Origin of the sequence: Nitrosomonas marina, from assembly GCF_900110145.1 — a bacterium.
Lineage (GTDB): Bacteria > Pseudomonadota > Gammaproteobacteria > Burkholderiales > Nitrosomonadaceae > Nitrosomonas > Nitrosomonas marina.
The window spans coordinates 57,672-115,342 of the sequence record NZ_FOCP01000008.1 but is presented as its reverse complement, the minus strand read 5'-3'; the positions used below and the strand labels follow the sequence as shown (position 1 = coordinate 115,342).

The following is a 57,671-nucleotide window of genomic DNA, read 5'->3' as shown; positions in this document are numbered from 1 at the left end:
GTGTTTCTCGTAGCGTTTGCGCGACTTCTGTGACAGAATCGGGTGCATTAACCTGGCCAGAGCCTGATGGTTCATGAGTTGATTGATTCAGAAAATTATTTGTATCGAACACAGTGTTCTGGACAGTTACAATCATTGGTTATCCGGTAAATAATTAGGATATTTAAAAGTGAAGTTCGGGACGTTACGTGTTCGCCTGACATGATTATATAACTGTGTGATTGTGACGGCTACAAATTCTGCTTGTCATAATAACCAGTTAATAATTCGGTAATAAACCTTCAATAAATTGAACAAATAATGAAATATATTTCAGGTGCTATACAAACATCTATAAATATAACTATTCAGCTACAATGCATTGATCTGTTGTTGTATCCGGGTATTGAGAATGGAACAGACCAAGGAAAAAATCACCGTTTATTATGATGGTGCCTGCCAAAGTTGTGTCGAAGACCGGGAAAACTATGAAAAAATGGCCGGTGAAACAGGTGCGGATGTCGACTGGTTTGATATTACCGGCCAAGATGACCAGTTACGCAGCATGGGTATTGATCCGTACAAAGCCAAAACGGAGTTGCATGTGCGTGATGAGAACCAGCATGTTCATTCAGAACTGGACGCCTATATTCTGTTAATGCGTCGAGTCCCGCGACTAAAACCGCTGGCCTGGCTGATCGGATTGCCGGTGATTCGACCTGTGCTGTCTTCACTTTATCGCTGGATGGTCAAGCGGCGCATGCAATCGAGCGGGCGCTTGTGATATGAAACCAGCTTGGAAAGTACCTGTTCCCTGCAGTGGTTAGGCTTATCTCATCGTGTATTTCCGGATAGCATACAAATCGACTGACTGAAACAGCTGACCAAAGCAGTTCCGCTATATTATTGAAATAAGGAGACTTAAATCATGCGCGTACATCAAACAGTTCTTTCTGTTGTTGCACTGATCTTATCCGTTGGTTCTGGTTGTAATATGCAAGAGAATGATGTGGTGTCGCTAGTACCGGATGTCGAGAAGAATATCGATTTCAATACTGTTAAATGGTACGCCGTGCGTGCGAGCGCAGCTTATGATTCGGAAGCGGAAATTAAAACGGCCTTTCCCGACACAGTGCGTGTCGCACAGGTTGGCGATACTCAGGTGCAGTATTTTCTGGAGTTTGACACGGCACGCAATATTCAGATTATCAGTATTCGTGGAACTGCCAACCTTAAAAATATCATAGAAGACGTGGAATACATCGAATCAAAAAATGACAGGCTTGGCATTTATGTCCATAAGGGGTTTGACGAGGACACATTCAAGATTTACCAGGATATTCTGCCTTTTTTGAAAAAAGATCATGCAGTGAGGCTGACAGGCCATTCGTTGGGTGCGGCAATTGCCGCTTTATTGATGATATATCTGCATGAAGATGGTTACGAGGTTCAGCGGCTGGTCAATTTCGGCCAGCCAAAATTTACCAATAAACAGGGTGTAGCGCGGTACCATTCGCTTCCGTTAACACGAATTGTCGATGAAAATGATGTTGTTCCGCTACTGCCGCCAGTAACACTGGTGAATGCGCTGCATGGCGGCTATGAACACATGGGTGACGAAGTGATTCTTTTGAAAGGTGAAGAATATATTTATCTTGAGCAACATCAGGCTGATACGAAAAAAGTGGAAGGTTTCTGGAACAATCTCGATCATGAAAGTATCAAGGAACATTTGATTGCCAATTATCTGAAAAACATAAACAGCAAGCTTGTCAAAGCCGAACAGGTGCCTTTTGCGGCGCGTGAAGTTTATCTGGACCGTCATGCAGATTGAGATGACAGGCCTCTGGGATAAACTGTATCAGTAGGCGTCGTGGGTAGTTCATGGACAAACGATGAATCAGGTATCAGCTTCTAGCCAAATAGTGCCTGATTCCAAGCTGTATGTTTGTGGCTGGTATTCGTAGCGTTTTCAAGGTGGGGCCTGATTTGGCCCGAAGATAAAGGAGGGGCATGAAAAAAACACGTTCAATAACACCGGAGCGCCGGGAGGCGTTTTCGCGGGCTGCTGCGGATGCAAGTCTCCGGCGCCAATATTCAGCAGGCAATCTGTAAAACAGCGCTGAAATGATTGCACAGCGGACAATGATTGCGGACATCCATAACAGTCCCAAAATGGTCGCGCAGCGTAAACAGATTCACTCTATACAGAACAGTCCGCGAATAACTGCGCAGTACAGGCAGGCAAAGCCAGACAGCATTCGACCCAGTCCTGTTTTCCCTGCTACTGTGGCACAAAGAGTCATCAAGCTGGACGGCGCGGATATAGATACTGCACAGTTGTTAGCCGAATCCGCTGACAAGGCGGAAAAAATTATCATAGCAAACTGGGACTGGTCAGAAACCGTGCATGATTTTACAACCAATGAAGCACGGAACCTGTCTGCGAAACAAAGTCTGTTGAATGCAATCCAGGTGGCGAAGAGTAAGGATAAAGACGTGCCGGCTTTGTTCAGTGCCGCCAATCTCAAGTTTCTGACAAAGGCTGAAGGTAGACTGCCAACCTTATACTTTGTGCAAGGTGCCGATAGCGGACGATTAAGGCAACAGCACGGCGGCGGACCCGCGGTATCGTCCGAGGTGAATAAGATCGACTATTTTTTGCCTCAAAATCCAAGATGCTCGATTTCCACGCGGTCGCCGTGCAGGCCTTGATGAATCAGGAAGACTTTAGTCCGGATTTAAACGCGTACGAGGCTACAATGGTCCCGACAGCCGGCTATGCACATTTCGAAGCAACCTACAGTGGCCGTAAACTGATCAAGATTCATCCATCGGGTGGTACCGTGGATACAAACCTGGATGCGTATACAGATCTCAAAATCAAGGCAATTTACCAAGGGATTATTGGTCTGACAACTTAACACATAGCTTGTATCCAGCAAATTCTGCACATGATTATGTAATGGTTTTATCAGGAATACCAGCACTGGCATCAGCTTGAAAGATACCCGGCAGTTTTGTTCAGGATGAAGCAATTAATTCATAATATTTACTTCGGTAATAAGAATAATGGCTGTCAGGGTTGACGGCCAGTACGCCAGCTTGGGTATCAGATTGTCGCGAAAATGAATGAAAGTTAACCATCTGGCGATACCCATTGAAAATATGTAAGTGTTCACAACTGCAGCTACAAGAAAGACATACATAAGTATATAGAAATACTCCATGTACACGATTCCGGAGCCCGAGAACTGTTCTCTGAGTTGGATGTGTGCAAGCATCACTACAAAAAACAACGCAGAGCAGGCGCCAATGAAACCTGATGTGTTAAAGCCGTGTTTATTGATCAGCTCGGGTTGCTTGCTGACCGTCAACAGGGCGGCGAAAAGCAGCGTAGCGACAAGTACAATCGGCAACAGATAAATAATAAACGCATTCTCGAATTTGCGCTTCACCACAATGTTGAAATGCAATTCGGGAAAGTTCTTTTGCCCGATATAATTTGCGATGCCAAAGTCAGTGTCATAACTGGAATGTTTGTAATCAAAATACGTGCTTTCACGATTCCAGGTACCCAAGACAATATTTTTTTCGATGCCGAAGACGTTGCCTGGCGCTGTTGACTGATAGGCGTCAAAATCCGGTACCAGCACGATGTTTTTTGAAAAATCATAATGCCACATTCGTAGCCAGACAGTTTTGTGGTCAAAAGGATAAAGCCTGTATTCAAATGGTTGTCGGATTATGGACTCGAAATACCAGCCGATTACTTCTTCGCCGCTGGCGCGCAACCGGTATGCCTCCTGTGGTGCAACAGTATCTCCGGAGTTGACTTGCTCCGGTAAAACGAAACCGGCTTCGGACTGAGAGGGTTTGATTGCATCGTGAACGCCATCCTGATACCGTTGCCAGATATATCCGGATAGCTCGACATCGGATGCATTGGAAAATTTCAGTGATTGAATATAAACACCGGTTTTGATCTTTAGCGTGGGCTGAGAGGCGTAACCATATTCTCGATGTACGCCTTCCCAGTTTTTTTGTAAATAAGCATTCGTCATGGTTTCATTGACCAGTTCCGTTCGGGCAACTTCATACGTGTTCATTCTGATCCACTGATAAGATAAAAGCATCAACAGTGCAACAGATATCACCGCTGAAATCAGCCACCACTTTTTTTCGTTCATCATCTGGTCATCGATCAATCATCACAGTAGAATGTTAGCATAATAAAATTACAATCAATTGGTTACTGCTGTTATAACGAAAGTGACCGAAAAGAATAATTGAACAAATATCACGTTTGCACAGATGCTGAAACGCGTTAATAAATAGCTGCACAAACTGCATTTATACTTTCAATTTTCAATCATTTTCATGACTCAATGACAGAGATCTTATTATTCAGTATTTATGTTCTCTGCATTTTGACACTGTTTGCCTATGGAGTGAATTGTTATTACATGGTGTGGTGTTTCTGGAATACGCGCCCCAACGTTTCTCGGTACACAGATTCGCAGCGTACTGTAAATGTCACCCCGGAGCAGTTGCCACATGTGACCACGCAAATTCCGTTGTATAACGAGGCAAATGTAGCTGAACGTGTTATTCGGGCGGTCGTTGCGATGGATTATCCGGTGTCACGGCACGAAATCCAGATTCTCGATGATTCAACCGATGAGACCAGATTGATTGTCGATGCGGTGGTGACATCGTTACGCGCTTCTGGCGTGGACATACACGTGATCAGGCGCAAAAACCGCCAGGGATACAAGGCTGGTGCACTCCAGGAGGGACTGCAGATTTGCAAAGGCGAACTTATCGCGATTTTTGACAGCGATTTTGTTCCGCCAGATAACTTCCTGAAGCGAATGGTGCCGCCTCTGCTTGCCGATAGCGGGCTTGCTTTTGTGCAGGCGCGCTGGGGGCATCTCAATGCAGGCCATTCTGTTCTGACGCAAGCCCAAGGCCTCGGGATAGACGGGCATTTCATGATTGAACAAAGCGCACGCGCCTATAGTGGATTCTTTATGAACTTTAATGGTACAGCGGGGCTTTGGCGTAAAGCTGCTATCAAAGACGCGGGTGGCTGGCAGGCGGATACACTGACTGAGGACATGGATTTATCTTACCGCTGTCAGTTGACCGGTTGGCGTGCTGGTTTTCTTGCCGATGTCGTTGTGCCAGCCGAACTGCCCCAGTCCTATACAGCGTTTAAAAGCCAGCAGTTCCGCTGGGCGAAAGGTTCTATACAGACGGCTATCAAGCTTTATCCACGGGTATTGCATTCACAGGCCCCCACGGTGGCCAAAATCCAGGCGTTTTTGCACTTAACGCATTACAGCATTCACCCGATTATGACGCTTCTGTCCATGCTGACCCTACCCGTATTATTAACGCTGGATATGCAGATTCCCTGGCAATTGATGATTTTTTTTATGTTGTGTATTCTGGTTGCGGTCTGCGGGCCCAACACGCTGTACGTAACCAGCCAGGTTGCTACTCGGGCAGGTTTAAAAAAATTGTTTTTTCTACCGGCATTGATGTGCGTTGGAGTGGGCATTGCGCTGTCAAATACGCGCGCGGTCTTTGAAGCGATTTTCAACATGAAGAGCGGTTTCGTACGCACTCCAAAAAGCGGCAACAGTGATCTGGGCAAATCGGACAGGCGTTTGCGGGCCTACCGTGTAAAAGCGCCAGTATTACCAGTACTCGAAATAATCCTGGGATTGTATTGTGCGCTGAGTCTTGTTATCTATCTTGAAGCAGAGCATTATATGGTCGGACCGTTTTTGCTGATTTATGCGTGCGGTTTCCTATGGGTGGGTTTTTGTTCCTTCAGAGAAGGGATTCAGAACGATTCATAAAGCGCAAAACCCAACCTGATCAATACAATTATCAATTGCATAGACGGCTGAAGCGATGACTCATATTCGCATGGTTGGCTTCGCTGGTTCGCTGGTACTGGTTGTTTTTGCAGCAATACTGCATTGGACGCCCTGGGCCGTTGCAGACAGGGCGTCGCTGACGATTGTATCCTACTGTTTTCTGTTTACAGGATTTATGGGCGCCTGGTTAAGCTTCCCGGACGGATTTTCCATTAACCGGAAAATTGTAGTAATCATGCTGATATCACTGGGTGCGCGAATGTTGATGGCTGGCGTGCCTGAGTCTGATGATGTATACCGCTATTTGTGGGAAGGAAAGATCGTCAGGGCAGGAGAGAGTCCATATCAGTTTGTGGCTGACCATGCGCATTATGCCGTGTACCGTGATGCCTACTGGGAAAAAATGAATCACAGGGACAAGCTGACAGCGTATCCACCGTTGGCAGAGTTGGTATTTGCGGCCGTCAGCAGTTTGGCTTATTCGCCATGGGCGTTTAAACTGGTATTTATTATCGCCGACCTGTGCGTAGTGGCCCTGTTGATGCTCATGCTCAGGCAATATGCCCTGGATGTGCGAAATGTTTTAATTTATGCGCTGAACCCGTTAACGCTGTACGCGTTCGCAGGCGAGGCGCATTTTGATGTGCTGATGATACTGGCGATCTTGTTATCAGTATTTTGTGCCGACAGGCGCATATATGCCGGGGCATGGCTATGCCTGGGCATTGCCATCCAGATCAAGGTAATTGCCATTGTACTGATACCACTATTTCTCTGGCACTGTAACTGGCGATATAGCTGGCTGCTGCTTGTTCCGCTGCTGCTACCCTCATTATATTTTCTGGGCACATTGCACAATATGCTGCAGGGGTTGTGGGAATTTGGTGGAATGAATGCATTCAACGGTCCGGTGCACAGTGTAATTAATGTTGCACTGCAAGGCCAAGCCGTTTGGCCGGTCTTTATTGTCGCGGCCTTATTTGGTTTGGTAATGATATGCATCATACGTATGAGCAAAAACCCGGTCAAAGCTGCTTATCTGTTAATTTCGGCGCTGGTGTTGCTTTCACCCGTTGTGCATTATTGGTACATTTTGTGGGTTATCCCATTTGTTGTATTGTATCCCGCTTTATCATGGCTGGTTTTGAGTCTAACCAGTGGCTTGTATTTCGTATCGCTATACAGTGTGCAGCAGGAAGCAGAATGGCATTTGCCAGAGTGGGCCATGTGGTGGATGTGGTTGCCTTTTTTGTTGGTGCTGGTGTATGAGCTGCGGTTTATTGCAGTGCGCGGACTGCAACCGGAGACAGACTGGGGAATACCCAAAACGCTGGCGGTCATCGTACCCGCGCTGAACGAACAAGACCGGATCAAGGATTGTCTGGAGGCGGTTTATTCTCTGAATCCCCCTGCTGATGAAGTTATTGTGTGCGATGGCGGTTCGATTGACCAGACTCCGGCGCTTGCCCGGCAAATGGGTGCTTGTGTGGTGAACAGTCAGCCTGGACGAGGGACACAAATACTGGCAGGCGTCGGGCGTTCACATTCGGATGTGGTGCTGGTTTTGCATGCCGATAGCGTTTGTGAAGAGCAGGTTAGTCAACGAATCCTAAATGTATTGCAGCGCAATCCGGATCTTGTTGGCGGAGCAGTCGGGCAGCGATTTGTCGGTTCAGGTATATACCTGCTTGTCATTGAAATGCTCAATGATGCACGTGCAAGGCTAGGTGGAGCGAGTTTTGGCGATCAGGGGCAGTTTTTCCGGACAGCTGCCATCTATCGGGCAGGTGGTTTTCCAGGCTATCCGCTGATGGAAGATGTAGAACTCAGTCTGCGTATGATGAGGGTTGGCCGTACTGTGTTACTGGATGGAGGTATTCATAATTCAGCGCGACAATGGCAACAGGGAAGCCTGAAACGTATCTGGTTAATTGTAAAACTCGTGGCCGTGTTCCGTTGGAATCGTTTACTAAAACGTGATGTGACGCAAAAACTGTATACCATTTATTACAACCGGAAATAATCCGTACAATACGTTAATATTACATTCGAATGAACATAGATTGTATAAAAACTAAAGAATAACCATGCATATTCATATCCTTGGAATTTGTGGGACTTTTATGGGGGGCATAGCCGCCATTGCAAAAGAATCTGGCCATACTGTTACCGGGTGCGATCAAAATGTCTACCCGCCCATGAGTACCCAGCTGGAATCTCTGGGAATTTCGTTAATATCAGGTTTTTCAGCGGATCAGATCCAGCTCAAGCCGGATATTTTTGTTATTGGCAATGTCGTTACGCGTGGTAATCCGCTGATGGAGGAGATACTGAATCAGAATTTGCCATATATTTCGGGGCCGCAGTGGCTTTCTGAAAACATTTTAAATACCCGTTGGGTATTGGCGGTAGCAGGCACGCACGGGAAAACAACTACGAGTTCAATGCTGGCATGGATTCTGGAATATGCCGGTATGCATCCAGGTTTTCTGATAGGCGGTATTCCAGAGAACTTCGGTACGTCGGCACGTATTGGCGCGATACCGTCAGTACCGCCTTCAGCAGTACGCGAGGTTTCACCGTTTTTTGTGATAGAGGCAGACGAATATGATACGGCATTTTTTGATAAACGGTCAAAATTCGTTCACTATCGTCCCAAAACTGTTATTTTAAATAATCTGGAATTCGACCATGCCGATATTTTTGATGACCTGCCTGCAATTATTCGCCAGTTTCATCATTTTGTCCGGATTGTACCAAACCAGGGAATGATTGTTGCAAACGGAAATGACCAGAATCTGGATCAAGTGTTGAAGTTGGGTTGTTGGACCCCGGTTGAACGGTTTGGTACTCAGGCAGGGTGGGATATGGTCATCCAAAAAGAGAGCGTATCAGAAGTATTCTTCAGGGGCGAACTACAAGGTGTGCTGCAGTGGGATTTGCTGGGACAGCATAACCGTGCCAATGCTCTGGCGGCACTTGCTGCAGCACGGCACGCGGGTGTTCCGGTCAGTACGGGCATCGAAGCCTTGGGTCAGTTTAAAAACGTAAAACGCCGTATGGAAAAGCGCGGTGTTGCCAATAATATTACGGTATATGATGATTTTGCGCATCATCCAACTGCGATTCAGACAACAATCGATGGATTGCGCGATCATATTGGTGATGCACGTATACTTGCAGTACTGGAGCCACGATCAAATACCATGAAAATGGGCGTATGGAGAGAAAAACTGGCCAGCAGTCTTAACGGTGCCGATGTTGTATTCTGCTATAGCCATGATGCCGAGTGGGTGGAGCAGGCGTTGGCAACTATAGGTAAGAAAGCAAAGTGTTTCAGAGAGTTGCAACAGCTTATTTCAGAAATTGCCGATTCCGCAGTGAGCGGTGATCATGTTTTAATTATGAGCAATGGCGGTTTTGGTGGTATTCATGAAAAATTAATGATGCAACTCAAACGTGCCAACGCCTGAAGACAGTAGCCAGCGGGTCCGATAGCGGGCGTCAGTCTGCCCGTACCAGTATGACTCCGATAAGTATCAGGATCAGTCCAAGAATTTTTTGCATGCTGACAGTTTTTGTATCCATACCTATTAATCCGAAATGATCAATAACAATCGAACCAATCAGCTGTCCTGCAATGATGCAGACAACAAATGCAGCCATACCGAGTACAGGCGCAATAATAATGCTGCTTGTGACAAAAACAGCACCGGCTATGCCGCCGATAACTATCCACCACGGCAGCGCGGTAATTTGTGCTGTATTTTTTCCGCCATCGTTGAGCAGCCACAGCACCATCATCAGCATGCAACTGATAAACAGGGAAATCGTTGCGGCAAACAGCGGACTATCAAGTATTCTTGCCATTGACGCATTGATAGGCGGTTGAAACGATATGAGTACGCCAACAACCAGGGCGACGAGGATATATGCGGTGTGATTCATGACAGGCAATGCATAAATGCTGCAATTGTATATATAGCTGTTTTATTCCGGTTTTACTATGGGTTAGTCGTCATCAAATTCGCATAAACAAAATACCTTGCAGCCCAATTGTTCCAGTCGTTTACGACCACCTGCATCTGGTAAATCTATTACAAAGCAGCACTCAATCACTTCGCCGCCCATCTCCCGGATTAATCTGACAGCAGCCTCGGCTGTACCACCGGTAGCGATTAAATCATCGACAAGCAAAATCCGGTCTCCAGATTGAATGGCGTCGACGTGGATTTCAATACGGTCGCTGCCATATTCCAGCTGATAGTCACGGCCGACAGTTTGGGCCGGCAGCTTGTTTTGTTTTCGTATCGGAACAAAACCGGTTTCAAGCTGATACGCCACGGGTGCGCCAATAATGAATCCTCGCGATTCAATACCGACAACCTTATTGATGTGTTGTGACTGATAGCGTTTTACGATTTCTTGTACAGTTGTGCGCAAACCGACAGGATCTTTTAGCAGCGTGGTAATGTCGCGAAACATAATTCCCGGGTGAGGGTGGTGGGGAATTGTGCGAATACGGGATTTAATTGGCATAAATATGTTGGAAAACCTGGAAAGTTAGTAATAAAGAGATTTATGAAGCCAATAGAAGGTTAACCAGCAAACAGTGCATCCCTGTCAGGGTGATTTGATGGATTCAGAAGAGTGCAGGTTATTGGCTTTAAATACAAAGAAATCTAAAAGTCATAATCCAAGGCTTCTTCTTAGAAAACCTGCATTTTGGTTTGCGACCGTTATCCGTTATCAATTGTTTTCGGTGGTATCGATACTGGTTTGGCTTATTGCAATGAATCACTGATTGTATTTCCTGCGACTTGCAAATAGAAAACGGCTCCAACCTGTCGGAAGGAGCCGTTCGGGCTAAATCATTAAATCAATATACAGTAATGCGGGTATATTGCTTAGTGATCCATAGCTGCTTTGGCGTCAAAGCTGTCCGGAGCCTTGACTTGAGTCATCAAGTCATCGTTCCATTCACCTTCGACATTCATGTGTAAGGCAGCACCCATCAGAACAGCCTCAATCAGATTGTGACTGAGGTATACATACAGGCCTGGCTGATGGAATTCATAGGCTGCAGCAACTGCTGTACCAGCTGGAATAATCCATGTTTCCTGGCTGGTCAGAGGCTTGTCGCTGAATGAACCACCTACCCAGTACAGATCGGCATGACCGCCAATCAGATGCGGATAGGAAGGACGGTTTGCCTGTGAGTGGACAAACAGTACTTTTTCGCCGACTTTGGCTGACAATGCATTGTCGCCTGTAATTGCACCTACTGCGCCGTTAAATACAACGTGTGTAGGAATCAGGCCTTTAGCCAGCTCAAGCATTTCGTGCATGCCGGCAGCTGGAGATGCGAATTCTTTGAATTTACCTTTTCCATCGTTAGGCAGATAGTAATCTTGTTCACCAATATAGTATGCGCGGTCATAGCGGTATGGTTTGCCTTCAGCGTCTTTCAGGCCGTCACGCGGCAATACCATAATTGCGCCATTCATACCGGAGATAACGTGGAATGGAATCATTGTTCCACCCGGTGCGCAGTGATATACGAAAACGCCAGGTTTAACCGCTTTCCAGCGTAAAACAACTTCTTCACCAGGCTGAATCAGGGTCAGGCCGGCGCCACCCAGTGCACCAGTCGCAGCGTGAAAATCCACATTATGTGCGAGTGTGCTTTCTTTTGGATTAACCAGTGTCAGTTCAACATAGTCTCCTTCGTGTACAACGATCAGTGGACCAGGAACAGAACCGTTAAACGTGAGTGCCCAGACATTTGCGCCAGGAGCAACTTCCATGAGTACTTCTTTTGTTTCCATACGGACTTCAACGACTTTTGGTCCGCCTTTAGCTACCTGATCGTGCTTTGGAACTGCAGGTGGTGCCACCAGTTCCTGTTTTACACGCGGTAATTTTGAGATGTCGGTTGCGGCTACAGCAGCTTGTGTAGCGGCAAAACATAACAATCCCAGTCCAAAAACAGCTTGAACAGCTTTAATCATATCTCCCTCCATAAATGATAAATTTTGCGCTTGTTATATACGCCTTCTTATCTGTCGATGTATCATTTTCGCAAATGATAAATATCTACAAACCTAATACATAGACACCTGCCCTTTTTTCAAAGTTTCAAAGAGCAAAGGGCGGAACGCAGACTATACACTTTCGCAGTGAGGCTGTCCATGTCTGTACGCTGAATAAAATTGAAAAAAACCCTTAAAAAAGGGCATGTTGGCAGTAGGGTTACTTGTGGCGGCACAGGATTTCAGTGTGATATTTGCGCCACGATTGCATACTGCACCGTTGGTGTCGTTTTATCCCTGCATGAGACGGATTTCCGCTGCAGCCAGATTCTCCTGCGTTCCTCTGAGAACCACGACATCGCCGGCTTCAAGCCGGGTTTCATCCGACGGCAGCAAACCTCTGATATTCCGCCTTCTGACCGCGGTTACTTCAACTGATAAATCAAGCAGACAAAGTTCGCCGAGTGTTTTACTGACGGCAGCAGCGCCGGGTGTGATTGTGATGGTCAGTAATCTGGGCAGCAAACGCTCATGGCCTTCATCACTTTCATCCGTTACGCCGTAATAAAAACCGCGAAAAAGACTATAACGCTGTTCACGTGTCTGACGGATACGTCTTAAAATGCGACCGGTAGTCACATCCATGAACATCAATGCATGAGATGCCAGCATTAAGCTGCCTTCGAGGATTTCCGCAACCACTTCGGTGGCGCCAGCCTCTTTCAATAAATCAATGTCTGAGTCGTCGCGCGTCCGTACAACGACAGCTAGCTCGGGCCGCAATATACGGACATGGTTTAAAATCTTGAGTGCAGAAACAGTGTCTGCATAACTGACGACCAGAACTTTTGCGCGCAGTACACCCGCGGCTATCAATACTTCTTTGCGTGCTGCGTCACCATACACAACAGCTTCTCCGGCCATTTTGGCTTCATGAATTCGGCGCGGATCGAGATCCAGCGCTATAAAGGGAACAGATTCCTGCTCCAGTATGCGAGACAGATTCTGCCCACTTCTTCCATAGCCACAAATAATGACGTGATTTTGCTCCGCTATCGTTTGTGCGGCTATGGTGGTGATTTCCATTGCGCGTTGCATCCACTCGGATGTATAAAGCCGCTGTATGACGCGCTCGCTGTATTCGATCATGAAGGGTGCGAACAGCATTGACAGTACCATGGCCGCCAAAACTGGCTGCAGTATGGCATTATCAATCAGTCCGTGCATCGTGGCTTGTGCCAGCAGAACAAAACCGAATTCGCCGCCCTGTGCCAGGCTCATTCCGGTGCGAAGTGCTATGTTGGGTTGTGTCCCAAACAGTCGAGACAGGCCCGTAATCAGGATTATTTTTAGAATAATCAGGCCGGTGAGAATCACGGCCACCCATAGAAAATTATCGATCACCACCTGAATATCTAGCAGCATGCCGATGGTGACAAAAAACAGGCCCAGCAAGATATCGCGGAATGGTTTAATGTCGTCTTCAACCTGATAACGATATTCGGTTTCAGAGATCAGCATACCTGCCAAAAAAGCACCCAGCGCCAATGATAAACCTGCCAGTTCGGTCAGCCAGGACAGGCCAAGCGTAATTAGCAAAACATTTAAAACAAACAATTCCGAGGATTTCTGCTGTGCAACTACATGAAACCAGGGACGCATGAGGCGCTGACCAAAAAATAAAATGAGTGTCAGTACAGCCAGAGCTTTCAGTGCGGCAACTGCAAGCACGTTGCCGTATTCGATGGATTCGTTTTCGAATGAGGTAGCCAATGCCGGGATAACGATCAACAGTGGGATAACCGCCAAATCCTGAAACAGCAATACGCCGATTACCTGTCTGCCATGCAGTGTATTTAACTCTAGCCGTTCGGACAGCATTTTGATGACGATTGCTGTGGAAGACATTGCCAGCGCGCCCCCTATGACAAGACCAACGCGCCAGTCTAATTTGAGTAACCAGGCGATCGCCATGACGATAATAATGCTGATGACAACCTGTAAAGTGCCAAATCCGAAGACGATGCGTTTCATGGTAACCAGCTTGGACAGACTGAATTCGAGGCCGATACTGAACATTAGAAAAACAACTCCGAATTCTGCAAGATGACGAGTCTCTTCATTATCGGGTATCCAGCCCAGAGCATGTGGACCGATCAGCACGCCGGATAAAAGATATCCCAGCATTGGAGGGAGGCGGAGCAGTCTGAAAATTACGACTGCAAACACTGCAGTCGATAGTAGAATCAGTATGGGTAAAAGTGAGTCTGTCATGAATGATAAGGTATTGAAAAGTCGTGAGCCGGTAACGACATTCTGTTGATTTGCACGGTAGTATGAGTCATCGTTGCGTAACAACCATGTAAACCTATCATATCAAAAAAATAAATTTGCGTATGTTTACTGTTTCCTGTCAGGTAAAGCCGGTTATTACTGAGTGGATTATTCTGATTTGTACTACGCCCGCAGGAGTTGCAGTACAAGAATTTTAAAGACCAAACTTGATATGTAATAGTTATTTGATATGATCAAATCGGTTAAAAGCGGTGACTCAGGCTGGCCATCGGTTTTTTCAGTGATGGATGCGAACCGGATGCCGGGGAGCAGATTGATGTGGATTCCGTCTGATGGGTTTTGTTTGTGTCAATTTACACATATATTGTATATCGAGATGATTTCCGAGTAGCCTGTATCGAAAACTGAGATCGCCATGAAACAAAAACTTTTACTCCATTTGATTTATAGCCTGATGATGTCCGCAGTAATGACAGGTTGCGTATCAGCAACAGTTACTGCAGTCAATCTTGGTTTTTCAAATGAATATATAGAAGAATGGCTTTATTCATGGAGCATCGCTTTTCCGGTTGGTTTCGGTATATTGTTACTGATTTCTCCATTTTTGAAACGTGCTGCCGAATTGATTGTGGGAATCTGGAATTAGATTATGCAGTATCTTTTTTTCTTGGATAAACCCAGACAGGATGTGACAGGGCGCCTACGAGTGTTTTAATGTCGAGGCAGGCTGTCCTGATTTTTGAAGCTGGCGGAGGATAGACTGAACAGTTATTCTGGAGAAATATGAAATTGATTTGCAAGTCAATACATAAAATTTAATGTTTTTTCAGTTTCCTAAAACGGCTTTTTTTGCTAACCAGCCCAAACTGTTTGCGTGCAGGCTCTGGATGTACAGTCTGTTTTCTGTCTCGGTAACAGACGTTGTTTCGGGATATGCCCCGGTGGGGTCCTGCAGATCAAGCAGGATTTTACCGTCCTCGGAAAATGCCATAACATGTCCATAGGTTTCTGGCATGGGCCAGAAAATACGCGGTAAACGCAGCACAATTTTACGCAGCAGTGGTTTATCAGCCATAAAATCAATCATTGTATTTCGTGGCTTGGCAAAACCCAACCAGATTCTGTTTTTATCTCCGCGCATCAGATTGTCAGGATATCCTGGCAGATTGTCGAAAAGAATGCTTGCTAGCGGCGATTGCTGACTGATGTCGAGATTGTCAGCGCTTACTGCTATTTTCCATACACGATAACGGCCGGTTTCATTGACAAACAGGGTTTGCTCGTCGCTTGACAACGCAATGCCGTTTGCGAAGCTCAATCCTCTGGCGACAATACGAGCTTGATTGAGTTTCGGGTTATATTCCAATACGCGCCCGGTAGCCGACTGTTCGACAATATCCAGCATGCTTGCTTCAAACGTGCCACCCCAGTCGGAAGGTGCGAAACGACCTGAGGAGTCTGTGATGTAAATCATACCATTACTTGCTACAACCGCGCTGTTGGGATATCGGATCAGGTCGTTGTGGACATGATCTGCCAGCATCGTTACGTCTCCATTTGGCGAAATGGAAAGAATACCTTGCATAGCGTCGGCAGCAATGAGATTGCCGTCTCTATCGAAATCAAAACCCAATACGCGGCCACCGGTGTAAGCGAAAATCTCCAGCTCTGTGCCGTCCGGATTCAAACGCAGGATATTTCCACTTGCGACCGCGGCATACAGTTTTCCATCATTGCCCATCGCGACATGTTCCGGGCCTTCTTCGTCGTTCAACGTAATTAGCTGCAATTCGGCAAGCCGGTCATTTGATATATGAGGGCCGGTATAGCCGGGCGCACCGGGTGCGTTCCAGCTTACCGGTTCGATCGGTACAGGCCAGAACATGAAATAAGCAGTCAGTGTGATAAGCAGGGTAGCAAGAATTTTTTTCATAAGCCTACAATTGTACAAGAGATGCTAGCGGATGTGGCATGGTCAAGACACTTAAAGTCAACTTTTACGGGTGGAGCATACTCGGTGAAATGTTATCATCTGTGAATTTTCTCACACGAATCTGGATCGATTCTTCGGTAAGATTAAATTTTTTCATGGAAATTGATATGTTGAGTATTCATACAAAGTTTCTTATTGTTGATGATATTGCGAATAAGCAGATACAGATTAAGCCTATACTCAAAGATATGGGTTTCCTTAATGTGGATGAGGCGAACGGCGGACAGATTGCGCTACAGAAATTACTATCGGGTGATTTTGATTTCATTATTTCGAACTGGTACATGTCTGCAATGGATGGGTTGACGGTATTACGAAAAATCCGGGCTGTAGAAAAATTAAAAAAAGTGCCAGTGTTGATGGTGGCAGCTGAAGTAAAGAAAAAGGATATTCTCGATGCTGTACAGGCGGGTGCAGATGGCATTCTGACCAGACCATTTACTGCTACTGTGTTGTCGGAAAAACTGGGACTGATAGCCAGAAATCAAAAAAACCAGGTGTCATGAGACTGAATCTGGCCTGGCAATTGACGCGCTGCAGTTAAATGTAATTCTTATACGGCGTAATCAATTTCATTTTTCCCGGTTGTGCTGCTTTGTGCAGAATGAATTTTGTTTTCAAGCCATCGGTTAAACGGTTCGCTGACTTCCGGATGATTGCTCGCCATATCCACAACAGCTTTCAAGTAACCAATTTTGCTGCCACAGTCATAACGCATGCCATCGAAATGATAAGAGAAAACATGTTCCTTTCTGAGTAAACTCGCTATACCATCGGTCAGTTGAATCTCACCGCCAATCCCGGGTGATTGTTTTTTTAATTCTTCGAGAATGGCTGCTGTCAAAATATATCTGCCAACAACAGCCATTGTACTTGGCGCTTCGTCTGGTTGGGGCTTTTCAACAATGTTATTCAATCTGAGTAATCCTGAATGAACTTCTGATCCACTGACGATACCATACAGATTGGTTTGGCTGCGCGTGACATGCTGCACTGCAATAATGCTTTTTTGCAGCCACTGATGCTGCTCAACCATTTGCGCCATGACCGGCTTCTTTGCGATCATAAAGTCATCAGCCAGAATTACAGCGAAGTCATCATCACCAATCAGTTTTTCTGCACACAGTATGGCGTGACCCAAACCCATCGCCCGGTTCTGCCTGACGTACATGCAATGCATGTCATCAGGGGTGACGTTTCGAACGGATTCAAGCAGTTGTTGTTTTTGTGAATACTCCAGTACTGACTCAAGTTCGTAAGCTGTATCAAAATGATCTTCAATAGCCCGTTTTGTACGCCCGGTGACAAAAATCATCTGCCGAATCCCCGCGGCATATGCTTCTTCCACAGCATATTGAATCAGTGGCTTATCTACAACAGGGAGCATTTCTTTGGGTGAAGCCTTGGTTGCCGGGAGAAACCGTGTACCCAGGCCAGCTATTGGAAACACGGCTTTTGTGATCGTTTTGGAAGGTTTGTTACGCATTGGTATGGCTCCTGGAGACTATCAACTAGCTTGGTTTGATATCGTTTGTATTGATTAAATGTCTGGATAAATGATTACCCAATCCAGATTTTAAAAAGCCATCAATACAGCAGTATGCAAGTCTGTATGCTTCCATGTTATCAATCCGAATAAACAGCGGTCATCGATAACTGAGACAAACCTGATTCTACATGGTTATGGTGTTTTCCGAAACGTGACAAATTGTCGCATGTGCAGTCTGCGTACTAATGCTAAACTTATCGATAATACTTTCTCGTTGTACATTGTAATCAGCCAGTGACCCGTGTCGTCATAATTTCTACAGCGCAGTTCGGTTATCATATTGATACATACTATTACTGCAAGTATCTGAAGAACAGATGTCATGTAACCTATATCGGATGGGATCTGGGTTTTTCTCCAATCGACATGGACGGTATACAAGTCATTTCTGTCAGTCGACAGGGCGGCCCTGTCCGTCTTATCCGTTTTCTGAATACTTTCTGGCATCAAACCAGAAATAATAATGACATTGTATTTATTAAATATTTCAAATTTGTGTCATGGATTTTGAGATTGCTGCGTCCTGACAATCCGATGGTTCTTGATATTCGAACGGGCTCAGTGGAAAAAAACAGACTGGTGCGTAAATTTTACGATACTGTCCTGAAAATTGAAGCTTTGTTTTTTAATAACATCACGGTCATATCCGGCGGGCTGTCTAAAAAGCTGGGGCTGGAAAAATCAGCTAAAATTCTGCCACTGGGTGCTGAAACGATTTCTTCGACTGAAAAAGTCTTTAATGACATCAGAATATTGTACGTCGGTACTTTATACAACAGAAATCTGGAAAATGTTATCTACGGATTACAGGAATATTTTGCGCAAACCAAAGCGATTGGGAAAATTATTCTAACAATTGTTGGCGATGGTTCACCTGGCCAGCTTGGTCAACTGATGACCGAAACAGAACGTTGCGGGATCAACGGGGTTGTTGTATTCACCGGCAGGGTGCCGCATGATCAGTTGCAACCATTATTTGATACGCACAATATTGGCTTGTCCTATATTCCGCTGACACCGTATTTTGATGCACAGCCACCTACCAAGACATATGAATACCTTATGTCGGGTATGCCGGTTATCGGAACCAGAACGGCAGCAAATCAACTGATTATCAATTCTGAAAATGGTGTGCTTATTGGGGATTCACCTCATGATGTATGCGCAGGTATCCAAATCATGATACAAAAGATGAACCAGTTTTCTTCTGAAAAAATCAGAAAATCGGTACAGAATTATCAATGGCACAGAATCGTGGATCATCTTTTTACCTACCTATGCGGCATCAGGTGACAAATTGAAAAATACCTTACTGTCACTGAATACCTATAATTACAGGCGTGGCGGGTCTGATGCGGTTTTTTTTGACCACCAGAAACTGTTTCAGGAGCTTGAGTGGAATACGGTGGCCTTTACCATGCGTCACCCGAAAAACGAAGTATCGGAATGGGAGCAATATTTTGTCGATGAATTAGAATTCGGTAATAATTACAGCATATTACAAAAGATAGTTATGGCTGGAAAAGTGATCTATTCGTGGGAAGCCAGTGCAAACCTTAAAAGACTTATTCAGCATGTACGTCCGGATATTGCGCATGCACATTGTATTTATCATCATCTGTCGCCATCGGTTTTGAACGTCCTCAGCGAAGCGGGTATTCCAGCAGTCATGACTGCACATGATTTGAAGCTTGCCTGTCCAGCATATAAGATGCTCAATAAAACAGGTGTTTGTGAGCGCTGTAAAGATGGAAATTTATGGCATGTTGTGAAGAACCGGTGTATTCACGACTCATTGGCGGCAAGCATGCTGGTTAGTGTCGAGTCAAGTGCGCATAAATTGCTCGGATTATATAAAAAGAATCTCGACAAGATTATTACTCCCAGCCAGTTTTATCGAACCAAATTAATCGAATGGGGCTGGCATCCAAACAAACTTGTTTACATTCCGAATTTTATCCACTATCAATCCTACGCGCCGCAATACAAAGCAGGTGAGTATTTCTTGTATTTTGGCCGGCTGGCGCCCGAAAAGGGCGTGGATACACTCATTAAGGCTGCCTTAATGACCGGGGTTAAACTAAAGCTGGCGGGAACAGGGCCAGATGAAAAAAAATTGCACCGACTTGTTCCGGAAGGCTGCAATACAATCGAGTTTCTTGGGTATCGCAGCGGCGATACATTGAAGTCGTTGATACAACATGCCCGTGCTGTCGTGCTGCCGTCTCAATGGTATGAAAATGCGCCGATTAGTATACTCGAGTCATATGCCTGTGGAAAACCTGTAATTGGTTCATGGATAGGCGGCATTCCGGAAATGCTCAAGCCGGGTGAAACGGGTTTCCTGTTTGAAACCGGTAACGTAGCAGCGTTAAGTGAACTGCTGCAAGATTTTGAGTCAATGGCCGACTCTCGATTGGAAGAAATGGGACGTGCCGCTCACAATTTTGCCACGTCTGCATTCACGGTCGACCGTTACCTTGAGAATATGTGCAGCTTGTATCAGTCGCTTGGCGTGAGGTTTCTGAATTGATATGTCATGAATGTTTGCGAGATATTGTTTATTGATTCTCTGTTGCGGATTTGTTCTGGTTGCTTTCGGCCAGAGCCAGTTGCCATTTCCAGGCCGTTTTCATCATGTCGAGCAGATCATGCTGAGGTGTCCATTTAAGTAGTTGAACCGCTTTTGTTGCATCGGCCCAGATTTGTTCGACATCTCCTGTTCTTCGAGTGCCTATAACGTAGGGTAAAGCTATTCCGCTGGCTTGCTCAAAAGTTTTTATGACTTCGAGTACACTATGTCCCTTGCCGGTACCCAGGTTAAAAATCTCGTAATCCTGATTCATCCTGAATGCGTAGTCCAGGGATTTGACATGCGCCTTGGCCAAGTCTACTACATGAATATAGTCGCGTATGTTGGTTCCGTCAGCTGTATTATAATCATTGCCGAATACAGTCAGTTTCTCCCTGATTCCTGCAGCGGTCTGGGTGATATACGGAACCAGGTTGTCCGGCACTCCGAGCGGCAGTTCACCGATGCTTGCGGATGGATGCGCGCCTACAGGATTGAAATAACGTAAAATGATTCCCTTGAAGCCGCTGTATCTGCACAGGTCTTTCAGAATCTGCTCGCACACCAATTTGGTCGTTCCGTAGGGAGAAATGGCCTCGGTTACCGGATGAGTCTCACTGATCGGCGAATGACCGGTATCACCGTATACGGTGCAACTGGAAGAGAATACGAGGGTCTTGACATGAAATTGATGCATGATTCTTTGTAAGCTGATCATGCCATCGATGTTATTCCGGTAGTATTTGAAAGGTTTCTGAACAGATTCGCCAACGGCTTTATGTGCAGCAAAATGGATGACTCCGTCAATCACTTCCTTCTTAAATAGAGCAGAAAGTGATATATCATCATTAATATCGGCAATATACAGTTTGACAGGCTGGCCGGTGATGGAAGTAATTCGTTCTGTAACTTCCCGAATGGAATTCGACAGATTGTCAACTACAATCACATTGTAGTTGCTTTCCTGCAGTTCGACGACGGTGTGACTGCCAATATACCCCAATCCGCCTGTTACTAAAATGGTCTTCTTCATACTGTTTTTATTTCAAGTGATCTGTACCAGGATTATATGTTGAAAAATCGTTGGTTATTTGAAGAAAAAGTATGCATGATCATGCTGTTTTGTTGACATGGGAAAGACTTTGAAGTCGGGCGCAGTGTACCAGTGCGTATTATTATTTAACTGTATCGCGATCGGTGTATTTGGGCGATAATGCTTTACCAGCTCAAAGCGGCGAGGCTTTCTCCTGATAATGATTGGTTCAGATGTGCATCAGCCAGATCAGCATTGAAATTGACCACGGTTTGCAAATCATTGCATATGCTGTACGGTGAAGCGGGCAAGTTACAAAATTTGATACTACACAATTACTGGCCAAGAGCCTTGCAAGATATTCTAACATTCCTTACAGTATTGCAGACAGGGCGTTTGCTAGTACACTGTAAACCAAAGGACGGGAATGTGTTTGTAAACCGGTTTTGAACTTCAAAATAGTGTTAAAACTATTTAAATAACAATGGAGTGTTAAATATGACAAAAATATGGATTCTTTCCGCAAATAGCGGTAACGCCAAACTTTTTTCAGCAGACTCACCCATTGGGCCTTTAACTGAAATTGAGACTTTCGATAACCCGGCTGCCCGGATAAAGCAGTCTGACCTGACTTCGGACCGCCCGGGACGCAGTTTTGACAGTCATGGCGAAGGACGGCATGCGATGGAGGTTGATGTCAGTCCACAGGAACAAGAGCAGATCCGTTTTGCAAAATTGCTTGCCGATCGCCTTGAGCAGGGCCGTTTAACGAAAAAATTCGATCGGTTTGTCATAGTTGCGGCACCTGCGTTTCTAGGGTTGTTGCGAGCCAATCTCAGCGCGGCCTTGACCACACAGATGTCTTTGGAAATAGATAAGGATTATACTGCGATGAAAACCGACGAATTACGTACTCGTCTGCCGGAGCGCCTTTGATTGCTTCCAGGCAGGATTAAAGGAGAACACATGCAGATTCAAATTAATACCGATCGTAACATTGAAGGCCGAGAAGTTTTGTCAAATCATGTTATGGCCATGGTTGAGCATGGACTGGACCGATTTAGTGAACAGCTTACTCGCGTTGAAGTGCACATCAGCGATGAAAACAGTGAAAAGGGAGGAAGCAATGATAAGCGTTGCGTGATAGAAGCTCGCATCGAAAACCGGCAACCCGTTGCAGTAACTCATCAGGATGCAGACCTGGATGCAGCCGTACGCGGTGCCGTCGACAAGCTTAAAAATATGATGAGCAGCATGCTTGGGAAACAGAAAAACAAATAATCGTACGCACCTGCGAACGTAGCGGAATGCTCGATGAATTAACGATAAATGTCAGGATGAATCCCTTTTTTCAATACGCTGATCGCCTCTTCCCGGCTGCTGACGATTTGTTTGTGCGGGCAAAACAGATTTTTTGATAATTCACGTTGAGCGTAAAACTGTCTGACAAAATCAAGTGACTGCCATTCCGATAATCTGGGTTCCACCCAGGTATGGTCGTCTCTACCAATAGCATACAGTTTTCTTTCATTGGTAATGCAGCGAATACCTTCATAGCTGATATTCATAGCGCCTGCTGAGGAACGAGTAACCAATGTATAGCGAATCACTCCATCCTGGCCGATAAGGATTGAATCAGGATCTATGGCATGACTGTAATCGGTTGTCGGCCCTGCATCAAATTCAATCAGATTTTTTAAATCTGGGTAGGCTGGAAGCTGGGTAAGCTGCTCAATCCATGTTTTCTCACCATCGAATTCGTCTTTGAACTCTTTTTTTGCAGCGCAGGAAACCAGCAGTATTAAAACAATTGCCAGAACAGTCCATGTTGCCGGTTGTCCAGGATTGTTCATTACTGGTCGATAAGGTCGTTGGTCAGCGAAGTACGGATTTGCTCGTCTATGGTATCTATAACCGCCCGGTATGCCGGATGATCAACACCTATGGATAGATTGCCGCGTTGATGCAGTGCGCGGATCATGTCGTGTGACAGCTCAAATCTGAGAAAATGTACGGATGATGTTTTCTCAGTATTTTCTCGGTCAAGATCTTCGTCTGCAATTGCGTAAACTGACGGATAATCATCAATTCTTACCCAGACTTTGTCTTCTATTCCGACCATTTTTGCAAGTTGGGCGGCCCGTTCGGCAGGATCCGGGTATTCTATCATCATGGTCGCCTTCCAGTTGGTACCGTCTGGTATTAACGGAAGATAGGTGTCAAGTTCATGAATGATTTCGTTATCCTGAAAAATACGTTCAACGAGCAACATTTCCTGTATTTGGTAACGGATAGTGATATCGTCTTCAAATATCAGGGTAATATGACTGCCAAGCTGCACTTTTCGCGTTTTTTTGTGCGCCATGACTTCGCTGCGTTTCTGATTTCGTACTTTGGCGTAATCTTCCAGTGTTAACAAACTGTCACGGGTAATTTTTTTCATTTCATCTAGTCGGTCTTAGAGTTGACTGATTGATTGGATAAATCGGATTGCTGGTTGTCTTCAGGATAGCCTTCATAGGCTATACGCAGTAGAGAAAGCGGGTGAAGTTTTTTTGCTGAATTTTCGGATCCCATACCCTGCTCAATGTGTCGCGCAGCAATCGGACAGTCCGAGCTGATGTAATCCGGTTGATTGGTGGCCATTTGGCGAAAAACCGGGCGTCCGATTTTCATCGAATCAGTAAAATGCTCGCTTTTGACGCCCCAGGTGCCGTCATGGCCGGAACAGCGCTCAACAACATTGATCTCGGTGCCGGGAATCAGTTGTAAAACATCGCGTGTTTTTTTGCCGATATTTTGTACCCGCTGGTGGCAGGGTATATGATAGGCAACCTTACCCAGCGGTGTTTTAAAGTCTGTTTTCAACAGTTCATCCTGATTTCTTAACACGAAATATTCGAACGGATCAAACATGGCGGCAGCTACGGTATGAACGGCTTCGTCATCCGGAAATAACAGCGGCAATTCCTGCTTGTACATCAGGATGCAGGACGGTATTGCAGATAGAATGGCGAATCCATCCTGGGCCAGTTTCAACAATTGCGGAATATTCTCGTTTTTCAGTGTTTCTACCGACTCCAGATCACCAAGTTCCAGTTTTGGCATGCCGCAACACGATTCTTTTGACACCAGTATCGTTGGAATTTCGTTATGCTCCAGTATTTTCAGCAAATCATGCCCAATACCGGGTTCATTATAATTGACATAACAGGTGGCGTAGATAGCTACTTTGCCATGTGTGCGCTCACCGTCTTTGACCGTGAAGCGATTATCGGTTCGAGCATTTGAGCGGAATTTTTTGGCGGTATATTCAGGTAGAACACGGTCGGCATGTATCCCCAGAGTGGTGTCCATTAATTTGCGCACTGCTGATGATTTATTCAGTGTATTGATGCTCTGAGCAATTCCCGGTGTCGCAGCAATTTTTCCGACCTGGTCTGTGTTTGATAACAATCGGTCACGGAAGCCGGCGCCTTTGTTTTTGAATTGAACAGCCTTGCTGCGAAGCATTAAATGCGGGAAATCTACATTCCATTCATGTGGCGGTACATAGGGGCATTTGGTCATGAAACACATGTCGCACAAGAAACAGCGGTCAACAACTTCCCAGAATTTGCTTTTTTCTACGCCATCAAGTTCACCGGTGGTGCCTTCGTCAATCAAATCGAATAAACGCGGAAATGCAGTGCACAGATTGACACAGCGCCGACATCCATGACAGATGTCAAAGATGCGCTCCATTTCATTCTGAAGACTCTCTTCATTGTAGAACTCAATTTTTTTCCAATCAATCGGATAGCGTGTGGGTGCTTCCAGACTGCCTTCGCGAGTAGCCATAGTGTAATCGATATAAAAAACAGAATGTATTACCGGGCGGATGAAATTATTCGCCTGAGGTGATTATTTCCATCCGCTGTGTATTACAGGAAAACTTGCCTTTACAGCAATACAATCTGTTTTACAGATTAATCGGTCAGACTGTCGAGTGCGCGCTGGAAGCGATTGGCGTGCGAGCGTTCGGCTTTTGCCAGCGTTTCAAACCAGTCGGCGATTTCATCAAAACCTTCATCACGTGCAGTTTTTGCCATTCCAGGATACATGTCGGTATATTCATGGGTCTCTCCGGCAATAGCAGTTTTCAGGTTATCACGTGTCGCGCCGAAAACCAGACCAGTAGCCGGATCACCGCATGATTCCAGATATTCCAGGTGACCATGAGCGTGTCCCGTCTCACCCTCGGCAGTTGAACGAAATACTGTTGCGACATCATTTTGTCCCTCGACATCGGCCTTGGCGGCAAAATACAAATAGCGGCGATTTGCCTGAGATTCTCCAGCAAAGGCTGCTTTTAGATTACTTTCGGTTTTGGATCCTTTGAGTTCCATCGTTTTATCTCCTTTGTAACGTAACGCGTTTCACAATATCTACTTGTAATAATTATTATGATCGGAATTATGCATCATTCTGACATAAACGCCAGCATCAATGATAGCCGATTCGGTTATTTTTTGAATGCTGGATTCGTTTTGGAAGCGAGACTATCGAAGCAGTTTATGCTTGTCAAGGTTGCCGGCCAGACATTTGCTGGTGATAACATGTAAGTTGTTAACCGGGTTTGCCGTCGATACGCGGGCGCCAGTAAATCGGTATGTAGCGAATGGCCCATAAACTGAAGCATGTTAACCATATCAGCCCCGCAATCAGATACAGTATCGGTGCAAACTGGGATACTGGAGGAATCAGTTCTGGCAGTATTCTGACCACTGCGGTTGCCTGAAAACCTATGAACAGTTGCCATGTAAAATGATCCAGTACCAAGGGCCGGCCTGAGTGTCCGATTGTGACACGTGATGCCATGCCCAGTACCATGCTGGCAAAATAGCCTATAGCCAAGGCGTGCAGCGGTGCCATTCCCAAGTGCCACGTGCTGGCATTGTTCTGCATGAAGATAAAACTTTGCAGACCAAACAGCAGCATTGAAATACTGAGCCAGGCAAAAGCAATGTGCAACACAGCCAGCAGGCCGATCTGAAAGCTGCGCAGCAATCCCCAGCGGATGGACAAGAACAGGGCGCAGGTTGCCAGGGGCAGGTCTGCCAGCCACAGGTACTGGATCATGCCCGCCAGTTGCAACAGACCATGCATGATAGTGCACGTCAGCATGATCCAGAGTACCCAGTACGGTTTGAAGACAACATAATTATCCAGCACCCGGCTGGAAAAAAATGGAATCATACGGTGCGAAACGGCCAGCAAAATCGGCATCAAAAAAAACCAGATGCCTGCCTGGCGTGAAAAATCCAGGAAAAACAGACTGTCAGTAAGTAACCACAACAGATAAGCTGCAATACCCAGACAACCCATCAATAAGGCGATGCTGGTTACAGCAGCATGGCGCCTGTCTTGATCTTTAGCCTGAATAAGAATGTTCTGCAATGATCTGAATGCATTGATAAATCCACCCAGAATAACGGCAACGCCTGCTATGCTAATCCATTTTTCATGGAAAAGCCCTGTATAAAACAATGCGACACCAGCAATCATAAGCATGCATGTCGTCATGTAGACGTGTTTGGTGATTTTTTTTCCGTTCATCCAGTTCGGATAAGTTGTGAACAGAAAACCAAAAATAAAAAACGGAAAAAAACAATAAATCATCAAAAATGCGTGTGCCCAGGTTGGCGTGATGCTCCAGGCTGTACTTGCACCAAATATTGCATATCTTCCCGCCAGGTCGTATACCCACCATATCAGGGTAAAAATACCTTGTAGTGCGCCTGCTAAAAAAAGACTGCGATGCGGCGCTGCCGAAATGTGATGCCATAAATTAGTGAGCATTCGGAATCCTTTATAACGAATTTGATATAATATAGTTAATTTAACAGATGTTAGCTGTCAGCTGTCAGATTACTGGTCGTTTGTTAAGTCCTGCTGATGCTGATTGTTGATACGAATTGAATTACACCTCCTGTCCTATTACTGCACTATATAAAATTCAACATGCTCGATATTGATTTGCACAGTCATTCAAATGTTTCTGATGGCGTTCTGACACCTGCCCAACTTGTTGACCGGGCTGCTCAGCGTGGCGTAAAGATGCTGGCGCTGACGGACCATGATGATGTTGCCGGATTAGACGAAGCCCGTTGTGCTGCAGCGGAAAAAAATATCACATTTATAAATGGTGTGGAAATCTCTGTCAGCTGGCGTGGCCGGACCATACATATTCTGGGACTGAATGTTGATCCAGAATATCAACCGCTTTATGAGGGTCTGGCCGCCATTCGTTCCGGCCGCACGCAACGGGCTCAAAACATTGCTGCCGAACTGGAGAAAGCCGGTATTACCGGCAGTCTCGAAGGTGCCTATGCCTTTGTTGGTGAGCGTGGCCTGATCGGTCGGACACATTTTGGACGTTTTTTGGTCGAGAAGGGATACGCCAAGGATATGAAATCGGTATTCAAGAAATATCTGGTCAAGGGGAAACCAGGTTATGCCCATCATGAATGGGCCGCACTCAGCCAGACAATTGCGTGGATAACCGGAAGTGGCGGCAATGCCGTAATCGCACACCCGGCCCGATATAATTTAGGAAAGAATGTGTTAAATGATTTGCTCGATGAGTTTTCAGCTCTGGGCGGCTCCGCTATCGAAGTGATCAGCGCCAGCCATACTCCTCAACAAGTGGAGATTTTTGCAGCACATGCAAAACGCAGAAATTTGCTGATATCATGCGGGTCCGATTTTCATGGACCGGGCGAAAGTTTTTTTGATTTAGGCCGTTTGCCGGAACTGCCATCCGGATGCGTACCGGTATGGCATGACTGGAATGCATTTTAAACAACGGGCGTACTGCTAAAATGATGTATCAGGCAGCATGCTTGCGCAACATCCAAACGACAGTTCACATATTAATTGACTGACAATCATTTGGTATAATCACTCGCTATGGCTCAATTTTTCACGATTCATACAGAAAACCCACACTTACGATTGATCAAGCAGGCCGTGAATATCGTGCGTAATGGTGGTGTTATTGTTTATCCAACGGATTCTTGTTATGCACTGGGTTGCCAGATCGGTGATAAAAACGCAATGTCACGGATACGGACGATTCGTCAGGTGGATGAAAAGCATCACTTTACGCTGGTATGCCGGAATCTGGCAGAAATTTCGTTGTACGCCAGGGTAGATAATGCCCAGTACCGTTTACTGAAGGCCAATACACCCGGCAGCTACACATTTATTTTGCTGGCCAGTAAGGAAATCCCGCGCCGCCTCCAGCACCCCAAGCGTTATACTATTGGTTTGCGCATTCCAGATCATCCAGTCGCCCTGGCATTGCTGGAGGAAATGGGTGAACCTTTGTTAAGTTCAACATTGGTGCTGCCAGGCGACGAATTGCCTATGAATGATGCAGAATCTATCAGACAGCGTCTGGAGCAACAAATCGATCTGGTGATGGATGCCGGATCCTGTGGTCTGGAGATGACCACTGTTATTGACCTGACAGATGATGTGCCGATGCTTGTCAGGGCGGGTAAAGGCAGCCTTGATCCTTTCGGAATAGAACATGGATCTTGATGGCATTGTACAGGGAATTGCCATATACGCTTTACCGGTTATATTTGCCATTACCATGCATGAGGCTGCACACGGTTATGTAGCCAGGTATTTCGGCGATTTTACTGCATTCAACCAGGGTAGAATCAGTCTTAATCCGGTAAAGCATATAGATCCGGTCGGCACGATTCTGGTGCCAGCAACACTGTTTATTGTCAGTAAATTAACCATGGGAGCAGGTTTTCTATTTGGCTGGGCCAAACCGGTACCTGTCAACTTCGCCAACCTGCGCAAGCCCAAACAGGACATGTTATGGGTTGCGGTTGCCGGACCAGGGGCCAATCTGATGATGGCTGTTTTTTGGGCACTGATCATAAAGCTTGCCATCATTCTGCCTGTCAGTGATTTTACCGGTCCCCTGTTATTAATGGGCAGGGCGGGTATTGAAATCAATGTGATATTGATGGTGTTAAATCTGTTACCGCTGCCACCACTTGATGGTGGACGTATGGCTATGAGCCTGCTTCCTCATCAAATTGCCAGTCACTTCGCTAAAATCGAACCTTACGGCTTTATGATTTTGCTGGTTTTATTGATCAGTGGAATTCTTGGCTTAATTGTCTGGCCGTTAATAACACTCATCAAGTTAATGATGGTTTCTTTTTTTGGACTCTACGTTTAATCGATTTTTTCAGTGTCCAGAAACTTTCCATTTATTTAATGAACCGAAGATTCATACTATCTGAAATTAGGACATAACATATGTTTGCTGATCGTGTTTTATCGGGGATGCGTCCAACAGGTAATTTGCATTTGGGGCATTATCATGGTGTATTAAAAAACTGGGTTGAATTGCAGCAAAAGTATGAGTGCCTGTTTTTCGTGGCCGACTGGCACGCGTTGACGACTCATTACGATTCTCCAGAAATTATTGAGAAGAATGCTACTGATATGGTGATTGACTGGCTCGCAGCTGGTATTGATCCATCCAAAGCAGTTTTGTTCATTCAATCAAAAGTGCCGGCACATGCTGAATTGTTTCTATTACTGTCAATGATGACGCCACTGGGCTGGCTTGAACGCGTGCCCACCTACAAGGATCAGCAGGAGAAATTGACTGAAAAGGACCTGAGCACTTATGGCTTTCTCGGTTACCCATTGCTGCAAAGTGCGGATATTCTGATTTATCGCGCAAATCGTGTGCCGGTTGGCGAAGATCAGGCGCCTCACATTGAGTTTACTCGAGAAATTTGCCGCCGGTTCAATCATCTTTATGGCAAGCAATCAGGTTTTGAAGAAAAAGCAGAGGCAGCTATCAAAAAGCTGGGATCTAAAAAATCAAAGTTGTATAGAGAGCTGCGCAACCGGTACCAGGAACAAGGTATCGAAAGTGCTCTGGAAGAGGGCAAATCATTGCTGAATACCCAGCAGAATCTGAGTATGGGGGACAAAGAACGCTTGTTTGGGTATCTCGAAGGCGGTGGAAAAATGATTCTATGCGAGCCCGAGACACTGTTGACAAAAGCTTCGCGTATGCCTGGACTAGATGGTCAGAAAATGTCCAAATCGTATAACAATACGATTAGTCTGCGAGAAGATCCTGAAAGTATACGAAAAAAAATTCGTACCATGCCAACCGATCCGGCGCGTGTGCGGCGGTCTGATCCTGGTAATCCGGCAGTTTGCCCGGTCTGGCAGTTTCACTTGATTTATTCGGATGACGAGACATGCAAATGGGTTCAACATGGTTGTACCAGCGCAGAAATCGGGTGTCTTGATTGTAAAGGGCCAGTGATTGAAAAAGTGCTGGCTGAACTAGAACCCATGCGAGAACGTGCCCGTATTTACGAGGAAGATCCCGTGTTGGTTCGCAATATTATTGCCGATGGTTGTGAAAAAGCAAATCAGCTTGCAGAAGAAACGATGCGTGATATTCGCTCAGCCATCGGGCTTAATTACTCCTGAAATTGTAATAAGTCATGACTTCAGCAGCGGATTCGGTAATCCATGAGTCCTTGAACCAATCTGAAGCAGAGCCTATCGCAACGATCTGCGGCGAGCCTTTGATGGAGCTTCCCAGGGATTTATATATTCCGCCTGATGCGTTGAAAGTGTTTTTGGATACATTTCAAGGGCCGCTCGATCTGCTGCTTTACCTGATTCGCAAGCATAATCTTGATATTCTTGATATACCGATGGTGCAGCTAACACAGCAGTATATGGCATATGTTGAGTTGATGGAGGTGGAACAGCTTGAACTGGCAGCGGAATATCTACTGATGACAGCCTTGTTGATCGAAATAAAATCGCGTATGTTGCTGCCGGTTCCAGTTAGCGGAGATGAAGAGGATGTCGATCCACGAGCTGAGTTGGTTGAACGGTTGCTGAAGTATGAGCAGATTAAATTGGCGGCAATACGTTTAAATGATTTACCCCTGGCGGGTCGTGATTTCTCAACTGTGCAGGTCTGGATGGATGAGTGTGTTCCCGATCAACTGCCGGGTGTCTCTGTCGATGATCTTCGCCAGATCTGGCTGACACTGCTGGCAAGAGCCCGTATCAACAGACATCATCGAATTATCCGTGAGAAGCTTTCAGTAAGAGCTTATATGAGTCAGGTCCTCAGAGATCTGCAGCAGCGCGGACAAACGGCGTTTTATGATTTGTTCAGTCCGACAGCAACTGTTGCTGAAGTAATTGTGACTTTCCTTGCAATACTCGAGCTTGCCAAGGAAATGCTGGTTGAAATAACGCAACCTGAAACCCTTGGGGCTATATATGTCAGATCGGCCGATTCAATTTAATCGTTCTGATCCCGATGATGGTAAACCGATTGTATCTGCATCGAATGCTTTGATGCCACAACAGATCAAGCAGGTGATTGAGACAGCACTGCTTGCTGCGCAAGAGCCCCTGTCAACAGCCATGCTGAAAAAACTGTTCGATAGCCAGGTTGAATCGAAACAAATAAGCAGCTATCTAGAGGAGATACGCAAAGACTGGACAGACAAAGGTATCGAGCTAGTGCGTGTTGCCAGTGGGTGGCGGTTCCAGGTTACAGCGGAAATGCAGCCTTTTCTGAATCGTTTGAATCCGCCCAAAACGCCCCGCTATTCTCGTGCAGTAATGGAGACGCTGGCAATTATTGCTTATTATCAACCGGTCACGCGTGGTGATATCGAAGAAATCAGGGGTATCAGTGTCTCGTCATCCATCCTGAAGACATTGACGGCGCGCGGCTGGGTTGATCAAGTCGGCCATCGGAACGTGCCCGGTAAGCCGGCGTTACTTGCAACTACACAACAGTTTCTGAATGATCTGGGTATACGTGCCCTGGAGGAACTTCCACCGCTAGAGGAGCTCGGAACGTTGATCGATACAGAAGTGAATAGCATAGAAGAATCAGAAGTGGAATCTTCAACGAATGAATAACACCCGCCTGAATAACTTTAGAGATTCGTACTTGTCAAGCAGGTCTGGAATGCCTTTTGGTATCGTCTGAGATTGTTTGATACAAAATTATCGATACATTGATGACATGTGTTAAGAATTAATGATTCCGCTGGCCCTGCATAAAATAGCGTCCAGTTTTATACTGCAGTACTGGTGTTTTTCGCATTGCGATGATTATCAATCAGCGCCTGGCTCAAGTGAGGCTGGATGACCTGCAGCAGCTGTGCAAACACTTTAGGATTGCCGGCGAGGATCTGACCGCTTTCCAGGTAGGAATCATTACCTTCCAGATCGCCAACTAATCCACCGGCTTCCTGTATCAACAGACAACCTGCGGCCATATCCCAAGGAGCCAATCCGATTTCCCAGAAACCATCGTAACGACCAGCGGCCACGTAAGACAGATCCAGTGATGCCGAGCCTGGACGGCGAATACCCGCAACACGTGGAATAATATCTTTAAACATTTTTAGATAGGCTTCTAAATGTGTCAGATCTCTGAATGGAATGCCAGTGCCGATCAAACAGTCTTCAAGGCGTGTACGTTTACTGACACGTAAACGTTGATTATTCAGATACGCGCCGCCGCCCCTGCTGGCAGTAAACAGTTCATTATTATTCGGGTTATATACCACTGCTTTATTGAGTAAACCTTTATGTTTTAATGCAATTGAAACCGCATACTGAGGTAAACCGTGCAGAAAATTTGTGGTGCCGTCCAGTGGATCTATGATCCACTGGTATTCGGCTTGAGCCATATCCCCACGTACCCCGCTTTCCTCAGCAAGAATGGCATGATTCGGATACGCGTCATGTAGTATTTTAATGATGGCCTCTTCAGCGGCACCATCGACCTCACTGACATAATCGCTGCGGGATTTTTTGGAAATATTCAATAAATCCAGGTTTCTAGAAGCCTGGTTAATGATATCGCCAGCTCGTCGTGCGGCTTTGATCGCAATATTCAACATTGGATGCATGGTATTTCTAATTTTATCGTTCAGGAAAAACCTGACATTCTAATATGAATCAGCCGTGATCAGGCAGAAAAGTGTACAGACTGCCGCGCTGAAATTGAAAGGCTATGCATACCTGATTACATAAGTTTGCCCGGCAATTGTCGATGAATACTTAATTTCTGTGTGTTTTGTCCGTACATAAGAAAAACAAACCTGTCTTGACCGGCCGTGATCTGGCTGAGCCAGATATATGAAAACTCAAGCATTATCTGAAATTTTCTGAGGGATATGTATGAACATAGTGGAATTGCTCGCATTTGTAGTTAAAAACAAGGCTTCTGATTTGCATTTGTCCGCCGGAATGCCGCCAATGATTCGCGTGCATGGTGAAGTCAAACGCATCAACTTGCCAGAGATGGAGCACAAAGAAGTTCATAGCATGGTGTACGACATTATGAATGACGCTCAGCGTAAATATTACGAAGAAAATCTCGAGTGTGATTTTTCATTTGAAGTACCCAATCTTGCCCGTTTTCGTGTAAACGCATTTAATACTCAGCGCGGTGCTGCGGCAGTTATGCGGACTATTCCATCCAAGGTGCTAACGCTTGATGAGTTGAATGCCCCCAAGATCTTTACAGAAATTGCACAGCAGCCCCGAGGTGTCGTACTTGTTACCGGACCTACAGGTTCAGGTAAATCGACGACGCTGGCAGCGATGATAAATCATATTAACGAAAGTGATTTCGGACACATTTTGACCCTTGAAGATCCCATAGAGTTTGTTCATGAGAGCAAAAAATGCCTGATTAATCAGCGTGAAGTCGGGCGCGACACACACAGTTTCGAGAATGCATTGCGTTCCGCCTTGCGTGAGGATCCGGATATTATTTTGGTGGGTGAGTTGCGCGATCTGGAAACAATACGACTGGCCATGACTGCAGCCGAGACTGGTCATTTGGTTTTCGGTACGCTCCATACCAGTTCTGCTGCAAAAACCATTGACCGTATTATTGATGTGTTTCCGGCAGAAGAAAAAGATATGATCCGTGCCATGTTGTCAGAGTCGTTAAGAGCAGTGATATCCCAGACATTACTTAAAACTAAGGACGGTAACGGGCGTGTGGCCGCTCATGAAATCATGATTGGTACTCCCGCAATTCGCAACCTTATTCGCGAAGCTAAGGTTGCACAAATGTATTCAGCAATACAGACCGGGCAGAGTGTGGGGATGCAAACACTGGACCAAAATCTGACCGACCTGGTCAGACGCAATGTCGTGACAATGGCAGAAGCGCGCATCAAGGCAGCAAATAAAGATAATTTCAGATAAATCCGGAAATTCAGGAATAAAAATGGACAAAGCACAAGCTACAAAATTTATGCATGATCTGTTGCGTTTGATGCTCAGTAAAAAAGCATCGGATTTGTTCATCACTGCGGGTTTTCCACCTGCGATAAAGGTTGATGGAAAAATGACACCAGTCTCACAACAACCACTTACAACACAGCATACTGAGGCGCTTGCGCACGCTATTATGAATGATAAACAGTCAGCTGAGTTTGAACAGACCAAGGAATGCAACTTTGCTATCAATCCCGCTGGTATCGGACGTTTCCGTGTTAATACGTTTGTTCAGCAGCAAAGAGTGGGGTTGGTATTACGTACGATTACAACAAAAATTCCCGACTTCGACGAACTGGGGTTACCGCCTGTGCTCAAGGAAGTGGTGATGAGTAAAAGAGGCCTGGTAATTTTTGTCGGTGGTACCGGTTCTGGTAAGTCCACATCGATGGCGGCATTAATCGGTCACCGTAACAAAAACACTTATGGACACATTATAACTATTGAAGACCCGGTGGAATATGTCCACGAACATATTAACTGTGTGATCACGCAACGTGAAGTCGGTGTTGACACCGAATCCTGGGAGGCGGCTCTGAAAAATACACTGCGACAGGCGCCGGATGTTATCTTAATCGGTGAGATTCGTGATCAGGAAACCATGGAACATGCGATAGCATTTGCTGAAACAGGTCATTTATGTATGGGTACGTTGCATGCTAACAGCGCCAACCAGGCGCTTGATCGAATTATTAACTTTTTTCCTGAAGAGCGCCGGGCGCAGTTACTGATGGACTTGTCGCTCAACCTGCGTGGTCTGGTTGCCCAGCGCCTGATTCCTAATAAAGATGGAAAAGGGCGAGCGGCTGCCATTGAAATCATGTTAAATTCCCCATTGATTTCTGATCTGATTTTTAAAGGTGATGTGCATGAAATCAAGGAGATAATGAAGAAATCACGCGAACTGGGAATGCAGACATTTGATATGGCGCTGTTTGAGTTATTTGAAAATGGTTTGATCAGTTATGAAGATGCTTTAAGAAATGCCGATTCCATGAATGAATTGCGTCTACAAATCAAACTGAAAGGAAAGGATGCCAGAAATGCCGATTTATCGGCGGGTATAACCCATTTAGCCATACAGGAATAACCGGCGGTTGCCCGGTGCTGCAAACAGACTTAGTATTGCAAGTATGCAAACTGAGCGACATTACACCAGGAATCCCGATGATTTTGTGGCAGAGCAGGGCGGCAGTTATGCATTTGTACTGGGCATCGTTCTCGACGATCTTGATTCCAGTGAAATATACAAATGGTTTCTTGCCGCCCTTTTATATGGAGCGCGTATATCCGAGAAAATAGCTACAAACACATGGCAGGTGTTTAACAGTCATCAGGTTACGTCCCCCGTAAGCGTGCTTGCTACAGGCTGGGATGGTTTGGTTGACCTGTTGGACAAAGGCGGATACGGTCGTTACGACTTTAAAACAGCAACAAAATTACTGTCCGTTAACTTTACGTTACTAAATGAATATGCCGGTGATTTAAATCGATTACATCAGTTGGCAACAGGCCCGCGGAATCTTGAAGAACGTATCATGGCACTGGGAAAGGGTATCGGTAAGGTTACATCGCAAATTTTTTTACGTGAGTTGCGCGGGCGCTGGTGCAAAGCCATGCCACCTTTGTCGCCATTGGCCTTGCGTGCAGCAAGGAAACTTGGATATTTGTCTGCTGATGCTAATGCTGATTTAGAAGCCGTAACCCGGTTACAGAGATTATGGAAGGAAAATAAGCAAACCGCCGGTGAATTTGTGCATTTTGAATCAGCACTGGCACGTTATGGATTGTACTTGAGGCATCAGGATAAACGGTCGCATACCAAAGCGTTATGACCAGAAGCAGGTGATACCAGAATTATCCTGGTAGCTGGCTTACTTGATTCTGTCCGATGAACCCTTATGTAGTAATTATGTTAGATTGATAAGTTGCTATATGACAAGTATACGCTCTAACCCAATTCGCAAGCCAGCTGTGGCCGGCCTTTTTTACCCAGATGATGCGCACAGGTTATCTCAGGATATACGGGTATTGATAGACAGCGCCCGGCAATATGATCTGACACCAAAAGCATTGATTGTGCCGCACGCTGGCTATGTCTATTCTGGAGCAATTGCAGCAACAGCTTACCGAACATTACTTGCCGTGGCTGAATCGATTAAACGTGTTGTGTTGCTGGGTCCATCCCACCGTGTAGTGTTGCATGGCCTGGCATTACCCGGGGTAGCGTGCTTTGATACGCCATTAGGGTCCGTACAAGTAGATACTGAATCGGTCCGGGCCATTTCGGATTTTTCACAGGTGATCATCAGTACCGATGCGCATTTGCTTGAGCACTCGCTTGAAGTGCAATTACCATTTCTGCAACAAGTGCTTAAAGAGTTTAAATTACTGCCTCTTGCCGTTGGAGTGGCTTCCGCTGAAGATGTTGCCGAAGTGCTTGATAAAGTTTGGGATAACGACGAGACGTTGATCATAGTCAGTTCGGATCTTTCGCACTATTTACCGTATCCAGTGGCGCAAAAAGTGGATAAAACGACCGTACAATCGATTTTACAACTGAGGCAACCGATCTCACATGAGCAGGCCTGTGGTGCTACGCCTGTGAATGGCTTGATTGCGGTTGCCCGTAGGCGCCATTTAAAACCACATCTGCTTGATTTGCGTAATTCGGGTGATACTGCCGGTTCACGTGAGCAGGTAGTAGGTTATGCGGCGATTGCGTTTTGTTAAAATTGACGGAAAACTGAACAGAATGTATTCGAATTCAAATCATAGCGATCAGGGTCAGGTGCTGCTGTCATTAGCTCGTGCAGCAATTTCAAATGCGCTGCAGATTGACACCACGGATACTGTTGTTTTTGACACAACGGCTGAATGGTTGATGGAACCAGGCGCGACTTTCATTACATTGACGCAACAACAACGTTTGCGTGGTTGTATCGGCTCTTTGCAGGCCTGCCAGCCACTATTTGAGAATGTACGCAGTAATGCCGTTGCAGCCGCGTTCTATGACAACCGGTTTTTACCTGTGACAACATGTGAATTTGCATCAATCATCGTGGAAGTTTCGTTGCTGTCTGAATTACATCCACTCTCGTTTTACAGCGAAAAAGATGCTTTATCGCAATTGCGCCCCGGTATTGACGGTGTAATGCTGTCTTTCGGCGCACATCGAAGCACTTTTTTACCGCAAGTCTGGGAAAATCTGCTGCAACCGGGTGAATTTCTGGCACAGTTAAAACTCAAAGCTGGAATAGATGCCGATTTTTGGGATGATACGATCTGTTTATCGCGGTATACCGTTCAAAAATGGCGCGAAACAGATTTTGTAGAGGAAAGAAGCGATGGATGAACCGATTAATGCCGAAGCACGATATCCGGCAAAATACTGGCATTTTCTGGAAGATGGCCGTATACAGTGTGATTTGTGTCCGCGTGACTGTAAATTGCACGAAGGTCAGCGTGGTGCGTGTTTTGTACGGGGCCGGAGTGGAAACGCCATGGTGCTGACTACTTATGGACGATCCTCAGGTTTTTGTATAGACCCAATAGAAAAAAAACCACTTAATCATTTTTATCCGGGCAGCAGTGTACTGTCATTCGGCACAGCGGGGTGCAATCTGGCATGTAAATTCTGTCAGAACTGGGATATCTCCAAATCGCGCAGTTTTGACAAGCTTGCAGCTCAGGCAGCTCCGGAGGAAATTGCTGATGTGGCAGCTGCGCTTGGCTGTAAAAGCATCGCATTTACTTACAACGATCCAGTGATTTTTGCGGAATATGCGATGGATGTGGCGGATGCCTGTCATGCAAAAGGAATTAAAGCGGTTGCAGTAACGGCGGGTTATATCCATGCGGACCCTCGTCGCGAATTTTTTGCCAGAATGGATGCTGCGAATATCGACCTGAAAGCGTTTACCGAAGAATTTTATGTCAAACAGACTGGCGCACATCTGCAGCCTGTGCTTGATACCTTAAAATATCTGAAACAAGAAACTGAAGTCTGGTTTGAGCTGACAACATTATTGATACCCAAACTAAACGACTCGGCGAGCGAAGTCGAGGCCATGTGTACCTGGATAGTCAGGGAGCTTGGCAGTGATGTGCCCTTGCACTTCAGTGCGTTTCACCCGGATTATAAAATGACTGCGACTCCATCCACGCCGGTTTCAACATTGATTCAGGCGCGTCAGATTGCACTTGATGCAGGTTTACACTATGTTTATACAGGAAACGTGCATTACCGTGAGGGCGATACGACGTTTTGTCCATCTTGTGGCAGCGAAATAATTGTACGTGACTGGTATGAGATTGAACATTATCACCTAAACGAACATGGGTGCTGTTCACAATGCGGTGAACAGATTGCTGGTAACTTTGAACACTTTAGCGGCAGTTTTGGGCTAAATCGCATTCCAGTCGATATACATTCCAGAATTCGTTCCCGGTCCCAGTCCCAAGCGAATAACGACGTGCAGCACAAGTCGCTTATTTCTAGCTAACAGCTGTAACAAGTACTCAGCCAGTGCCGATACGGCTTGGTATTCTGTTATTTGTCACAGGTGTCAGCCTGCTGCAATGGCAAGCTGAATTACCTGGAACGTATGAAGCTTTGGTGCTGCCGCTGTTACTGACAGCTTGTGTGTTTTGCTGGCGAAACCAGAAAACCATTTTGCAAACAGTCAGCCGAATTTTGTTTTTATTGCTTCTGTTTGGTGCTGGTTATTTCTGGGCAGCCGCTATGGCGCACTGGCGGTTGGCTGATACGCTGCCTAAAGCGTGGGAAGGTCAAGATATTCAGGTAGTCGGTGTGATTTCGAGTCTGCCGCAATACAGTAGTAACAGCGTTCGATTTCAATTCGAAGTCGAGCAGGTGCGGACGCCTGATGCGCATGTTCCTCAGCGCGTATCACTGGCCTGGTACCTGGAGCGCAAGCAGAATGAAATACGTCATAGTTTACCGGTTTTACATGCCGGTGAGCGCTGGCAGATAACGGTGCGTCTCAAGCGGCCACACAGTCACGCCAATCCCCATGGTTTTGATTATGAAGCCTGGGCACTGGAACGTAACATTCGTGCTGTGGGCTATGTTCGTTCAGCATCGGACAACTCATTGTTAGCGGCACGGGTAAATAAACCGGCATATTGGGTTGAAGCCTGGCGTCAACAAATTCAGCAACGGTTTGATGCAGTACTTGACGGTCAACGCTATGCAGGCATTCTAATGACTCTGGCAACCGGGGATCAGCGTGCAATACCCACCGATCAGTGGCAGGTTTTTACGCGTACCGGAACCAATCATTTAATGGCTATATCCGGATTGCACATTACGCTTGTTGCCAGCATGGTTTATTTTCTGGTTTCAAGGTTGTGGCGACAAAGTGCGCGCTTGTTATCGTACTTGCCTGCGCATCGGGCGGCTGTTGCGGCAGGATTGATAGCTGCGTGTATATATGCAGTGCTCTCTGGTTTTGCGATTCCTGCGCAACGCGCATTTTTTATGTTGGCAGTGATGGCTGCAGTAATCTGGTACGGTCGTATGGCAGCCCCTGCGATGGTATTGGCTTGGGCGCTACTGCTGGTTGTTGTTATTGATCCCTGGGCGGTGTTGTCGGCCGGATTCTGGCTGTCATTTGGTGCAATCGGGATTATCATGTTGGTAACGGCAGGGCGTATTGGCTCCACGCATTGGTTTGTCAGCTGGGTGCGCGTACAATGGGCGATAACCTTGGGGCTGGTTCCATTGCTGTTGGCATTGTTTCAGCAGGTATCGATAGTATCACCTGTCGCCAATGCGGTGGCAATTCCGCTGGTCAGCCTGTGTGTCGTGCCGCTTACGCTTCTGTCCCTTCTGCCTCCGTTTGAATTTATGTTGCCATTGGCGCACGGTATTTTAAGTATCGTGATGGTGTTTCTTCAGGGCCTGAATGAATTATCGCAGCCGGTCTGGCAACAACATGTCCCGCCCATGTGGACGATAGCTGTTGCTGTACTGGGTATCATCTGGCTGCTGCTGCCTGGCAGTCTGGGATTGCACTTCTTTACGGGATTTCCGGGACGCTGGCTCGGCGTGGTCGCATTGCTGCCACTGTTTCTGGTGCTGCCGCCAAGACCATCGGAGGGCGCGCTCTGGTTGACGGTTCTCGATGTCGGACAGGGGCTGGCGGTAGTGGCACAAACACAGCACCATACGCTGCTGTTTGACAGCGGTCCGGCATATGCTGTGAGTGACAGTGGCGACCGTACCGTGATACCGTTTCTGCGCGCACAGGGAATCGGTATTCTGGATCGCATGATAATATCGCACGCCGATTCTGACCATAGTGGCGGCGCGTTATCGGTACTTAATACTCTGGATGTCAAAATGTTGTATTCGTCAATGGATACCAATCATCCGGTTTCTCAGGCAGCCAGTGATAGTGCGTTGTGTGTCCGCGGGGAGTTCTGGAATTGGGACGGTGTCGCTTTCGAAATTTTGTATCCGGATCACGATATTTATACCGATCCAGCCCGGAAGACCAATGAAAGCAGTTGTGTGCTGAAAATAACGACTGCGACCGGCAGTATACTCATACCGGCCGATATCGGCCGCGCAGCTGAACAAAAACTGATTGACGCTAACGATGGCAAATTACCATCGACAGTTCTGATAGCGCCGCATCACGGCAGCCTGACTTCCTCAAGCGTGGCCTTTGTGAATCAGGTCAATCCGGCGGTTACCATTTTTACTGTTGGTTATCGTAATCGTTTTGGTCATCCAAGAGATGATATTTTAGAGCGCTACCGTGCGCAAGGGAGTATGCAGTTGCGTAGCGACCGGCACGGTGCGATATTAATCCGTTTCGAACAAAAAGGGTTTTTCGTTGGTAGCTGGCGGCAGTTGCGTCCGCGTTACTGGCAGCAAAAATTTTAGTGTACCAGCTAGTTCTGGCAAAATTGTGCCGGGTGAACGGTTGAACATATCAGCATTGGTTCTCTGATTTGAAGAGAACAAATTTGAATATACGGAATCAATATCTTCCGGGTGTCATTCGCTGTCTGTGCCGAGGTATGTTTTTTGTAGCGACCATACCGGCTTGCCGATACATGTGACAACGCCTTACAGCAGAAATCTTTGAATAGAAAGGTATTACAGTGTCGGTTTAACCGCTTCGTTTGCCAACTTGCGCCAGGCAAGCAAGCGATTATTGGCCGGCATTTCAAAGTTTTCCTGTAATCTTAGACTATTCTGTTCAGCCGAGTACTGCAAGTCATAAATATCGCGAATTCCGCTGTTGACGTCACGGTTTTTCAGCCAATTGTCAAATTGTGCATTACTTTCGCTGGTGTAGCGACCGTCTGTATTGAACGGGCCGTAGGTGCAGAATAAACCATTTGCAGGCAGCAGCCTGCCTACCCGTATAAATAGTTTGCAAACCTGTGGCCAGTGGATGATATGCAGGGTATTGGCAGTAAATACAGCGTCAGCCTGAATAGCAATCCAGTTATGATCGTTATCGATATCCAGCGCAATGGGTCTGACCAGATTTTCTGCCGGGTGATGCAGGCAGCGGTTTGACAGCATAGGTAATTTGTCTGGCAGCTCGGAAGGTTGCCAGATCAGATAAGGGAGGGCGGATGCGAAGTAAACCGCATGCTGACCGGTACCGCTGCCGACTTCCAACACGGATTTACTAGAGGCCAGCAATGTATGCAGTTTTTCCAGAATTGGCCACTTGTTACGCTCCGCCGCTTCAGAATATGCGGCTTGCATCGTTTGAAACAATTATTCTTGCGATGGTACCAGTTTCAGAATCTTGCCGTCATCTTCATCGGTCAACAGATAAATAGCGCCATCAGGGCCTTGTTCCACGTCACGATAGCGTAGTGTATTTTTAAGCAACTGGTCTTCGCCCAGTACTCTGTTTTTGCTGACCGACAATCGTATCAGATGCTGACCAGCAAGTGTGCCGACAAAAAGACTGTTCCGCCAACCTGGAAACAGACTGCCTGTATAGAACAGCATGCCGGAAGGCGCAACCGATGGTGTCCAGAAATAAATCGGCTCTTCATAGCCCTGTTCAGCATGCTCGTCTTTGATCGGTATCATTGAGTAATGCATGCCATAACTGGCGTTTGGCCAGCCATAATTTTTTCCAGGCTTGGGAATGTTGATTTCGTCACCGCCACGCGGACCATGCTCATGGATCCATAATTGGCCAGTTTCGGGATGTATCGCAGCGCCCTGTACGCTGCGGTGACCATACGACCAGATTTCCGGTTTCGCCTTACTGTCTTTTACAAACGGATTGTCTTCAGGTACAGAGCCGTCTGGCCGGATGCGAATAATGACACCGATATGATTGTCGATATTTTGCGCTTCTTCCATATGATTGCCACGATCACCAAGCGTGATAAACAGGTTGCCGTCTGGCGCAAATACCAGGCGCGAACCGAAATGCTGGCCACCGTGGGTTTTGGGGTCCTGACGGAATATGACTTTGAGGTTTTTCAAGCTGTTGCCGTCCAGTTCTGCCCGTGCCACTGCGGTGCTGGCAATAGTGCCGTCGGATGTACTGACGGGCTCGGCATAAGACAGATATATCAACTGATTGGCAGCAAAATCAGGATCAAGTGCAACGTCGAGCAGGCCGCCCTGTTTTTCGTGATAGACCCTGGGTACATTATCTACAGGTTCGGATATGCGGCCGTCAGGTGTAACGATACGCAGCCGGCCAATACGTTCTGTAACCAGCATACTGCCATCGGGTAGAAAAGCCATTCCCCATGGGTGATTGAGTCCTCGCGCGAGCAGTTTGACATCAAATGCCGTTTGAATACGTTGAGCGTTTGCCGTGGGCGCCAACAGCGAGCCGCACAGCAGGATCAACACTAAACCAGTAAATATTTTATAAAGATGAGTATTCAACGAAAATAGATAAGTCATCTTTTCTCCTCGGGTTTTTGAAGTATTGACAGCAATGTATCATCGTTATGTGACTGTCTCAATAGCTGAATTGTTCAATCCATGAAGTTGGTCAGAATGGTGTAATACGTATCCTGATACCACCAAATATGTTAATGGGCGCCCCTGGCTCAAAATAACGTCCAAAAGCTGCATTGATACGGGTATTGGCATTATAACGTTCATCAAACAGATTGTTGATCCCTGCGAAAATACCACCTTCGAGCCAGCTGAAACGTTTCTCCCAGCCAAACAGTAGTTGGCCCAGGGTATAGGCATTGTTGGTGATCGAGTTGGAATCGTCGACGAAAAATGTTCCTACATGCTGTACATGGAACTGGCCGTAAAATCCAAACGGATGCGCATAACGCAGAAGGCCTTCCCAGCGGTGCTCGGGTATTCCTGGAAACGCATTGTTCTTCAGATCAGCGTTGTCGATAGTATATTTCTCAAATCTGAAATCAGAGTAAGAATAACTGGCCTCGCCGCGCAATCCGTGCCATTCAGGTGTTGCCACTCGTGTTTCCACACCCAGCCGGCTGGATTCGCCTGCATTGCGAAAAAAAGCGCGTCCCGGTGCCTCGGGTAACTCAAACGGAAGTATTTCATCCCATGAATAAATATAGAACAATGCGGATTCGTACTGAAATCCCCTTATCAGGCCGCGCATACCCAATTCCTGGCTGAGCGACGTCTGTGGTTTCAACCCTGTATTAAACCCGCCGCGCCCGGTTGGGTTGTTGATGAGTTCTGTGGATGTTGGCGTCTCAAAGATTGTAGCAATGTTGGTATAAATTTGATGTTTTTGATTCAGATGATATACCAGCCCTGCGGTGCCGCTGCCCTGGGAAAATGTCTTGTCGCCGCTCTGGTCGCCATCCGACAGATATGTGTCCTTGGCTTGAAAATGCAGCCAGTCCCAGCGTCCCCCAATAACGAGATCAAGCTTGTCATGCATGCGCCATTCATTGCGCAAAAAAGGTCCCACATTCTGTACGCGCTCAATCTGGTTCAGTGTCAATGCGCCACGTTTGCCATCATTGTTATCGAACCGCTGACGATCATCATTTTGGATACCGTAATCAACGCCGATAATCAGACGGTTGGGACGGTCGAACAATCGGTGATCATGCCGATATTGCAGTGCAATACCGCCGACCAGCCGGTCAAACCGAACCTGACCGCCGTCAAAGAAAGGCAGACGATTACGAAAATCACGGTGCAGCATGTGCGCTGTCACAGACAGTTCCTGATTTGCAGTCGGTTTTTTGCGAAAACGTATGCCCATTTGCTCCTGGTTTACTTCTTCACCAGCATCGAACTGTATGTTTCTGGAAGACGCCCGGCTTGGGTCGTTACGCGCCTGTTCAAGTGTCAGGCCGCCCGGGTCCTTGGATTCAGGCGAATAAAATTTTCGGAATATCAGCATCAGATCCGAATCGTTACCGACTTTGAAATTCATCCTGGCTTGAGAGAAATAGTTCTGCACATTGCTGTGTTCGCGCCAGCCGTTCTGCTGCAGGTGGGAACCGAACAGGGTGTAATCAAACTGATCGTAACTTCCTCCTGCAAACAATTCGGATTTAAACAAACCGTACTGACCGAATACCTGCCGTGGTGAAGCCATAAAACGTTCCTGCGGCGCTTTGCGTGTCGATATGCCGATCAGGCCGCCGGAGGCATTGCCATACAGCGACGCCATCGGACCGCGAACAATTTCCATACGGTCGATCAGTGACGAATCGATCGAGTCAAGCTGTGTCTGGCCGTCGGGCAATGTTTGCGGGATTCCGTCAACGTACATCTGAATGCCACGCACACCGAATGCTGAACGTGCACCAAAACCGCGGATCGAAATGCGCAAATCCTGGGCAAAATTGCTTTGGTTCTGAAAAAAAACACCGGGTGTGCTGCGTGCAAACTCATCAATTGTTACACCGGGCTGATAATGCTGCTGTGGATAGCGGTCAAACTGTGAAATCGCGTGTGGGATTTCCAGGTTCGAACGTTCGCTGCGCGTGGCCGTTACATTGACGGGGGCAAGCATGATTGTCTGTTGATTTTCCTGCACTTGCGCAAAAACCGGTAACGCCGTCAGAAATAATGCAAAAAACCTGCTTGATTTTGTCGCTACGGCGCGGCTATTCCATTTCATAATCAGTCGTCAACATTTCGAGCAGATGCCCGTTTTCGTCTTTGAAATAGACGCCTCTGCCACCATAATTGTGATTAATGCGCATGTTGTCAGGTTCGAAAGGCCCGCTGCCGTATGCAATTTTTTCAGCCTCGATGCGTTCGAAGATCTGGTCGAATTCTTCTTCGGATACCTTGAAAGCATAGTGATGTGGTTCGAATGTGTCACGATTGGCAAAATCAAGGCATAACGTGACGTTCACACGAACAACCTGGAACGAAGCAAAAGCGCCGATACATTCAAATCCGAAGATACGCGCATAGAATTGTGCGCTACTTTCTTTGTCGTGCGCAGGGATGATTGTGTGATTCAATGTAATAGGCATAACACTACCTCCTTTTTGTGTTGACTATATGACCGTGTTCAAAATGTGAATCATTCGCCGCCATGTAACACTCCTGTCATATTGGCTTGGTAAAGTCCCCAAACCGAGGTTAACAGCATACATAAAATTGGAGAAAAGAATGCTAAGGTCAAACTATAAACATTGTAATTTAACAATACTGTCGGCGGTTATGCTAGGCGCGTTCTCAACAAGCAGTTTCGCTACAGCGACATTTGACCCGGCAACGGGTATTGTCGATATGCCCGTCGTAGAGGTTTTAAACGGGGCATCGTCCGATTTTTACAGTGCACAGCTGCAACTCGGCGATGATGGATTGCAGTTAGTTGCCGCACAGTCGATACCGGCGGCCAAAGGTCAACAGCGCGTGGTATTTGATTCGACAACTACCGCCGTGCACATACCTTCCGTTGTTGTCGGCGCAAATGAATTCTACGCCAAGCTCAAGCTTGTTCCGGGTTCAAATCCGTTACGTTTTACAGTGGATCAACTGGTCAGCAACAGTTTTCAAGGTTGTCCGGGCTTCTCAACCCCCGGTCCTGTTGAAGGATCGTGCGTTTTGAGTGGAGAATACAATGAGAATATAACATTGACGAAAAACATACAGTGGATTGTATCGAGTGGTGTTTTTATCGGCGGTGATAACGTAAACAGTGCAACACTGACGATCAATCCGGGCACACAGATATTTGGTCAACAGGGTGCAGATTATCTTTGGATCAGACGCGGTTCAAAAATTATGGCTGAGGGTACACCGGACAATCCGATTGTTATGAGTGGGCCGCTGCAGCAAACGGCCGGTGAATGGGGCGGTCTGGTAATTTCGGGCAATGCGCCGGTAAATGGCTGTAATGAGGGTGTTAACCTGTGTGAAATACCATTTGAAGCAATTACATCTGAATTCTTTGGCGGCAACAATCCAGCGGACAACAGTGGTGTTGTCAAATATACACAGATTCTGTTTGCCGGTTTTGCCGTGCGGCCTAATGAAGAGCTGAACGGTTTGACTCTTAATGGCGTGGGGTCCGGCACTGTTATCGATTTCGTGCAGGTGCATGAAGGTCTTGATGATGGCGTTGAAATGTTTGGCGGCACAGTTGGATTGAAGCATCTGGTTTTGACCAGCATCGGTGATGACAGCCTGGACTGGGGTAGTGGATGGGCTGGAAAAGCACAATTTGTACTGATCAAACAGGCAGACGATGACGGTGACCGTGGTATAGAAGCGGATAACAATGAAGTCAACAACGATATCGAACCTCGTGCCAAGCCGGTTTTGTCCAACATGACCATGATCGGTGCACCAGTTGCAACGCAGGGTGTGCTGTTACGTCGCGGGACCGGCGCAAATATCTGGAATTCAGTCATCAGTGGTTTTCCGGATTGTGTTTCAATCGATGGCGAAGCGACATTCATCAACGCAGGCGCACCGGGTAACCTGACGGGTGAATTGACGATGGTTAATTCCTTTGTGAATTGCGGAAACAATTTCCTGGATGGAAACGGCGCTACATTTGCTGTGTCCGATTGGTTTACATCACAGGCCGGCAACAGTCAGGAAGATGCATTGCTGAATGGTTATTTGCCAGCGGTTGGTTCTCCGCTGACACTGGGTGGCGCACCGGTGAACGATGCATTTTTTGATGCGGTTGACTATGTCGGGGCATTCAAAGATGCGGATGACGACTGGACCGAGGAGTGGACGTTTGATTTCTGAGCATAAAAAGCATTAGCTGGAATAAAAATACCCTGCAAATGCAGGGTATTTTTTTCAAAAACAATTTCTTAAGTAACCACCTATTCAGTTGCGTGTATGTAATAGAGCAGTATGAATAATCTGGTCGTCGATATAACAGTGAAGTGAAATTAATTTCAACTATACTGCTTATTTTGAAGCTATTACATATTCATCAGTCTCGAGGGCGCTTGTCGGGGCTGGTGTAATCGTTTCTTTTTTGGAAGTATAGGATATGCAGCCTGACAACCCGATAAAAATAATTGTAACGATAAATAGTTTTACGTTATTCATTGTTTTTCCTTATTACCTTATTAATGGCGACTAACTGAAATCTTGGATTGTAGATGATTTTCTACTGAGTAAGAGATACAACGCAAACCAAACTGATTTATTCTAACATGTTACATAAAAATTTTTGAACAGTCGTATGTTGTTAAAAAAGCAATGAACCAGATTGTTGGAAATGGGAAAACTAAAATGACTTCGGGAAGCTTGGATACCAGAATTTAAATCGAAAATTGCAGTGACAAAGATTAAGTATGATCAGAATCTTTCAGCGTTATCGCAATCTTGCAATATCATATGGATAGAGCAGCTAGTAAAAATGTGGTCAAGTACCGGAATACACGGGGGCTGCATGATGTATACTACGGTATCTTGATGGACACTCACTCTTCTAAGTAATGCCCGTACCTCATTTATCCGCTGCGTTGCGCGGACCTGTTCTGGATCTGGAAAACCGGATTAACAAAGCCAGACCATCGATAGAACACTGGTTGCGTGGCAAGTGGCGCGAATGCAGCATCCCTGTTTACTGTTCGGTTGATTTGCGTAACAGTGGTTTTAAACTTGCACCTGTTGATACCAATCTGTTTCCAGGCGGTTTCAACAATCTGAACCCGGAGTTTTTCCCGTTGTGCGTGCAGGCCATGATGACAGCCGTAGAGAAAATCTGTCCCGATGCGCACAGTATTTTGCTGATTCCCGAGAATCATACCCGTAACACGTTTTATTTGCAGAATGTCGCGTCGATACAGACGATCATGCAACATGCCGGGCTGAACGTTCGCATCGGTTCATTAATTCCCGAAATCAAGTCCGCGACGGTATTCAATCTGCCCGACGGACGGTCAATCACGCTCGAGCCGGTGGTTCGGAAAAACAATCATTTGTGTGTTGACGGATTTGATCCCTGTGCGGTTTTGCTCAACAACGATCTTTCAAACGGTATTCCCGAAATACTTCAGGATCTGAATCAGACCATTATTCCGCCATTGCGTGCAGGCTGGGCGACACGACGAAAATCAGAACATTTTAAGGCATATAACACAGTCGCCGATGAATTTGCCGAATTGATCGGAATCGATCCATGGCTGATCAATCCCTACTTTACCTCGTGTGGAAAAATTGATTTCAGGGAAAAACAGGGTGAGGACTGTGTGGCCAAATCATCCGACAAAATTCTTGCCGTAATACGTGAGAAATACAAGGAGTACGGTGTCAAGGAAGATCCGTTTGTCATCGTCAAAGCCGATTCGGGCACCTACGGCATGGGAATCATGACGGTCAAGGACGGTGAAGAAGTGTATCAGCTGAACCGCAAACAGCGCAATAAGATGGCTGTTGTAAAAGAAGGGATGCAGGTGACCAATGTGCTGGTACAGGAAGGGGTTTACACTTTTGAAAACATTAACCAGGCTGTTGCAGAGCCGGTAATTTACATGATCGACCATTATGTCGTAGGCGGTTTTTACCGCGTGCATACCGGTCGAGGCATGGATGAAAACCTGAATGCGCCCGGGATGCATTTTGTGCCGATATCGTTTGAACCGGACTGCCTGTTACCCAACGGCACCCAGCAACAGGGTTTGATGCCACAGCGATATTATGTCTACGGAGTCGTCGCGCGGCTGGCCATGCTGGCTGCTGCGCTAGAACTGCGCCCGACGGCCGGTTGATCCGGCACGAGAATTATTCCGGCATCGACATGAAACTGGCCTTTATTCTGGACCCGCTTGAAACCCTTAAAATTTACAAGGACTCGAGTTACGCCATGATGCGCGAAGCTGCTTCGCGCAATCACGAGATTTATACGATACAGCAGGAAGATCTGATATGGAAAGACGATACTGTAGTCTGCTACGCACGCAGCCTGACGCTGGCTGAGCCAACCGGTTCCGGTACAGACTGGTACCGGAACGGTGACAGGCACATGCTGCCCATGCAGGCGTTTGACGCCGTGTTGATGCGCAAGGATCCGCCATTTAACATGGAATATCTGTATAGCACCTATCTGCTGGAGCTGGCAGAGAGGCAGGGGGCGCGGGTGATCAACAGCCCGCGGAGCATTCGCGATTTCAATGAAAAACTTGCCATTGCCCGTTTTCCGCAGTTTATGCCGCCGACACTGGTCACGCGTCAGGAGCCGCTGATCATGGAGTTTCTGCATCAACATCGCGACATCATTCTAAAGCCGCTTGACAGTATGGGCGGGTCGGGTATTTTTCGAATCCATGACGCGGACCATAACGTCAATGTCATTCTTGAGACCATGACCCACTATGGTACACGCACCATTATGGCGCAGCGTTTCATACCGGAGATCGTCAAAGGCGACAAACGTATTTTACTGATTGCGGGCAAACCTGTGCCCTACGCACTGGCGCGCATTCCCAAACCGGGTGAAACCCGCGGCAATCTCAATACCGGCGGTACCGGCGTGGCGCAACCGTTATCGGATTACGACAAAGAAATTGCGGAAACCCTTGGTCCGGAACTGGTCGAGCAGGGTTTGCTGCTCGTCGGCCTTGACGTCATCGGCGACTGTCTCACAGAAATCAATGTGACCAGCCCGACCGGCATTCAGGAAATTTATAAGCAGACAGGTTTTAACGCTGCGGGGATGATGATCGATGCGGTTGAAGACAATTAAACATTTCCTCAGTTTTTATTTGTGAGCCCCCATCGCCAGCGCACGCTGTTTTGACTGCTCAAGCATCTCCTGAGACGGCGCCGGTTCCAGCCAGCCCTGCAGATTGGACCTGGCGATTTCGGACAGGGCATCAATCCAGTCAGCACGTTCGTTCAGGCAGGGAATGTAATGATATTCCTTGCCGCCGGCTTCGGTGAAGGTTTTCTTGCCTTCGATAGCAATTTCTTCCAGTGTTTCCAGACAATCTGAGACAAAACCGGGGCAGGTGATGTCGACGCGGCGGGTGTTGGCCTTGCCAAGCTGTTCCAGTGTTTCGGCGGTATAAGGCTGCAGCCATTGCGCACGCCCGAAGCGTGACTGGAAACAGACCTGATACTGCTCTTCGCCAAGATTCAGCGCTTCTGCGAGCAGGCGGCCCGTTTTCTGGCAAAAGCAGTGATACGGATCGCCTTTGTCCAGGTTTCTGCGTGGGACACCATGAAAGCTGATGATCAGTTTGTCGGGCTGACCATGCTGTTCCCAGTAATCGCGAATGTTTTGAGCCAGCGCTGCGATATATCCCGAATGGTCATGATATTGCTTGACGGTGCGAATGGCCGGCATATTGCGAACCGGCCCAAGCGCGGCAAAAACGGCATCCATGGCAGCGGCGGTGCTGCTTGCCGCATACTGTGGAAACAGCGGAATGACCAGAATGCGGTCGCAACCGGCATCGACCATTTTATTGATGACACTGGTGACGGATGGGTTGCCGATATTCATGGCGTATTCAACCATTGGCGCCGGGTTGGCAGAATTCTGCAGCGCTTCGGCCAGTAACGCTGCCTGGCGTTCGGTATGCACTTTCAGCGGAGACCCTTCGGATGTCCAGATCAGGGCGTATTTTTCTGCCGATTGTTTGGGCCTGAACGGCAGAATGAATCCGTATAAAATCGGCCACCAGATCAGCCGCGGCACTTCGATAACACGCGGATTGCTCAGGAATTCCCGGAGATAGGGGCGCAGCGCCTCTTTGGTCGGGGCGTCGGGTGTGCCCAGGTTGATCAGGAGCACGCCTGTTTTGCCCGGTGTGCCATGCTGGAATTGGGGTTCATTACTCATGGTTCTAGGCCTTTAGTGCAAATGAGTCGGAAAGCTGCATAGTGTTATTGTTTTGACAGACTGCTGGACAACAGTTTCGCAGTCACATCGACAATCGGAATAATGCGCTCGTATGCCATACGTCTGGGGCCGATTACACCGACAGTGCCGACAACCGAGCCTTCCGTTTCGTATGGCGCCGTGATAACGCTGAATTCGTCAAACGCGGCAACGTCAGACTCGCCGCCAATAAAAATTTTAACGCCGTGTGCGTTACGGCTGAGCTCAAGTAGCTGCAGCAGTTTTGTTTTACGCTCAAATAATTCAAACAGTTTTTTGAGACTGGACAGACTCTCTGATGCATCCAGTGTGTCGAGCAGCCTGCGTTCGCCGGCGAGTACGACGACCTCGCTGCTTTCCTTGACCGCGTCGCCGCCGGCTTCTATCGCCGCGTTCATCAATTTGGTCATGTCCTGTCTGAGCTGTTTCAGTTCGGTCTGCACCCGGCTGCGGATTTCGTCGAGTGTGCAGCCGGCATAGTGTTGATTGATAAAATTGCCGGCCTCAATCAGGTCGGTCTGACTGTAGGGCGTGTCGGTGAAAATGATGCGGTTTTGCACATCGCCGTCGGGCGTAACGATAATCAGCAGAATTCTTTTTTCCGATAACGCCATAAACTCGATATAGCGGAAAACAGCGCCGGTGCGCTTTGGCGTCACAACGACACCGGCAAAATGCGTCAATTCAGACAACAGTTGCGAAGCCGCGTTGACCAGACGAGTCGGGTTGTCAGGGTGCAACTGGTTCTCAAGCTGATGCAGCTCGTCTTCGCGTAGTGATTTGATCACCAGCAGATGATCGATAAACAGCCGGTAGCCTTTGGGGGTCGGAATCCGGCCGGCGGATGTATGAGGGCTCATGACCAGCCCCATTTCCTCCAGGTCAGCCATGACGTTGCGTATGGTCGCCGGACTCAAGTCAAGGCCCGAAAATTTGGATAACGAACGTGACCCCACCGGCTGACCTTCGTAAATATATCGCTCTACCAGTGTTTTTAGCAGTATTTGGGCTCTTTCATTAAGCATATGCTGATTTTACAACAATCTGAGTAATTTAAATTGTTCTGTCTGTTTTTGATATCGACGGGTTAGTATAAATTCTTTCATATAATGCTAAACTCCTTAATGAAGGATATATGGGCGTAGCATATTATTTTCATCCTTTTTCAGAAATATTTCTGAATCCGGTATTTGATTAACAATCATTGCCGGATCATTCGGGGTTACCGTTGTGGCATACTATTTTACAGTTGTTTGCCTTACAGTCGGTATGCTAATTTTATCGAATTAACCGGCTTTGTAGAGTACACGCATGACAGTTTGTATACAGACATGAAGCCGGCACAAAAATTGCAGGTTAATTAATATTCAGTAATGAGTTTTCCATTTAAATCGATAGCGTTGATAGGTAAGCATAAGAATCCGGAGATAGCGGCGCCTATTCTCGATCTTGCTGAATATTTGACCAGGCTGGAATTTGAGGTTTTTGTTGATCATTTAACCGCTTCTTATCTGCCGAATGATACGTACAAAGCACTGACACTCGAAGAAATCGGCCGTCAGGCCGATCTTGCCGTAGTAATGGGTGGTGACGGTACCATGTTGAATATCGCCCGCATGCTGGCGTCCTATGATGTGCCGCTGATCGGCATCAACCAGGGGCGTCTGGGTTTTTTGACGGACCTGTCGACCGACACCATGCTGGAAACGCTTAACGAGATGCTGCAGGGGCATTATACGGCGGAACGCCGCATGCTGTTGTATGCTGAGGTAATCCGCAATGACAGCAGCGTATTCAGTGCGCTGGCGTTCAATGACGTGGTGCTTTACCGGGGTATGAGCAGCGGTATGGTTGAGTTTCAGATTAGCATCAATAATGAATACGTCAACACGATGCGTTCCGATGGACTGATTATCGCGACACCGACGGGATCGACGGCTTATGCGTTGTCGTCAGGCGGCCCCATTCTTCATCCAAGCCTGGATCTGATTGCGCTGGTGCCGGTCTGTCCGCATACGCTGAGCAATCGCCCGATCGTGGTCGGGCCCGATGCAAGTGTCGAAGTGCATATGCTCAGTTCGCTTGATGCGCGCGTACACTGCGACAGCCATTCCTGCTACGATCTGGAGCAATCCGACCGCATTATCATCAGACGTTTTCCCAAGACGGTTCGCCTGTTGCACTCCGTCAATCATAGTTATTACCGCATGTTGCGTGAAAAACTGGGGTGGAGTGAACTGCATTAATCCATTACCTTGACCATGCTCAGACTGCTCAGTATCAGCAATTTTGTCATTGTCGACCATATGGAACTGGAGTTTTCCGCCGGTTTTACGGTGTTGACCGGTGAAACCGGGGCCGGCAAGTCTATCATGATCGACGCTTTGTCACTGACCCTGGGCGAGCGTGGTGATAGCAGCCTGATTCGCCAGGGATGCGAACGTGCAGAGATCAGCGCGCTGTTTGATACTGAAGCGTTACCGGAATTTTGTGAGTGGCTGGATCAACATGATTTGCAGGGCGACTCGGGTAGCTGCATCCTGCGACGCGTACTGGACGCCAGCGGCCGTTCACGCGCACTGATCAACGGCCATACAGTGACGTTGCAGCAATTGCGTACTGCCGGAGACTATCTGGTTGCCGTCCACAGTCAGCACGCACACCAGGCCTTAATGCAGAAATCGGCCCAGCGCGAATTGCTGGATGCGTTCGCCGGTTGCTGTGAACTTTCGCAAGCCGTTAAAACTGCATTTCAAAGCTGGCAGGATATCCAGCAGGAGCGGGTCGATTGCGAACAGCGGTTGGCCGAGTCGCTTGAAAAACGCGAACAGTTCGAATGGCAAAAGCGTGAACTCTCGGAACTCAACCTGACTGCCAATGAGTGGGAAACTTTGCAGACGGACCACAGCCGGCTTTCCAACCTGGCCGGTTTACTGGAAGCGACCCAGAGCGGGATCGAATTATTGTCGGAAAATGATACCGCCGCAGTTTCACAAATCGGCGCGGTGAAAAGCCGGTTGCAGAATCTGCTCGAATACGACAGTCAGTTGCAGACTGTGATTGACCTGCTGGATTCTGCCCAGATACAGGTACAGGAAAGTATTTACGAACTCAGGCATTACCGGCAGCAACTTGATATCGATCCGCAATATCTGCAGGAAGTCGAACAACGCGTAACAGTCATCCACGGCATGGCCAGAAAATACCGCGTCGCGCCCGAAGCATTGCCAGCTTTGCTTGATGATGTATCTGCTCAGCTCGAATCACTGGACGGTGGCGGAAATCTTACCCAATTGGCTGAGCAGGAGCAGGCTGCACTGGCAACCTATCGCGAACTTGCAGGAAAGCTCAGTGGAAAACGGCGCAAAGCCGGAAAGACTATGGCAAAAGCTGTAACCGAAGCCATGCAGACAATTGCCATGGTCGGCGGCAAATTTTCAGTTGCGTTTGAACCGCTGGAGCAGGGGAATGCGAGCGGTCTGGAGCAGGTCGAGTTTCAGGTTGCCGCGCACAAAGGGCTGGCGCTCAAGCCCCTCGCCAGGGTGGCTTCGGGTGGAGAGTTGTCCCGCATTAGCCTGGCGATACAGGTTATCGCCAGCCAGACCGGTTCGGTACCGACGCTTGTTTTCGATGAAGTGGATGTCGGTATCGGCGGACGCGTCGCAGAAATAGTCGGCCAGTTGCTAAAACAGCTCGGCCGTTCACGGCAGGTGATGTGCATCACCCATCTGCCGCAGGTGGCCGCCGCAGGCGATCACCACTTGCAGGTGACCAAAACAGAGGAAACCGACAGTCAACAGATACAAAGCCGCATAACGATGCTCGACAACGATCAACGCGTGGACGAAATCGCACGCATGCTGGGCGGCGTGAAAATGACCGAAGCCACGCGTAAACATGCGGCGGAGATGCTGCAAAACAGTGCGGCAGAATGAAATATGTTTCCTGAAAGAATCGTCCGATTCAACTTGAGATCAACAGATATGCAATATCCAACGGAATGCACCCATGGGTGTGTCTGTTTTGGTGCAATATGCTCTGTTTATTTAAACCCTACCCGTAATTGGGTGATAAATTTCCTAGTGTGAAATATTATTCAATATGAATGTTAGTGGTGAGTTTGTAGGGTGCAATAACCAGCGGGCATTGCACCATTGGACTGTAAATCTGTTGAAACGGCAAGGAAATGATTTGTTGACGCGGCATATTGGTCTGTTGCGGACATCGGTCGCGACGGTACGAAAGGCGCACCCGTTTGTCGTTCACGGTTGGGTGGTGTTGCCGGATCACCTGCATTGCGTGATTGAATTGCCGTCAAATGACATGAATTTTTCGACACGCTGGCGGTTAATCAAAATGGGATTTTCCAAAGGGCTGCCGCAAGAAGAAATACGTAACGCTTCACGTACACGCCGTGGTGAGCGGGGTATTTGGCAACGACGGTATTTGGGAGCATTTGATTCGGAATCAGCGTGATTTCAATGCCCACATGGATTATTTGCACATCAATCCGGTCAAGCATGGTTTGGTCAAATATGTAGCCGATTGGCCGCATTCGACATTTCATAAATTGGTGGAAAATAACGTGTATCCACCTAATTGGGCAGGTGGTGATGAGGATGCAGTAAATTGCAACGAGTAAAGAACTGGTCTCATCATCTGGTGTTTTGCGCTTCACTTAATGGCACCTTACCGGTTGCGGTTTTGAGAATAGGCCGTACGCATTGCAGCAACCGGTTATTTTATGGTGCAATGCGTTTCACTTATTGCACCCTACAAAGCTATGATCAACCTCCGCAAGCATACCGTTTTTCCCGAAGAATTTCCTGAAGCCTGGGCGTCCGACTGGGGCGAGGATGAGTACGGACTGTGGATGGCGTTCACATATAAAGGCGTGCGTCAGATATTTCGCTGGTGCGAACCGGGAACGTTTTTGATGGGTTCGCCAACGGGTGAACCGGAACGGGAATCGTTTGGTTTAGATGAAACGCAGCATGAAGTCACATTGACCAGGGGATTCTGGATGGCCGATACGCCGGTGACGCAGGCATTATGGACGGTAGTCATGGGAAAAGATTATCAAAACCCAAGTCGTTTTCAAGGTGAAGACCGTCCTGTAGAGAATGTCAGCTGGGACGATGCGCAAACCTTTATCGATAAAATGAACGGGTTAAAAGCGGAGTTGAAGCTTTGTCTGCCAACCGAAGCACAGTGGGAATACGCCTGTCGTGCCGGAACGACAACGCCATTTAGCTGGGGTGACCAGATCGACTCATCACTGGTTAATTTTGACGGTAATTATCCTTATCCCTACAATAATGGCCAGCGCAGCGAATTCCGTGAACAGACAGTCGATGTGAAGGTAATGCCGTGCAACGACTGGGGGTTGTACCAGATGCACGGCAATGTATGGGAATGGTGTCTGAACTGGTTTGGCGATTACCCGTCAGAGTCGGTAACCGATCCACAAGGTCCACAATCCGGAGACAGGCGCGTGTTGCGCGGCGGCTCTTGGTTCAGCGGCGGTGAAGACTGCCACTCTGCCTATCGTAATCAATATGTTTCCACTTACCGCAACGTCGATACTGGCTTTCGTCTTGCTCGAAATCACTGAATTCAGGGCGTGCTTTATGGTGCAATGCGCTTCGCT

General features: G+C 47.0%; 54 protein-coding genes (1 of these 54 only partly in view). 33 read left to right on the top strand and 21 right to left on the bottom strand.

Going from position 1 to position 57,671, the window contains the following annotated elements; genetic code table 11:
- Positions 1 to 136: the 5' end (the start) of a mechanosensitive ion channel family protein gene (locus tag BMX44_RS07605; protein ID WP_090630661.1), read on the bottom strand. 854 nt of this gene lie to the left of the window's left edge; the window shows 136 of its 990 coding nt (coding positions 1-136); it begins with the start codon at positions 134 to 136; its stop codon lies beyond the left edge, outside the window.
- A gap of 255 nt (positions 137 to 391) precedes the next feature.
- On the opposite strand from BMX44_RS07605, the gene BMX44_RS07600 reads away from it, so the two are divergent.
- The 4 genes from BMX44_RS07600 to BMX44_RS07585 all read left to right on the top strand — a co-directional run bounded on the left by BMX44_RS07600 (position 392) and on the right by BMX44_RS07585 (position 2,903).
- Positions 392 to 763, top strand: coding sequence for a thiol-disulfide oxidoreductase DCC family protein (locus BMX44_RS07600; protein WP_090630658.1), 372 nt, complete (start codon positions 392 to 394; stop codon positions 761 to 763).
- Between the two features lie 144 nt (positions 764 to 907).
- Positions 908 to 1,813: a lipase family protein gene (locus BMX44_RS07595; protein ID WP_218143931.1), complete on the top strand. Its 906-nt coding sequence runs from the start codon at positions 908 to 910 to the stop codon at positions 1,811 to 1,813.
- 293 nt (positions 1,814 to 2,106) lie between these two features.
- Positions 2,107 to 2,694 carry a hypothetical protein gene (locus BMX44_RS07590; RefSeq protein ID WP_090630655.1) on the top strand — a complete coding sequence of 196 codons (588 nt, stop codon included), beginning with the start codon at positions 2,107 to 2,109 and terminating at the stop codon, positions 2,692 to 2,694.
- Positions 2,694 to 2,903 (top strand): hypothetical protein, encoded by a 210-nt coding sequence (locus BMX44_RS07585; protein ID WP_090630652.1) that lies wholly within the window; start codon positions 2,694 to 2,696, stop codon positions 2,901 to 2,903. Before BMX44_RS07590 ends, BMX44_RS07585 begins: the two co-directional genes overlap by 1 nt.
- 114 nt (positions 2,904 to 3,017) lie before the next feature.
- Here BMX44_RS07585 and BMX44_RS07580 read toward each other — a convergent pair whose 3' ends face one another.
- Entirely contained in the window at positions 3,018 to 4,169 is a 1,152-nt protein-coding gene (locus tag BMX44_RS07580) for a hypothetical protein (protein WP_218143930.1), read from the bottom strand.
- Between the two features lie 369 nt (positions 4,170 to 4,538).
- Here BMX44_RS07580 and BMX44_RS07575 point away from each other — a divergent pair, with 369 nt between their 5' ends.
- From BMX44_RS07575 to mpl, 3 genes are all read left to right on the top strand, one after another.
- Complete coding sequence (locus BMX44_RS07575; protein ID WP_177167705.1) at positions 4,539 to 5,849, top strand: glycosyltransferase; 1,311 nt, start codon at positions 4,539 to 4,541, stop codon at positions 5,847 to 5,849.
- 55 nt (positions 5,850 to 5,904) lie between these two features.
- Complete coding sequence (locus BMX44_RS07570) at positions 5,905 to 7,893, top strand: glycosyltransferase (protein WP_090630646.1); 1,989 nt, start codon at positions 5,905 to 5,907, stop codon at positions 7,891 to 7,893.
- A 64-nt stretch (positions 7,894 to 7,957) separates the two neighbouring features.
- Positions 7,958 to 9,343 (top strand): UDP-N-acetylmuramate:L-alanyl-gamma-D-glutamyl-meso-diaminopimelate ligase, encoded by a 1,386-nt coding sequence (mpl, locus tag BMX44_RS07565; protein ID WP_090630643.1) that lies wholly within the window; start codon positions 7,958 to 7,960, stop codon positions 9,341 to 9,343.
- Positions 9,344 to 9,374: 31 nt separating this feature from the next.
- Here mpl and BMX44_RS07560 read toward each other — a convergent pair whose 3' ends face one another.
- From BMX44_RS07560 to BMX44_RS07545, 4 genes are all read right to left on the bottom strand, one after another.
- Positions 9,375 to 9,818 (bottom strand): DMT family transporter, encoded by a 444-nt coding sequence (locus tag BMX44_RS07560; RefSeq protein WP_090630640.1) that lies wholly within the window; start codon positions 9,816 to 9,818, stop codon positions 9,375 to 9,377.
- 63 nt (positions 9,819 to 9,881) lie between these two features.
- On the bottom strand, positions 9,882 to 10,409 hold the full coding sequence (locus tag BMX44_RS07555; protein WP_090630637.1) for an adenine phosphoribosyltransferase: 528 nt from the start codon (positions 10,407 to 10,409) through the stop codon (positions 9,882 to 9,884).
- A gap of 368 nt (positions 10,410 to 10,777) precedes the next feature.
- Complete coding sequence (nirK, locus tag BMX44_RS07550; protein WP_090630634.1) at positions 10,778 to 11,881, bottom strand: copper-containing nitrite reductase; 1,104 nt, start codon at positions 11,879 to 11,881, stop codon at positions 10,778 to 10,780.
- Positions 11,882 to 12,193: 312 nt separating this feature from the next.
- Entirely contained in the window at positions 12,194 to 14,176 is a 1,983-nt protein-coding gene (locus BMX44_RS07545) for a cation:proton antiporter (protein ID WP_090630797.1), read from the bottom strand.
- A gap of 436 nt (positions 14,177 to 14,612) precedes the next feature.
- On the opposite strand from BMX44_RS07545, the gene BMX44_RS07540 reads away from it, so the two are divergent.
- Complete coding sequence (locus BMX44_RS07540) at positions 14,613 to 14,843, top strand: DUF2798 domain-containing protein (RefSeq protein WP_090630631.1); 231 nt, start codon at positions 14,613 to 14,615, stop codon at positions 14,841 to 14,843.
- 180 nt (positions 14,844 to 15,023) lie between these two features.
- Here BMX44_RS07540 and BMX44_RS07535 read toward each other — a convergent pair whose 3' ends face one another.
- Positions 15,024 to 16,130, bottom strand: a complete 1,107-nt coding sequence (locus BMX44_RS07535; protein ID WP_090630628.1) for an SMP-30/gluconolactonase/LRE family protein — start codon at positions 16,128 to 16,130, stop codon at positions 15,024 to 15,026.
- Between the two features lie 38 nt (positions 16,131 to 16,168).
- On the opposite strand from BMX44_RS07535, the gene BMX44_RS07530 reads away from it, so the two are divergent.
- Positions 16,169 to 16,696, top strand: a complete 528-nt coding sequence (locus BMX44_RS07530) for a response regulator (protein ID WP_342708030.1) — start codon at positions 16,169 to 16,171, stop codon at positions 16,694 to 16,696.
- Positions 16,697 to 16,743: 47 nt separating this feature from the next.
- Here BMX44_RS07530 and galU read toward each other — a convergent pair whose 3' ends face one another.
- Positions 16,744 to 17,676 (bottom strand): UTP--glucose-1-phosphate uridylyltransferase GalU, encoded by a 933-nt coding sequence (gene galU / locus BMX44_RS07525; RefSeq protein WP_090630625.1) that lies wholly within the window; start codon positions 17,674 to 17,676, stop codon positions 16,744 to 16,746.
- Between the two features lie 297 nt (positions 17,677 to 17,973).
- Here galU and BMX44_RS07520 point away from each other — a divergent pair, with 297 nt between their 5' ends.
- Both BMX44_RS07520 and BMX44_RS07515 read left to right on the top strand, forming a co-directional pair.
- A complete protein-coding gene (locus tag BMX44_RS07520; protein WP_090630622.1) occupies positions 17,974 to 19,032 on the top strand; it encodes a glycosyltransferase in 1,059 nt (352 codons plus the stop codon).
- A gap of 4 nt (positions 19,033 to 19,036) precedes the next feature.
- The gene (locus BMX44_RS07515) at positions 19,037 to 20,272 is read left to right on the top strand and encodes a glycosyltransferase family 4 protein (RefSeq protein WP_090630619.1); all 1,236 of its coding nucleotides are present in this window, start codon (positions 19,037 to 19,039) and stop codon (positions 20,270 to 20,272) included.
- A gap of 28 nt (positions 20,273 to 20,300) precedes the next feature.
- On the opposite strand, the gene galE is transcribed toward BMX44_RS07515, so the two are convergent.
- On the bottom strand, positions 20,301 to 21,344 hold the full coding sequence (gene galE / locus BMX44_RS07510; protein ID WP_090630616.1) for a UDP-glucose 4-epimerase GalE: 1,044 nt from the start codon (positions 21,342 to 21,344) through the stop codon (positions 20,301 to 20,303).
- A 498-nt stretch (positions 21,345 to 21,842) separates the two neighbouring features.
- Between galE and BMX44_RS07505 the strand changes: the two genes are divergently transcribed.
- Together BMX44_RS07505 and BMX44_RS07500 are read left to right on the top strand one after the other, a co-directional pair.
- On the top strand, positions 21,843 to 22,280 hold the full coding sequence (locus BMX44_RS07505; RefSeq protein ID WP_090630615.1) for a host attachment protein: 438 nt from the start codon (positions 21,843 to 21,845) through the stop codon (positions 22,278 to 22,280).
- 30 nt (positions 22,281 to 22,310) lie between these two features.
- Positions 22,311 to 22,625, top strand: a complete 315-nt coding sequence (locus tag BMX44_RS07500; RefSeq protein ID WP_090630613.1) for an HPF/RaiA family ribosome-associated protein — start codon at positions 22,311 to 22,313, stop codon at positions 22,623 to 22,625.
- Between the two features lie 38 nt (positions 22,626 to 22,663).
- Here the strand turns inward: BMX44_RS07500 and BMX44_RS07495 are convergent, their stop codons facing one another.
- The 5 genes from BMX44_RS07495 to BMX44_RS07475 all read right to left on the bottom strand — a co-directional run bounded on the left by BMX44_RS07495 (position 22,664) and on the right by BMX44_RS07475 (position 27,185).
- Complete coding sequence (locus BMX44_RS07495; RefSeq protein ID WP_090630609.1) at positions 22,664 to 23,197, bottom strand: CNP1-like family protein; 534 nt, start codon at positions 23,195 to 23,197, stop codon at positions 22,664 to 22,666.
- A complete protein-coding gene (locus tag BMX44_RS07490; protein WP_090630606.1) occupies positions 23,197 to 23,787 on the bottom strand; it encodes a DUF3501 family protein in 591 nt (196 codons plus the stop codon). The genes BMX44_RS07495 and BMX44_RS07490 overlap by 1 nt, the downstream gene beginning before the upstream one ends.
- A gap of 5 nt (positions 23,788 to 23,792) precedes the next feature.
- Complete coding sequence (locus BMX44_RS07485) at positions 23,793 to 25,184, bottom strand: heterodisulfide reductase-related iron-sulfur binding cluster (RefSeq protein ID WP_090630603.1); 1,392 nt, start codon at positions 25,182 to 25,184, stop codon at positions 23,793 to 23,795.
- A gap of 128 nt (positions 25,185 to 25,312) precedes the next feature.
- Positions 25,313 to 25,732 (bottom strand): rubrerythrin family protein, encoded by a 420-nt coding sequence (locus BMX44_RS07480; protein WP_090630599.1) that lies wholly within the window; start codon positions 25,730 to 25,732, stop codon positions 25,313 to 25,315.
- A 220-nt stretch (positions 25,733 to 25,952) separates the two neighbouring features.
- Positions 25,953 to 27,185 (bottom strand): NnrS family protein, encoded by a 1,233-nt coding sequence (locus BMX44_RS07475; RefSeq protein WP_090630596.1) that lies wholly within the window; start codon positions 27,183 to 27,185, stop codon positions 25,953 to 25,955.
- Between the two features lie 162 nt (positions 27,186 to 27,347).
- Between BMX44_RS07475 and BMX44_RS07470 the strand changes: the two genes are divergently transcribed.
- From BMX44_RS07470 to scpB, 6 genes are all read left to right on the top strand, one after another.
- On the top strand, positions 27,348 to 28,187 hold the full coding sequence (locus BMX44_RS07470) for a 3',5'-nucleoside bisphosphate phosphatase (RefSeq protein ID WP_090630593.1): 840 nt from the start codon (positions 27,348 to 27,350) through the stop codon (positions 28,185 to 28,187).
- A 108-nt stretch (positions 28,188 to 28,295) separates the two neighbouring features.
- Complete coding sequence (locus tag BMX44_RS07465; protein ID WP_090630590.1) at positions 28,296 to 28,931, top strand: L-threonylcarbamoyladenylate synthase; 636 nt, start codon at positions 28,296 to 28,298, stop codon at positions 28,929 to 28,931.
- On the top strand, positions 28,921 to 29,592 hold the full coding sequence (locus BMX44_RS07460) for a site-2 protease family protein (protein WP_090630587.1): 672 nt from the start codon (positions 28,921 to 28,923) through the stop codon (positions 29,590 to 29,592). Before BMX44_RS07465 ends, BMX44_RS07460 begins: the two co-directional genes overlap by 11 nt.
- 80 nt (positions 29,593 to 29,672) lie before the next feature.
- The gene (locus BMX44_RS07455; protein WP_090630584.1) at positions 29,673 to 30,875 is read left to right on the top strand and encodes a tryptophan--tRNA ligase; all 1,203 of its coding nucleotides are present in this window, start codon (positions 29,673 to 29,675) and stop codon (positions 30,873 to 30,875) included.
- A gap of 14 nt (positions 30,876 to 30,889) precedes the next feature.
- The gene (locus BMX44_RS07450) at positions 30,890 to 31,714 is read left to right on the top strand and encodes a segregation and condensation protein A (protein WP_090630581.1); all 825 of its coding nucleotides are present in this window, start codon (positions 30,890 to 30,892) and stop codon (positions 31,712 to 31,714) included.
- Positions 31,715 to 31,766: 52 nt separating this feature from the next.
- Entirely contained in the window at positions 31,767 to 32,342 is a 576-nt protein-coding gene (gene scpB / locus BMX44_RS07445; RefSeq protein WP_090630791.1) for an SMC-Scp complex subunit ScpB, read from the top strand.
- Positions 32,343 to 32,500: 158 nt separating this feature from the next.
- On the opposite strand, the gene BMX44_RS07440 is transcribed toward scpB, so the two are convergent.
- Entirely contained in the window at positions 32,501 to 33,343 is an 843-nt protein-coding gene (locus BMX44_RS07440) for an inositol monophosphatase family protein (RefSeq protein ID WP_090630579.1), read from the bottom strand.
- Positions 33,344 to 33,614: 271 nt separating this feature from the next.
- Here BMX44_RS07440 and BMX44_RS07435 point away from each other — a divergent pair, with 271 nt between their 5' ends.
- The 7 genes from BMX44_RS07435 (at position 33,615) to BMX44_RS07405 (ending at position 41,643) form a co-directional block, all read left to right on the top strand.
- Positions 33,615 to 34,655 (top strand): type IV pilus twitching motility protein PilT, encoded by a 1,041-nt coding sequence (locus tag BMX44_RS07435; RefSeq protein ID WP_090630576.1) that lies wholly within the window; start codon positions 33,615 to 33,617, stop codon positions 34,653 to 34,655.
- Positions 34,656 to 34,677: 22 nt separating this feature from the next.
- Positions 34,678 to 35,817 carry a PilT/PilU family type 4a pilus ATPase gene (locus BMX44_RS07430; protein WP_090630573.1) on the top strand — a complete coding sequence of 380 codons (1,140 nt, stop codon included), beginning with the start codon at positions 34,678 to 34,680 and terminating at the stop codon, positions 35,815 to 35,817.
- A 43-nt stretch (positions 35,818 to 35,860) separates the two neighbouring features.
- The gene (locus BMX44_RS07425; protein WP_090630788.1) at positions 35,861 to 36,562 is read left to right on the top strand and encodes a hypothetical protein; all 702 of its coding nucleotides are present in this window, start codon (positions 35,861 to 35,863) and stop codon (positions 36,560 to 36,562) included.
- Positions 36,563 to 36,662: 100 nt separating this feature from the next.
- On the top strand, positions 36,663 to 37,460 hold the full coding sequence (gene amrB / locus BMX44_RS07420; protein WP_090630570.1) for an AmmeMemoRadiSam system protein B: 798 nt from the start codon (positions 36,663 to 36,665) through the stop codon (positions 37,458 to 37,460).
- 22 nt (positions 37,461 to 37,482) lie between these two features.
- A complete protein-coding gene (gene amrA, locus BMX44_RS07415) occupies positions 37,483 to 38,082 on the top strand; it encodes an AmmeMemoRadiSam system protein A (RefSeq protein ID WP_090630785.1) in 600 nt (199 codons plus the stop codon).
- Complete coding sequence (gene amrS / locus BMX44_RS07410) at positions 38,075 to 39,232, top strand: AmmeMemoRadiSam system radical SAM enzyme (RefSeq protein WP_090630567.1); 1,158 nt, start codon at positions 38,075 to 38,077, stop codon at positions 39,230 to 39,232. Before amrA ends, amrS begins: the two co-directional genes overlap by 8 nt.
- Before the next feature lie 23 nt (positions 39,233 to 39,255).
- Positions 39,256 to 41,643 (top strand): DNA internalization-related competence protein ComEC/Rec2, encoded by a 2,388-nt coding sequence (locus BMX44_RS07405; RefSeq protein ID WP_090630564.1) that lies wholly within the window; start codon positions 39,256 to 39,258, stop codon positions 41,641 to 41,643.
- Between the two features lie 216 nt (positions 41,644 to 41,859).
- On the opposite strand, the gene BMX44_RS07400 is transcribed toward BMX44_RS07405, so the two are convergent.
- From BMX44_RS07400 to BMX44_RS07385, 4 genes are all read right to left on the bottom strand, one after another.
- The gene (locus BMX44_RS07400) at positions 41,860 to 42,483 is read right to left on the bottom strand and encodes a DUF938 domain-containing protein (protein WP_090630561.1); all 624 of its coding nucleotides are present in this window, start codon (positions 42,481 to 42,483) and stop codon (positions 41,860 to 41,862) included.
- Between the two features lie 12 nt (positions 42,484 to 42,495).
- Positions 42,496 to 43,656 (bottom strand): PQQ-dependent sugar dehydrogenase, encoded by a 1,161-nt coding sequence (locus BMX44_RS07395; RefSeq protein WP_090630558.1) that lies wholly within the window; start codon positions 43,654 to 43,656, stop codon positions 42,496 to 42,498.
- A gap of 91 nt (positions 43,657 to 43,747) precedes the next feature.
- Positions 43,748 to 45,829, bottom strand: coding sequence for a TonB-dependent receptor family protein (locus BMX44_RS07390; protein WP_090630555.1), 2,082 nt, complete (start codon positions 45,827 to 45,829; stop codon positions 43,748 to 43,750).
- A complete protein-coding gene (locus BMX44_RS07385; RefSeq protein WP_090630553.1) occupies positions 45,816 to 46,193 on the bottom strand; it encodes a VOC family protein in 378 nt (125 codons plus the stop codon). Before BMX44_RS07385 ends, BMX44_RS07390 begins: the two co-directional genes overlap by 14 nt.
- Before the next feature lie 139 nt (positions 46,194 to 46,332).
- Between BMX44_RS07385 and BMX44_RS07380 the strand changes: the two genes are divergently transcribed.
- The 3 genes from BMX44_RS07380 (at position 46,333) to gshB (ending at position 50,881) form a co-directional block, all read left to right on the top strand.
- The gene (locus BMX44_RS07380) at positions 46,333 to 47,928 is read left to right on the top strand and encodes a hypothetical protein (protein WP_090630548.1); all 1,596 of its coding nucleotides are present in this window, start codon (positions 46,333 to 46,335) and stop codon (positions 47,926 to 47,928) included.
- A 704-nt stretch (positions 47,929 to 48,632) separates the two neighbouring features.
- A complete protein-coding gene (gene gshA, locus BMX44_RS07375) occupies positions 48,633 to 49,907 on the top strand; it encodes a glutamate--cysteine ligase (protein ID WP_090630544.1) in 1,275 nt (424 codons plus the stop codon).
- Positions 49,908 to 49,936: 29 nt separating this feature from the next.
- Positions 49,937 to 50,881: a glutathione synthase gene (gene gshB, locus BMX44_RS07370; protein ID WP_090630541.1), complete on the top strand. Its 945-nt coding sequence runs from the start codon at positions 49,937 to 49,939 to the stop codon at positions 50,879 to 50,881.
- A gap of 15 nt (positions 50,882 to 50,896) precedes the next feature.
- On the opposite strand, the gene hemH is transcribed toward gshB, so the two are convergent.
- Both hemH and hrcA read right to left on the bottom strand, forming a co-directional pair.
- Positions 50,897 to 51,982: a ferrochelatase gene (gene hemH / locus BMX44_RS07365; protein WP_090630538.1), complete on the bottom strand. Its 1,086-nt coding sequence runs from the start codon at positions 51,980 to 51,982 to the stop codon at positions 50,897 to 50,899.
- Between the two features lie 44 nt (positions 51,983 to 52,026).
- Positions 52,027 to 53,046 carry a heat-inducible transcriptional repressor HrcA gene (hrcA, locus tag BMX44_RS07360; RefSeq protein WP_090630535.1) on the bottom strand — a complete coding sequence of 340 codons (1,020 nt, stop codon included), beginning with the start codon at positions 53,044 to 53,046 and terminating at the stop codon, positions 52,027 to 52,029.
- Positions 53,047 to 53,394: 348 nt separating this feature from the next.
- Here hrcA and BMX44_RS07355 point away from each other — a divergent pair, with 348 nt between their 5' ends.
- From BMX44_RS07355 to BMX44_RS07340, 4 genes are all read left to right on the top strand, one after another.
- Positions 53,395 to 54,267: an NAD kinase gene (locus tag BMX44_RS07355; RefSeq protein WP_090630533.1), complete on the top strand. Its 873-nt coding sequence runs from the start codon at positions 53,395 to 53,397 to the stop codon at positions 54,265 to 54,267.
- A gap of 15 nt (positions 54,268 to 54,282) precedes the next feature.
- Positions 54,283 to 55,956, top strand: coding sequence for a DNA repair protein RecN (gene recN / locus BMX44_RS07350; protein ID WP_090630530.1), 1,674 nt, complete (start codon positions 54,283 to 54,285; stop codon positions 55,954 to 55,956).
- Positions 55,957 to 56,122: 166 nt separating this feature from the next.
- On the top strand, positions 56,123 to 56,497 hold the full coding sequence (locus BMX44_RS07345) for an REP-associated tyrosine transposase (protein WP_245738863.1): 375 nt from the start codon (positions 56,123 to 56,125) through the stop codon (positions 56,495 to 56,497).
- Positions 56,498 to 56,804: 307 nt separating this feature from the next.
- Positions 56,805 to 57,635 (top strand): formylglycine-generating enzyme family protein, encoded by an 831-nt coding sequence (locus BMX44_RS07340; protein ID WP_090630780.1) that lies wholly within the window; start codon positions 56,805 to 56,807, stop codon positions 57,633 to 57,635.
- Positions 57,636 to 57,671: the final 36 nt, after the last annotated feature.

Excerpts from the sequence above, each read along its gene's own strand:
- BMX44_RS07460 (WP_090630587.1), top strand. The coding sequence starts at position 28,921 with ATGGATCTTGATGGCATTGTACAGGGAATTGCCATATACGCTTTACCG.
- BMX44_RS07470 (WP_090630593.1), top strand. The coding sequence starts at position 27,348 with ATGCTCGATATTGATTTGCACAGTCATTCAAATGTTTCTGATGGCGTT.
- BMX44_RS07430 (WP_090630573.1), top strand. The coding sequence starts at position 34,678 with ATGGACAAAGCACAAGCTACAAAATTTATGCATGATCTGTTGCGTTTG.
- BMX44_RS07440 (WP_090630579.1), bottom strand. The coding sequence starts at position 33,343 with ATGCATCCAATGTTGAATATTGCGATCAAAGCCGCACGACGAGCTGGC.
- mpl (WP_090630643.1), top strand. The coding sequence starts at position 7,958 with ATGCATATTCATATCCTTGGAATTTGTGGGACTTTTATGGGGGGCATA.
- BMX44_RS07465 (WP_090630590.1), top strand. The coding sequence starts at position 28,296 with ATGGCTCAATTTTTCACGATTCATACAGAAAACCCACACTTACGATTG.
- BMX44_RS07505 (WP_090630615.1), top strand. The coding sequence starts at position 21,843 with ATGACAAAAATATGGATTCTTTCCGCAAATAGCGGTAACGCCAAACTT.
- BMX44_RS07580 (WP_218143930.1), bottom strand. The coding sequence starts at position 4,169 with ATGAACGAAAAAAAGTGGTGGCTGATTTCAGCGGTGATATCTGTTGCA.
- BMX44_RS07480 (WP_090630599.1), bottom strand. The coding sequence starts at position 25,732 with ATGGAACTCAAAGGATCCAAAACCGAAAGTAATCTAAAAGCAGCCTTT.
- BMX44_RS07450 (WP_090630581.1), top strand. The coding sequence starts at position 30,890 with ATGACTTCAGCAGCGGATTCGGTAATCCATGAGTCCTTGAACCAATCT.
- BMX44_RS07600 (WP_090630658.1), top strand. The coding sequence starts at position 392 with ATGGAACAGACCAAGGAAAAAATCACCGTTTATTATGATGGTGCCTGC.
- BMX44_RS07390 (WP_090630555.1), bottom strand. The coding sequence starts at position 45,829 with ATGAAATGGAATAGCCGCGCCGTAGCGACAAAATCAAGCAGGTTTTTT.
- BMX44_RS07595 (WP_218143931.1), top strand. The coding sequence starts at position 908 with ATGCGCGTACATCAAACAGTTCTTTCTGTTGTTGCACTGATCTTATCC.
- hrcA (WP_090630535.1), bottom strand. The coding sequence starts at position 53,046 with ATGCTTAATGAAAGAGCCCAAATACTGCTAAAAACACTGGTAGAGCGA.
- BMX44_RS07560 (WP_090630640.1), bottom strand. The coding sequence starts at position 9,818 with ATGAATCACACCGCATATATCCTCGTCGCCCTGGTTGTTGGCGTACTC.
- scpB (WP_090630791.1), top strand. The coding sequence starts at position 31,767 with ATGCCACAACAGATCAAGCAGGTGATTGAGACAGCACTGCTTGCTGCG.
- BMX44_RS07540 (WP_090630631.1), top strand. The coding sequence starts at position 14,613 with ATGAAACAAAAACTTTTACTCCATTTGATTTATAGCCTGATGATGTCC.
- BMX44_RS07345 (WP_245738863.1), top strand. The coding sequence starts at position 56,123 with ATGAATGTTAGTGGTGAGTTTGTAGGGTGCAATAACCAGCGGGCATTG.
- BMX44_RS07425 (WP_090630788.1), top strand. The coding sequence starts at position 35,861 with ATGCAAACTGAGCGACATTACACCAGGAATCCCGATGATTTTGTGGCA.
- BMX44_RS07355 (WP_090630533.1), top strand. The coding sequence starts at position 53,395 with ATGAGTTTTCCATTTAAATCGATAGCGTTGATAGGTAAGCATAAGAAT.
- BMX44_RS07475 (WP_090630596.1), bottom strand. The coding sequence starts at position 27,185 with ATGCTCACTAATTTATGGCATCACATTTCGGCAGCGCCGCATCGCAGT.
- BMX44_RS07555 (WP_090630637.1), bottom strand. The coding sequence starts at position 10,409 with ATGCCAATTAAATCCCGTATTCGCACAATTCCCCACCACCCTCACCCG.
- hemH (WP_090630538.1), bottom strand. The coding sequence starts at position 51,982 with ATGAGTAATGAACCCCAATTCCAGCATGGCACACCGGGCAAAACAGGC.
- BMX44_RS07530 (WP_342708030.1), top strand. The coding sequence starts at position 16,169 with ATGGTCAAGACACTTAAAGTCAACTTTTACGGGTGGAGCATACTCGGT.
- BMX44_RS07590 (WP_090630655.1), top strand. The coding sequence starts at position 2,107 with ATGATTGCACAGCGGACAATGATTGCGGACATCCATAACAGTCCCAAA.
- recN (WP_090630530.1), top strand. The coding sequence starts at position 54,283 with ATGCTCAGACTGCTCAGTATCAGCAATTTTGTCATTGTCGACCATATG.
- BMX44_RS07495 (WP_090630609.1), bottom strand. The coding sequence starts at position 23,197 with ATGAACAATCCTGGACAACCGGCAACATGGACTGTTCTGGCAATTGTT.
- BMX44_RS07490 (WP_090630606.1), bottom strand. The coding sequence starts at position 23,787 with ATGAAAAAAATTACCCGTGACAGTTTGTTAACACTGGAAGATTACGCC.
- BMX44_RS07380 (WP_090630548.1), top strand. The coding sequence starts at position 46,333 with ATGCTAAGGTCAAACTATAAACATTGTAATTTAACAATACTGTCGGCG.
- galU (WP_090630625.1), bottom strand. The coding sequence starts at position 17,676 with ATGCGTAACAAACCTTCCAAAACGATCACAAAAGCCGTGTTTCCAATA.
- BMX44_RS07570 (WP_090630646.1), top strand. The coding sequence starts at position 5,905 with ATGACTCATATTCGCATGGTTGGCTTCGCTGGTTCGCTGGTACTGGTT.
- BMX44_RS07585 (WP_090630652.1), top strand. The coding sequence starts at position 2,694 with ATGAATCAGGAAGACTTTAGTCCGGATTTAAACGCGTACGAGGCTACA.
- BMX44_RS07435 (WP_090630576.1), top strand. The coding sequence starts at position 33,615 with ATGAACATAGTGGAATTGCTCGCATTTGTAGTTAAAAACAAGGCTTCT.
- nirK (WP_090630634.1), bottom strand. The coding sequence starts at position 11,881 with ATGATTAAAGCTGTTCAAGCTGTTTTTGGACTGGGATTGTTATGTTTT.
- BMX44_RS07485 (WP_090630603.1), bottom strand. The coding sequence starts at position 25,184 with ATGGCTACTCGCGAAGGCAGTCTGGAAGCACCCACACGCTATCCGATT.
- amrS (WP_090630567.1), top strand. The coding sequence starts at position 38,075 with ATGGATGAACCGATTAATGCCGAAGCACGATATCCGGCAAAATACTGG.
- BMX44_RS07500 (WP_090630613.1), top strand. The coding sequence starts at position 22,311 with ATGCAGATTCAAATTAATACCGATCGTAACATTGAAGGCCGAGAAGTT.
- amrB (WP_090630570.1), top strand. The coding sequence starts at position 36,663 with ATGACAAGTATACGCTCTAACCCAATTCGCAAGCCAGCTGTGGCCGGC.
- BMX44_RS07400 (WP_090630561.1), bottom strand. The coding sequence starts at position 42,483 with ATGCAAGCCGCATATTCTGAAGCGGCGGAGCGTAACAAGTGGCCAATT.
- BMX44_RS07385 (WP_090630553.1), bottom strand. The coding sequence starts at position 46,193 with ATGCCTATTACATTGAATCACACAATCATCCCTGCGCACGACAAAGAA.
- BMX44_RS07545 (WP_090630797.1), bottom strand. The coding sequence starts at position 14,176 with ATGACAGACTCACTTTTACCCATACTGATTCTACTATCGACTGCAGTG.
- BMX44_RS07535 (WP_090630628.1), bottom strand. The coding sequence starts at position 16,130 with ATGAAAAAAATTCTTGCTACCCTGCTTATCACACTGACTGCTTATTTC.
- gshB (WP_090630541.1), top strand. The coding sequence starts at position 49,937 with ATGAAACTGGCCTTTATTCTGGACCCGCTTGAAACCCTTAAAATTTAC.
- gshA (WP_090630544.1), top strand. The coding sequence starts at position 48,633 with ATGCCCGTACCTCATTTATCCGCTGCGTTGCGCGGACCTGTTCTGGAT.
- galE (WP_090630616.1), bottom strand. The coding sequence starts at position 21,344 with ATGAAGAAGACCATTTTAGTAACAGGCGGATTGGGGTATATTGGCAGT.
- BMX44_RS07395 (WP_090630558.1), bottom strand. The coding sequence starts at position 43,656 with ATGACTTATCTATTTTCGTTGAATACTCATCTTTATAAAATATTTACT.
- BMX44_RS07340 (WP_090630780.1), top strand. The coding sequence starts at position 56,805 with ATGATCAACCTCCGCAAGCATACCGTTTTTCCCGAAGAATTTCCTGAA.
- amrA (WP_090630785.1), top strand. The coding sequence starts at position 37,483 with ATGTATTCGAATTCAAATCATAGCGATCAGGGTCAGGTGCTGCTGTCA.
- BMX44_RS07455 (WP_090630584.1), top strand. The coding sequence starts at position 29,673 with ATGTTTGCTGATCGTGTTTTATCGGGGATGCGTCCAACAGGTAATTTG.